The organism is Micromonospora sp. NPDC093277 (assembly GCF_044765245.1).
Taxonomy (GTDB): Bacteria; Actinomycetota; Actinomycetes; order Mycobacteriales; family Micromonosporaceae; genus Micromonospora.
In genome coordinates, this window is record NZ_JBIWJO010000014.1 from 1 (window position 1) to 56638 (window position 56638).

Consider the following 56638-nt stretch of genomic DNA (forward strand, 5'->3'; position numbering starts at 1 on the left):
TTGAGGGTGAGGTCACCGCCGTCGGCGACCCGGAAGAGCCGGAACGCGTCCCGCGAGTCCCGCCTGATGGTGGCGCCGTTGCCCCAGATGGTGATCTCCTGCCGGATCGTCGGCAGGGCCGTGCCGGACTTCTCGTCGAACCTGCTCAGGTCGTAGACGCAGTCGCGAGTCAGCTTCAAGGCGCCGCCGAACTCCCGGTTGGCCCGGTCGACGGCCTCGACCAGTTCGTCGTTCCGGCAAGGCACCTCCCGCACCCGCCCTTGCTCGTCCTTGACATCGCGGTCCTTGCCGTCCTTGCCCTGCTTGTCTTCCTGGTTCTGTTCGTCCTGGCCATCGCGCTTCTCGTCGCTGTTTCCGACGTCGCTCGCGTTCTGCGGCGCGGCCGCGTGGTTCTCGGCGACGCGCTGCGCGTCGTTGGGCTTGTCGTTCCGAGCGGCGAGGCCACCCAGCGCCGCCAGACCGACAACGCCGGTCAGCCCGGCCACGCCGGTGGCGACCCAGAGCGCCCGCCGCCTGCTCGTCGGAGGGGTCATCGGGGCCCCGCCGTCGGAATTGGTTACGTCGTTGGACATCAGAGCCTTCCGCCCTTTCGGTTACACAAAGGGGTCGCACCGCCCCTGGCGGGGCGACCAGCTACAAACCGGTTGTAGCCTCTGATCCAGACGTTATGAGAAGGATCCTCATGAGGCGGACGTATCTGAAAAAACCACACATTCGCCTCACACGAGGCGGGTGACGACCATCAGCCGCGTGGGGTGACGACGGGTGCCGAGCGCGCACAAACAGCGGCGGGCCCCACCACCGGCGGCACAACGACGGAAACGTCGCAGGCAGCCGGGCGGTGAGGCCCGCCGTCAGAAATCGTAGGGTCGACGATCAGCCGGGCAGGCGCGGACCGGCCTCGCGCTGCTCGGCCAGCCACGTCTCCACCTCGTCGGAGCGACGCGGCAGTCCGGCCGAGAGGTTCACCGCGCCGTCGGCGGTGACCAGGATGTCGTCCTCGATCCGGACGCCGATGCCGCGCAGCTCCTCCGGAACCAGCTCGTCCTCCGGCTGGAAGTACAGCCCCGGCTCGACGGTGAGCACGTAGCCCTCGCCGAGTGGCCCGTCCCGGTAGGCCTCCTTGCGGGCGTTGGCGCAGTCGTGCACGTCGATGCCGAGCATGTGGCTGGTGCCGTGCAGGGTCCAACGGCGGTAGACGGTCGAGGAAGGGTCCATCGCCTCATCGACGCTGACCGGCAGCAGGTCGAGGTCCTTCAACGCCTGGGCGAGGACCCGCATGGCGGTCAGGTGCACCTCTCGGAACGCCACGCCCGGCTTGATCACGTCGATGCCGGCCTGCTGGGCGGCGTAGACGGCGTCGTACACCTGGCGCTGCAGCGGGGTGAAGCGTCCGTTGACGGGCAGCACCCGGGTGACGTCCGCGGTGTAGAGGTTGCGGTTCTCCACGCCCATGTCCATCAGCAGCAGCTCACCGGGGCGGGTGGCACCGTGGTTGTGCACCCAGTGCAGGATCGTGGCGTGCTCGCCGGCGCCGACGATCGAGCCGTACCCGACGTCGTTGCCGTCGTGCCGGGCGCGCAGCGCGAAGACCCCCTCCAGCAGGCGCTCCGAGACGCCGCGATCGGCCGGCAGCGCCCGGGCCACGTCCTCGAAGCCGCGGACGGTGGCGTCGCACGCCTCCTGGAGCTGCGCGATCTCCCACTCGTCCTTGACCAGCTTCAACTCCGAGACGGCGATCGCCAGCTCCCGGTCCCGCCCCGGCTGCCCGTCGAGGCGGGCGCCGTCGTACGGCCGCACCGCCGCGTCCACCCGGGCGTCGAAGCCGCGCAGCACCCGGGTACGCCCCGGCGCCAGGTCGGCCAGGGCCGCGTTCAGCTCGGTCAGATCGGCGGTGGGCAGCCCCAGCTCGGTCGACCTCTCGCGCAGCGTGGGCCGGCGACCCACCCACAGCTCGCCGTTGCGGCTGCGGAAGAAGTCGTCGTTCTCCCTGGACGACCGGGGCCGCATGTAGAGCATGGCGTCGCCGTTGGGGCGCAGCACCAGCACGCTGTCCGGTTCGAGGTCGCCGGTCAGGTACGCGAAGTCGCTGCCCGCCCGGAACGGGTGGTCGGTGTCGTTGGCGCGTACCTTCTCGTTGCCGGTCGGGATGACCAGCGTCTCCCCGGGGAAGGCCGCGGATACAGCGGCGCGTCGCTTGGCGTAGTTGGGCACCTCCGGGCGGGGACCCACCGGCAGTTCGGTGTCCCGCCAGCCCTGCCGCATGAACGCCAGGAACGCCTCCGGAAAGTCCGGGTCGTGCGATTCGGTGCCGTCCGCCGGCTTGCCCGGCTGGGTCCGCTCCTCGGCCATGATCCGCCCTCCCTGAGCCTCGTCGCTGGTCCAGACCGTACCGCGCGCACGGGAGCAGGGAGAGCATGCGGTGCCGCGACGGCCGCTCCAGCCGCGTGGAAAGATGGCCATCATGTGCGGACTCCTTGCTTTCTTCAGCGCGCGCGGTGACGCCGCCGCCCACCGCGACCACATCGCAAGCGCACTGGAGTGCCTGCACCACCGCGGCCCGGACGAGACCGGGGTCGAGGTGGTCGGCGACGCGACCGGGCAGTACGCGGACGGGGTGTTCGCGCACAAGCGGCTGGCGATCATCGACGTGGCGCTCAGCCACGAGCCGCTGCCCTATGCGAACGGCCGCTACCTGCTCACCTTCAACGGCGAGATCTACAACTACATCGAGCTGCGGGACGAGCTGATCCGGGACTACGGCGCCCAGTTCGCCACGAACGGCGACGGCGAGGTGATCGTCGCCGGCTTCCACTACTGGGGTGAGCAGGTGCTCACCAGGCTGCGCGGGATGTTCGCCTTCGTGATCTGGGACCGGCAGGAGCGGCGTGCCTTCGGCGCCCGCGACTACTTCGGCATCAAGCCGATGCACTACCTCGAGACGCAGGACGGCCTCTACCTCGCCTCCGAGAAGAAGGCGCTGCTGCCGTTCGCGCAGTCGGCGTACCAGGGCGACGCCGGGATCGACACCGCCAACCTGAGCCACTACCTGACCCTGCAGTACGTCCCGGAGCCGGGCACCCTGCACAAGGGCATCAGCCGGATCGGGTCGGGGGAGTACCTGACCTGGACCCCGGGCGGCCGGATCGAGGTGCGCCGCTGGTACCGGCCGGTGTTCCACCCGGCCCCGGTGGCCGACGAGCAGCGGCTCTACCACGACATCCGGGAGACGCTGCGGGAGAGCGTCCGGATGCACATGCGCTCGGACGTGCCGGTCGGCTCGTTCCTCTCCAGCGGCATCGACTCCACCGCGGTGGTCGCGCTGGCCCGGGAGTTCAACCCGAACATCCTCACCTTCACCGTCGGGTACGACGTGCCCGGCTACTCCGAGATCGACGTCGCCCAGGACTCGGCCCGGCACCTCGACGTGACCACCATCCCGACGAAGATCGGGCCGCAGGACATGATCGAGGCGCTGCCGAAGATCGTCTGGCACCTGGACGACCCGGTCGCCGACCCGGCCCTGGTCCCGCTCTACTTCGTCGCGAAGAAGGCCGCCGAGCACGTCACCGTGGTGCTCTCCGGCGAGGGCGCCGACGAGTTCTTCGGTGGCTACACGATCTACCGGGAGCCGCTCTCGCTGGCCGGCGTCAACGGTCTGCCGGGCGGCGTGCAGAAGGGCCTGCGGGCGGTCTCGAAGGCCATCCCGCAGGGCGTGAAGGGCAAGAGCTTCCTGGAACGCGGCACCACCCCGATCGAGCACCGCTACTACGGCAACGCCCGGATGTTCACCGAGGAGGAGAAGCAGCACCTGCTGCGCCGCTACGACCCCTCGGTGCGCTACACCGACGTCACCGCGCCGATCTACGCCGAGTGCATGGAGCTGGACGACGTCACCAAGATGCAGTACGTCGACCTCTACACCTGGCTGCGCGGCGACATCCTGGTCAAGGCCGACCGGATCTCGATGGCGCACTCGCTGGAGGTGCGGGTGCCGTTCCTGGACCGGGAGGTGTTCAACGTGGCGGCGGGCATTCCGGTCGACCTGAAGCTGCCGCCCCGCTCGGAGGCCACCAAGTACGCCATGCGGCAGGCGCTGCAGGGCGTCGTGCCGCCGGCCATCGTCAACCGCAAGAAGCTCGGCTTCCCCACCCCGACCCGGGTGTGGCTGCGCGGCGAGATGTACGAGTGGGCCCGGCACGTGCTGGCCACCTCCGGCGCGGGCGACCTGATCGACCTGTCGTACGCGATGCGGCTGCTGGACGAGCACAAGCGGGAGGAGGCGGACCACTCCCGCAAGGTGTGGACCGTGCTGATCTTCTGCATCTGGCACGCCATCTTCGTGGCCAAGACCCTCGACCCGGGCATCCAGCGCAACCAGTCGGCCCTGCTGACCAAGCCCGTCGTCGGCAGCATGGTCCGCTGACGCGGGAGTGAACGAGGGCCCCCGGAATTACCGGGGGCCCTCTTCATTCAGGTGCGGGTGCGCGTCAGGTCACCGGCCGGTGCAGGTGACCGTCGGCACGCTGCTGCTGCCCGAGGTGCTGGCCAGGAAGCCGAACGTGGTGGTGCCGTTCGGCGCGATGGTGCCGTTGAACGAGGCGTTGGTGACTGTCACCGACGACCCACTCGTGGTCAGGTTGCCGTTCCACAGCTGGCTGATGCTCTGCCCGCTGGGCAGGGTCCAGTTCGCCGTCCAGCCGCCGTACGTCTGGGAGCTGTGGTTCATGATCGTGACCTCGGCCTGGAAGCCACCCTGCCAAGAGTTGGTCACCGCGTAGACCGCCATGCAGCTGCCACCGGCCGGCGGCGGCGTGGTCGCCGGGGCGGTGGTCGGCGGGGCCGTCGTCGGCGGCGCAGTCGTGCGGGTGGGGGTGGGAGCCGCCGTGGTGGGCGGCGGGTTGCTGCCGCCCGAGCCGATCCCGGTCACCTCGCCGTTACCACCGTCGAAGGTCACGTCGGAGCAGCCGAAGAAGTTCTCCTGGCTGTCCGAGCGGACCCAGCGGGAGTAGATGATGTGCCGGCCACTCTTGTTCGACGGCAGGGTGCCGTTGAAGTAGTAGTGCCCGTCGTTGGTGCCGACCGCGCCGCTCTGCGGCGGGTTGGTCACCGTCAGGAACGGCTGGTCCTCGAGGTCGCTCCAGGCCAGCGCCCTGGTCGGGCTCCAGGTGTTCTTGGTGACGTAGAAGTAGAAGGTGCCCGGGTGGTGGGCCCAGTTGCTGTAGTTGAACTCCATGGTCCGCCCGGCCGTCAGGTGGGTGATCGGCCAGTCGTTGCGGGCCAGGTCGTAGCCGCTGAAGCCCGTGTTGCCGCCGCTGCACAGCTGGCCGTCGGGGATGAAGCCGACGGTCCGGCCGCCCGCGTCGGAGCGCAGCACGCTGAACCAGTTGTACAGCGAGTTCGTTCCGCTCTGCGCGACCGCTGCCGCGCAGGCGGGGTTGTTGGGCCGGATGTCACCCTGCGGGCTGAGACCGTCCTTCCAACACAGGTAGGTCCGGGCGCCCGGCTTCATCGCCGCGCCGTGCGCGGCTGCCGGGCTGGAGGTGGTGACCAGGGCGAAGACGCCCGCGGCCAGGGTGGTGGCGGCCGCGGTGAGCAACGCGGCCATACGGGATCGGTGCACGACTTCTCCTGACTCGCGGGGCGTGACCGCACCGGTCCGCCCCGCCGGATGAGCGGATGCGACGATCGCGGTGCATGCCCGGCGCTGGCCGGGGCCGGCTGGGCATACACCATCGGCGGTCCGTGTCACGGACCGGTGTGCCCTCGCGTCGGCTGACCCGGCGGCCGGGCGGCGCGGCAGCCCCCCGCACCACTCCGGCAAGGGCCATCCCATCACGTCGCCGCGCCGCGCGCAATAGTTGTACGTCGATGACTCTGGTCCCGTCGTGCGGCGTCCGGTCGTCCCCGCGCGCCATGCCCCGCAATGCGTCAGGATCGGAGGTACCACGAACGGAGGGAGTCAGGATGGGGTACGCGGTGGTGCTCGGCGAGGCGCTGGTCGACCTGCTCGACGCCGAGTACGACGGGCAGCCCGTCTATCGACAGGCGATCGGCGGGGGACCGCTCAACGTGGCCGTGGCGGTGGCCCGGCTCGGCGGCGACGTGCAGTTCGTCGGGTCGCTGGGCGACGACGCGCTCGCGGAGCGGATCCGGGCGTTCCTCGCCGAGGCGGGCGTCGGGCTGGCCGGGGTGGTCACCGTACCGGCCCCGACCGCGTTGGCGGTGGCCACCTTCGCCGGCCCCGAACCGGATTTCCGCTTCTACGGCGAACCCCGGTCGTACGCCCTGCTCACCGCCGAGGACCTGAGCGTGCCCCTGATCGAGGGCGCACAGGTGCTCTACTGTGGCTCGATCGTGCTGCTCGACCCGCCGGTGCTGGCCGCCGCCCGGCGGGCCTGGTCGATCGCCGGGGCGCTGCGGGTGTTCGACCCGAACGTGCGCACCCGGCTGATGGACGGGCCCGGCGCCGTGGCCGCGCTGCGCGAGGTGGTCGCGGAGTTCGCCGCCAGCGCCCACCTGGTGAAGCTGAGCGCCGCCGACGCGGCCGTGCTCTATCCCGGCGAGCCGGAGGAGGGGGTCGCCGCGTACCTGCGGGAGTTGGGCGCGGGCACCGTGGTGGTCACCCTCGGCGCGGCCGGCGCCCTGGTGGCGGCCGCCGACGACGTGGTACGCGTGCCCGCACCGAAGGTCGGTGCGGTGGACGCGACCGGCGCCGGGGACTCGGTGATGGGCGCGCTCATCGCCGAGCTGCTCGCGGCCGGCGAGCCGGTGGACCCGATCGGCTGGCGGGACCGGGTCGCCTTCGCCCTGCGCGTCGGTGGCCTGGTCTGCGAGGCCCCCGGCGGCGCCACCTCGATGCCCACCCGTGCCGCCGTCACCGCCCGCTTCCCCGCCTGACCCACCCGGCGCGGGGTCAGGCGGTGCCGTCGAGTTCCGCGTAGCCGCGGCGGGCGGCGATCAGGCCGGGCCGGGCGCCGAACGGCGACTCGGCGGCCACCCGCTCCGGCGGTGCGTTGCCGGTGTGGCCGGCCCGGATCAGCCAGGCCTGCTGGGCCAGCTGGGCGTGCTGGGCCCGGACGAAGTCCACGTCGACCGGTGCGCCGTGCCCCGGCACCACCACCGTGTCGGGCGTGGTGAGGCGGAGCAGGTCGGCCAGCGCGTCCGGCCACTGGATCGGGTACGACTCCTCGAACGCCGGTGGCCCGCTCTGCTCCACCAGGTCGCCGGCGACCAGCACGTCCGCGTCCGGCACGTGCACCACGAGGTCGGCGTCGGTGTGCCCGTGACCGGGATGACGCAGCACCACCCGCCGGCCGCCGATGTCGAGCACGGTCTCGACGCGCACCGCGTGCGTCGGAGCCAGCAGCTCGGTCCGGGCCAGCTCGGCGGCGAGCTCCGGCTGCTCGTCACGCATCTCCTCGTACGCCGCCCGGCGCAGCTCGTCGGGGCGGTCGCGCAACGCGGTGGCGGTCAGCTCGTGCGCGTACACCGGGCGGGGCGGGTCGGCGGCCAGGGTGGCATTGCCGAAGCAGTGGTCGAAGTGGTGGTGGGTGTTGACGATCGTCCACGGGTGCGGGGTGACCGTCCGGGCGGCCCCGGCCAACTCCCGGGCCTGCCCGGCGGTGGAGAGGGTGTCCACCAGCAGCGCCGCGCCGTCGCCCACCACCAGGGTCGCGTTGACGTGCAGCAGCGGCTCGCGCAGCACGTGGACGCGGTCGGCGACCTCGACGAACCGGGCGGTCATGAGGCGCGGGAGGCGCGCTCGACGAAGCGTCGCCGGTCGACCAGCACGCGCTCGACCCGGCCCTCGGCGACGACCTCGTCGCCGTCTGTGACGGTCACCTCGAACAGCAGCCGCCGGCCGTCGACCTTCGCGAGCCGGGCCCCGGCGGTCACCGTCCGCCCGACCGGCGTGGCCGCGCGGTGCTCCAGCTCGACCCGGACGCCGACGGTCGTCGAGTCGGGTGGCATCCGGATCGCGGTGGCCGCCACGGTCGCCGCCTCGGCCAGGGCGAGGACCCGGGGTGTGCCGAGCACCGGCACGTCACCGGAGCCCACCGCCTGCGCGGTGTCGGCGTCGGTGACGGTCAGCTCGATCCGGGCGGTCAGGCCCGGCGCGAAGGGCGACTCCGGCTGCTCCTGCATACGTTCGAGCCTAGACGAGCCGAGGCCGGGCCGCCCGGCCCGGCGGGCCGCGGGCCACCGACGGGTGGTCGGCGTCCGTCGATGCGTAGCGCGCCGTTAACCTTGACTCCGATGGCCGTCCTGACAGACCCCAAGCTCCCCGCCCGGACCGATGCCCCCGCCTCACCCCCCGGTGGACGCCGTCGGGTGGTGGCGATGACGATCTGGGGGGTCGCCTTCGTGGCCGCCTGGCTCGGCATCGGCCTGCCGACCGACCCCGCGTACGCCTTCGTCTGGATCTGGGCGGGCACCATCGCCTGGCACTCCGCCCGGCCGTGGCGCAGCCACCTGCGCTTCGCCCGGGACTGGATTCCGGTGGTGGTGCTGCTGGTCGGGTACAACCTCTCCCGCGGGTTCGCCGACGACGGCGCGACGCCGCACGCCATGGAGCTGATCGTCGCCGACCGGTTCCTGATGGGCTGGGCCACCGGCGGCGAGGTGCCCACGATCTGGCTCCAGCAGCACCTCTACCAAGCCGAGGTGCGCTGGTGGGACGTGCTGGTCAGCTGGGTCTACTTCTCGCACTTCGTGGCGACGCTGGCCGCCGCGGCGGTGCTCTGGTTGCACGACCACTCGCGCTGGGCGGCGTACATGCGGCGCTGGGGCTTCCTCTGCGCCGCCGGGTTGGCCACCTACTTCCTCTACCCGGCCGCCCCGCCGTGGTGGGCCGCCCAGAACGGGCTGCTCACCGACGTCGCGCGCATCTCCACCCGGGGCTGGAAGGAGATGGGCATGCACGGCGCGGGCAACCTGCTCAACGCCGGGCAGATCGCCTCCAACCCGGTCGCCGCGATGCCCTCGCTGCACACCGCGTTCGCCCTGTTCGTGGTGCTCTTCTTCCTGCGCTCGCTGCGGAAGCGCTGGTGGCCGCTGCTGCTGGCGTACCCGCTGGCGATGACCTTCACCCTGATCTACAGCGGCGAGCACTACCTGATCGACGTGCTGGTCGGCTGGGCGTACGTCGGGCTGACCTTCCTGGTCGTCGGCCTGGCCGAGCGCTGGTGGTCGGCCCGGCGGACCCGGCACGCGGCGTCACCGCCCGCCGAGGAGCCGCCGTCCCCCGCTGCCCCGTCCCCCGCCGCCCCGGCCCCCGCCGAACGCTGACCCCGCTCGTCCCCCCATCGCCCGCCCAAGATCCACCCTCGTTCACGGAAAGAGTGGCCATCCCTCGCGGAGTGGCCACTCTTTCCGTGAACCAGCACGGCGGATGGCTCAGCGGCGTCGGGTTCGATCGGCCCGGCGTGCCGCCTCCGCTCGGGCGGTCAGCTCGGCCGCCAGGTCCCATGCCTCGGCGAGGTCACGGTCGGCCGCGGCCGCGCCCGACCCGCCGGCGGTGTCCGCGTGCACCGTGGCCAGCCGCAGCCACCGCTGTACCGGGCCCTGGGTGACCCGCACGCTCTGGATCCGGGCGTACGGCACCAGCGTCATCCGGCGGGTCAGCAGCCCGGACCGGGCGACGAAGACCTGCCCGTCCAGGCCGGCGCCGATCGCCGTACGGGTCAGCGGGCGCAGCCAGCGCGCCCGCGGGGGCGGCGGAGTGGTGGGCAGCGCATCCAGCCGTACGCCGGGCAGCACCTCCGCGACGATCAGCTCGCCGGTGTGCGCGTCGCCGACCGGCAGCAGCCGGTCCGGCCGGTTCCGGTCGTCCGGCTCGGCGGCCGAGTAGCCGGCCACCTCCAGCCGCAGCCGCAGCCAGCCCTTCATCCGCCAGAGCAGCGGCCAGGCGGCGCCGACGGTCTGCACCCGGTGCAGCGGCACGGTCTGCACCCGGGTCTCCAGCAGGCCGTTGCGGACCCGCAGCGTGTCGGCGTCCCGGTCGAGCCGGAAGCTCCAGTCGTCGAGGACCCGGCGGACCGGTTGCAGCAGCACGCCGGCCATCGCGGTCAACGTGCTGGCGACCGCGATGAACGACCAGGACCCCTCGGAGAGGAACTGCGCCACCACGAAGGCCACGCCGAACGGGAGCAGGAACGCCTGCGGGGTGAGCAGCTGGCTGACCAGCAGGTCCGCGTTGCGTACGGTGTGCAGCCGGCGTTCGGCCGGGGCGGGTGCCGGCGGCTCGCCGGCGGCGGGCGGAGCGGCCTCGTGGGCGTGGCCGGCCACCGCGAGCAACCGCTGGCGCAGCGCGGTGGCCTCGGCCACGCTCAGGTACGCCAGCGGCGCTTCGGTCTTGCCCCCGCCGACCACCTCCAGCCGCAGCTCGGCCAGCCCGGTGAGCTGCGCCAACAGCGGCCGGACCACCTCCACCGCCTGCAACCGCTCCAGCGGGATCGCCCGGGTACGCCGCCAGATCAGCCCCTCGTGCACCCGCAGCTCCCGGCCCACCAGGTGGTAGCCGGTGTTCCACCAGCTGACCACGGCCAGCACGGTGGCGGCGAGCGCGAAGACGGTGACCAGCGCGGCGAACCAGCCGAACCCGACCCGGGACAGGGTCGACCAGGAGAGGCCGGCGATCACCACGACCAGCGACTTGGCGCCGTGCAGCGCCGGGCTGAGCGGGTGCAGCCGCTGCCGCGGCTCCTCCCCGCCGGGCGCCGGCGAGGCCGGGTACGCCGGCCAGCCGGGCCCCGGCCAAGGGCCCGGCCCGAACTGCCCGGGACCGGGTGGAACCGGGCCAAGCTGTCCGGGGCCGGGTGGGAACGGTCCGGGCTGTCCGGGGCCGGGTGGGAACGGTCCGGGCTGTCCGGGGCCGGGTGGGAACGGTCCGGGCTGTCCGTTCGCCGTAGGGGCAGGACCGGCGTGTCCCGGTGCCGGCGGCCATGACGGCGGCGAGCGCCGGTCGTCGTCGCCCGGGTACGGCGGTGGAGTGCCAGGTCCCGGGTCGGCCGGGCCGTGGCTCATAGTCCCTCCGCCCGGTCCTCGCCCAGCGCGGTCAACCGGTCCCGCAGCCGGGAGGCCTCGGCGGGGCGTAGTCCCGGCACCCGGGCGTCGCTCGCCGCCGCAGCCGTGTGCAGCTGGACGGTGGCCAGGTCGAACGCGCGCTCCAGCGGCCCGGCGGTGACGTCGACGAACTGCATCCGCGAGTACGGCACGATGGAGAGCCGCCGCACCAGCAGCCCGTGCCGGACCAGCAGGTCGTCCGCGCGTTCGGCGTACCCCCAGGCGTGCACGGCGCGGACGATGGTGACGGTGCGCCAGGCCGCCAGCAGCAGGACCAGGCCGAGGGCGGCGCCGAGCAGCCAGTGACCGGTGACCGCCCAGGCCACGGCGAGCACCATCAGCACCGCGGCGACCAGGATGCCGAGCCGGATCAGCTCCACCCAGATCAGGTCGCGGGAGATCGGCTGCCATCGGACGGTGGCCGGCCAGGGCTCCAGGGGGCCGGGCGGGGCCGGCGGGTGGCCGGCGAGGTCGTCACCGTTCACCGGGATGGTCCCTGCGCTCGCTCCGCTCGCTCACGGTTCGAGCGTAGGCGATTGCGGCACCGCCACCACCTCGCGCAGGAAGCCGCGCGCGTCGAGGAAGGCGCCGAGCGATTCACGATGGTCGGCGCAGGCCAGCCAGGTTTTGCGCCGCTCGGCGTCGTGCAGGCGGGGATTGTTCCAGCGCAGCGCCCAGACGGCGGGGGCGCCGCACCCCCGCGCCGAACAGATCAGCACCTCGTCGGCGGGGGTGGGAGTGGTCACCGGGGTGATTCTAGAGCTTGCACCCCGGGAGATTTAGCGCCGGGCGGCCACGGGGGGAGCCGCCCGGCGACGGGTGAATCGTACACACGCCGGACCCGTGGTTGTCCACCCGTGTTCAGCGTTTTCCGTGGAGCGGGACGGCGCGGCGGAAATCGTCCCTCTCCCACCCTCGGCTCTCAGCCGGGCATGACAGTCTTGGTACGCACACGCCGCGACGACCAAGCTGTGGAGGACCGGTGGCCCAGCCGACCACGCCCGACGCCCCGATTCCGACCGAGGCCGCGCCGGGCGCGCCACCGAGCACCACCCCGGCTCAGGACGCCACCCTGTTGGAACGGGCGCTGTTCGAGATCAAGCGGGTGATCGTCGGCCAGGACCGGATGGTCGAGCGGATGTTCGTCGCCCTGCTCGCCCGGGGGCACTGCCTGCTGGAGGGGGTGCCCGGCGTGGCCAAGACGCTCGCGGTGGAGACCCTGGCGAAGGTGGTCGGCGGTTCGTTCGCCCGGGTGCAGTTCACCCCGGACCTGGTGCCGGCCGACATCATGGGCACCCGGATCTACCGGCAGTCCAGCGAGAAGTTCGACGTCGAGCTGGGCCCGGTCTTCGTGAACTTCCTGCTCGCCGACGAGATCAACCGGGCGCCGGCGAAGGTGCAGTCGGCGCTGCTGGAGGTGATGAGCGAGCGCCAGGTGTCGATCGGCGGGGAGTCCCACCGGGTGCCGGACCCGTTCCTGGTGATGGCGACCCAGAACCCGATCGAGCAGGAGGGTGTCTACCCGCTGCCGGAGGCGCAGCGGGACCGCTTCCTGATGAAGATCGTGGTGGGCTACCCGACCGACGCGGAGGAGCGGGAGATCGTCTACCGGATGGGTGTGACGCCGCCCGAGCCGTCCCGGGTCTTCGACACCCCGGACCTGATCGCGCTGCAGCACAAGGCCGACCAGGTCTTCGTGCACAACGCCCTGGTCGACTACGCGGTCCGGCTGGTCCTCGCCACCCGCGCCCCCGCCGAGCACGGCATGCCGGACGTGGCGCAGCTCATCCAGTACGGTGCCAGCCCACGTGCCTCGCTCGGCCTGGTCCGGGCCAGCCGGGCGCTGGCGCTGCTGCGCGGCCGGGACTACGCGCTGCCGCAGGACGTGCAGGACATCGCCCCGGACATCCTGCGTCACCGGCTGGTGCTCAGCTACGACGCGCTCGCCGACGACGTACCGGCCGACCACATCGTGCACCGGGTGATGTCGACCATCCCGTTGCCGGCGGTGGCGCCCCGGCAGCAGGCGACGCCGTCACCGGCCGTCCCGCAGGGGAACGGCTGGCCCGGGCAGCGCCCGTGACCCCACCCACCCGGCTGCCGGCAGGCGGCGACCGCTCCGGCGCCGCCCTCGACCGGTTGCAGCTGATGGTCACCCGCAAGCTCGACGGTCTGCTCCAGGGCGACTACGCCGGGCTGCTGCCCGGGCCGGGCAGCGAGGCGGGGGAGTCCCGCGAGTACCGCCCCGGCGACGACGTACGCCGGATGGACTGGCCGGTGACCGCGCGGACGACGCTGCCGCACGTCCGGCGGACCGTGGCCGACCGGGAGCTGGAGACCTGGCTGGCGGTGGACCTGTCGGCCAGCCTGGACTTCGGTACCGGGCGGTGGCTGAAGCGGGACGTGGTGGTCGCCGCCGCGGCCGCCCTGGCCCACCTGACCGTCCGCGGCGGCAACCGGATCGGCGCGGTGATCGGCACCGGCGTCGCCGCGAGCGCGGGGAGTTCCGCCCGGCAGTCGCGGACCGGCCGGTGGCGGGGCGCTCCGCCGGAGGCGGGCACCGGTACGCTGCTGCGGTTGCCCGCCCGGGGCGGCCGCAAGGAGACGCAGGGGCTGCTCCGGGCGATCGCCGGCACCGAGATCCGTCCCGGGCGCAGCGACCTCGGGGCGCTGGTCGACATGCTCAACCGGCCGCCGCGCCGGCGCGGCCTGGTGGTGGTCATCTCCGACTTCCTCGCACCGCCGCAGCAGTGGGGCCGGCCGATCCGTAAGCTGCGGGTCCGGCACGACGTGCTGGCGGTCGAGGTGGTCGACCCGCGTGAGCTGGAGCTGCCCGACGTGGGGGTGCTGCCGGTGGTGGATCCCGAGTCGGGGGAGCTGCACGAGGTGCAGACCGCCGATCCGGGCCTGCGTCGCCGGTACGCCGAGGCGGCGACCGCCCAGCGCGCGGCCATCGCCACCGAACTGCGCGCCGCCGGCGCGGCCCACCTGCGGCTGCGCACCGATCGAGACTGGCTGCTGGACATGGTGCGGTTCGTCGCCGCGCAGCGGCACGCCCGGACCCGAGGGACGACCCGATGATCCGTTTTCTGCAACCGTGGTGGCTGCTGGCCGTGCTGCCGGTGCTCGCCCTGGCCGCCGCGTACGTCTGGCGGCAGCTGCACCGCCGGTCGTACGCGATGCGGTTCACCAACGTCGACCTGCTGCGTACTCTCGCGCCCAAGGGCCTGGGCTGGCGGCGGCACGCGGCGGCCACCGCGTTCCTGCTCTGCCTGCTGGTGCTGGCCACCGCGCTGGCCCGGCCGGCGGTGGACACCAGGGAGCCCCTGGAACGGGCGACCGTGATGCTCGCCATCGACGTGTCGCTGTCGATGCAGGCCGACGACGTCGCGCCGAACCGGCTGGAGGCCGCTCAGGAGGCGGCGAAGCAGTTCGTCGGGGAGTTGCCGCAGACCTACAACCTCGGCCTGGTCTCCTTCGCGAAGTCGGCGAACGTGTTGGTCGCGCCGACCAAGGACCGGGCCGCGGTGACCACCGCCATCGACGGGCTCGTGCTGGCCGAGGCGACGGCCACCGGCGAGGCGGTCTTCACCTGCCTGGAGGCGATCCGCACGGTGCCCGCGGACGGTGCGGCGGGCATCCCGCCGGCCCGGATCGTGCTGCTCTCCGACGGCTACCGCACTTCGGGGCGGTCGGTGGAGGAGGCGGCGGCCGCCGCGCAGGCGGCGAACGTGCCGGTCTCCACCATCGCGTTCGGCACCGACTCGGGTCAGGTGGACATCGGCGGCCAGCTGCAGCGGGTGCCGGTGGACCGCACTGCGCTGTCGCAGCTGGCGGAGACCACCCGGGGCTACTTCTACGAGGCGGCCTCGGTGACCGAGCTGAAGCGGGTCTACCAGGACATGGGCAGCTCGATCGGGTTCCGGACCGAGCCGCGCGAGGTCACCCAGTGGTACGCGGGGATCGCGCTGCTCTTCGCCCTCTGCGCCGGTGGGCTGAGCCTGCTCTGGTCGTCGCGCCTGATCTGAGGCGGGACGGCCGGGGCCGGCCGATCGGCGATCTCGGGTAGCTGCCGGTCGGGTACGCCCCGACCGGCGCGGTCAGCGGGCGCCGGTCAGGAAGAAGAGGACAGCCACCCAGACGGCGGCGAGGGTGAAGCCCAGTGGGGCGACGTAACGGCTCATGGGAGTGCTCCGTGGCGACGGCGGTCCGGGCTCGACGGCCGGGCCGCAGGGTGGATCGGGGCGTACGCACACGAGAGTCGTGACCGGGGTGCTCCTCCACGGGCGGCCCGTCGGGTCGCGAAGCACGATCACCCCCGGCCGTTCGGTCAGGGAGACGGGCGGTGCGGAGGCGCGGGAAGCTGGGTCAGCTCGGCGACTGAGTCGTGGCTCAGCGGGGCTGACATTGGGCCCGGCCACGACTGGAAGGATCGCTATCTCGCACAGCGATCACCTCCTGCGGTCGGCGGGGCTCCGGAAGGCGGGTGAACTGCAACCCGCGAACGGGATCAGCGTACACCCGCCGTACCGCCGCCCGACACTCGGGCGACCGGGTGCCGGCGGCCCGGGCCGGAGTGGCCACCCGACGGCCCGCGTCGCGGTGCCAGCAGCGCGGCCAGGACCAGGGCGAACAGTGGCAGCCAGCAGATCCGGACGGCCACCCAGCCGAGGCCCGTCGGCGCGGTGTGCAGTCCCGGCAGCGGGCGGCCGAGGCGCGCGGTGAGCGCGGTCACCGCGAGCAGCACCGGCTGATGCCAGAGATAGATCCCGATTGCCTCCCGGTTCACCACGGTTACCAGCCGCGCCGGCCGGAGCCCGTCCAGCAGCCGGGTCAGCGCGGGCCGGGCCAGCAGCGCGAGGCCGATCTGGCCCACCGCCAGCGCGACGGCGAACAGCGACGGCGGGTACAGGTTCGACATCTCCGCGCCGGGCACCCCCACGGCGCTGGCCGGGTAGCCGAGCGCGAGCAGGCCGACGAGCACCCCGCCGCCGGCCACCGCCAGTCCGGCGGCCGGGCGGGAACCGGTCAGCCGCCCGTCGGCGTGCGCGATCCCCAGCAGCCACGGCACCGCCCACGCGGCCAGCAGGGCAACCGGCAGCCGCCCGGGGGCCGCCGGCAGCATCCGGGCGGCCAGGTCGGCGGCGGCCACCACGGCCACCGCCGGGGCGGCGCAGCGCAGCGGACCCCACCGGCGTACGGCCGCCCGCAGCGGCCCGGTCAGCACGGAGAGCGCCACCAGCGGAAGCAGGAACCACAGCGGACTGACCGCCAGCGTGACCGCCGCGGCGAGGGTGCCGTCCGGGGTGCCCAGGACGATCGCGGCCAGCAGCAGCCCGGACCCGATGCCGAGCAGCGCCAGCATCGGGCGGAGGAGGCGGCCCAGCCGGCGGGCCAGCCAGCGCCCGGCGCCGTGCGGGTACCGGGCCAGCGATCGGGTGGCCGCGTACCCGGCGGTGAAGAAGAACAGGCCGAGGGTCTGCAGCAGCCAGGTGGCCGGAGCCAGGGCCGGCAGCTCGGTCAGTGGGCTGGCCGTGTGCAGCGTCCCGTCGGCGGCCAGCACGAGCGCCGTGACCAGCCAGTGCCCGAGCACCACGCCGCCGATCGCGTACGCCCGCAGCGCGTCGACCACCCGGTCCCGCCGCACCGGCGGCGGCACGGCGCACAGCGTCCGGGCTCGCAGGCCCGGCTCGCTCCTCGCGCTCACGGGATTGTCGTTTGTTCGCGACTGCGGGGCTCGCAGGCCCGGCTCGCTCCTCGCGCTCACGGGGCCACCGCCCTTTCGGTGGTGCCGGTGAGCACGACCGATGCCACCGCGGCCGTCGTGGCGCTGCCGGGCGCCAGGTAGCCGTCGTGGCCGGTCACCCCGGCGGTCGGCAGCGGTCGCGCGCCGAAGGCCGGGTCGCCCGGGCGGACGCCGTGGCCGAGCCCGGGCAGCCGTACCTCCGGCACCCGGCGGATCCAGTCGGTGGGCGACTCCGCCGCCCAGATACGTACCCGGGCCAGGTCGCCGGCCCGGTCCACGCCGACGCCCACCCCGCCGAGCGTCACCACGTCGGTCACCCCCGCCGGTGACCGGCGGGCGGCGAGGCCGACGACCAGCGCCCCGTAGCTGTGCCCGACCAGCGTCACCGTGGCGTCCGGGCGGCGGGCGGCGAGCACCCGCAGCTGCGCCAGGAGGGCGTCGGCGCCCCGGCGGGCCGCGGTCGGGCCGGCCGCGGTCGTCACCCCGCCGGGCGGGTGGTAGCCGAGCCAGACCAGCACCGCGACCCGGGCGTCGGGTGTCCGGGCGTGCAGCGCCTCGTACAGCTCGGCCCCCTGCCGGGCCGGCGCGCGCCGTGCCACGCCGCCCAGCCCCCGGTCGAAGTCGCGCAGCGTGCTGCCCACACCGGGCACCAGCACCGCGATCCGGTCGGCGGTGGCCAGGTCGCCGAGCACCTCCACCGCGAGGCCGTCGCCGTGCGGATCGAAGACCAGGAACCGCCGACCGGCCGCGGCCCAGCCCTCGTACGGCGGCCCGGCAGCCCGTAGCCGCGCCGCGATCAGCGGATACGCCTCGACATACGCGGCCGGTGCCGGCGGGGCGGGCCGGTCCGGCAGCAGCAGGCCGAGGCCGAGCAGCACGGTCAGTGCCGCCCGGGCGGATCGGGTCCAGCGCATCGTCGTCTCCCTCCGGATGGTGCTCCGGCGGGATCGTGCGGCGGGGACGGGCCGAAGATCGTCACCCCGTGGGGTGGTTCCCGGGGTGCTACGTGGGGACTACTCGCCCGCGGCCACCAGACCCGTCTCGTACGCGACGACCACGGCCTGGGCGCGGTCGCGGAGCTGGAGCTTGGCCAGGATCCGCCCGACGTGGGTCTTGACCGTCTGCTCGGCGACCACCAGGTCGGCGGCGATCTCCACGTTGGACCGGCCCCGGGCGATCAGGCGCAGCACGTCGGTCTCCCGGGGGGTCAGTCCGGCCAGGGCGGTCGGTCGGGGTCGGCGGTGCCCGGGGCGGGCGGCGAACTCGGCGATCAGTCGGCGGGTCACGGTCGGCGCGAGCAGTGCGTCGCCGGCCGCCACCACGCGGACCGCGTGCACCAGGTCGGCGGCGGGGGCGTCCTTGAGCAGGAACCCGCTCGCCCCGGCGCGCAGCGCCTCGTAGACGTAGTCGTCCAGGTCGAAGGTCGTCAGGATGAGCACCCGGGGCCGGTCCGCGCGGCGGTCGCCGAGCAGTTGGCGGGTGGCGGCCAGCCCGTCCAGCACCGGCATCCGCACGTCCATCAGCACCACGTCCGGGTCCAGCCGGCGGGCCGCCGTCACCGCCGCCGCACCGTCGGCGGCGTCCCCGACCACGAGCAGGTCCGGCTGGGCGGCCAGCAGCGCCCCGAAACCCTGCCGGACCATCGCCTGGTCGTCGGCGATCAATACCCGGATCATCGGTCCCCGTCCTCCCCGTCGTACGGCAGCAGCGCGTCGACGGCGTACCCGCCGCCGTCGAGTGGCCCGGCGGCGAACGTACCGCCCAACGCGAGGGCTCGTTCGCGCATCCCGGTCAGGCCGTGCCCGGCGCCCCGCTCGGTGGCGGTCGGGCCGGCCGGAGCGGCGGTGTTCTCGACCCGGACCGCCAGGGCGCGCGGCCTGGGGCGCAGGCTGACCCGCACCGCGGTCCCGGGCGCGTGCCGGGCGGCGTTCGCGAGCCCTTCCTGCACGATCCGGTACGCGGCCAGCCCGACCGGCGCGGGCGCCCCGGCGGCCGGTGCGGGGGCGTCCAGGGTGACGGTGAGGCCGGCCCGGCGGGCGGCGTCCACCATCGCCGGGACGTCGGCCAGGCCGGGCTGCGGTGCGGTCTGCGGACCGGTCGACTCGCTGCGCAGCACGCCGAGCAGGCGGCGCATGTCGGTCAGCGCCTCCCGCGCCGAGCCGGCGATGGCGGTGAACTCGGCTCGGGCGCCGTCCGGCACGTCGGCGAGGCGGTACGGCGCGGTCTCCGCCTGCACGGCGATCATCGACATGTGGTGGGCGACCACGTCGTGCAGTTCCCGGGCGATGCGGGCGCGTTCCTCCAGCACCGCCCGGCGTTCCTGTTCCCGCTCGCTGAGTTCGGTCTGCTCGGCCAGCGCCCGGCGGGAGGCCCGGTTGCCCCGTACCAGGTCGCCGAGGACCAGCAGGGCGAGCACCAGCAGCATGACGCCGGCCCGGTTGTTGGCGTTGACCAGGGTGACGACCGGCACCGTGGTGATCACCCCGACCCAGACCAGCACCTGCCGGTCCACCCGGGCGGCCACCACCGCGAGCACGAGCAGCGACCCGAGAACCAGCACCGGGCTCCACGGCCAGGGCGCCCGGGGCGGGGCGTTGAAGGTGCAGGTGATCAGCGCGACCATGGTGAGCCGCCAGGCGAGCAGGGGTCGCCGGGGCAACGCGAGCAGCGGCGCGATGGTCAGCCCCGCGAACAGGAACGCCACGACCCCGGGCAGGTGCCGGTTGTTCTCCCAGGCGAGGGTGGCGGCGAACAGGCCGACCAGGGCGGGCAGGCCGGCCTGGCGCAGGAACCGGGCCAACCGGGGCCAGCGCTCCAGCGGCAGCCGGGCGGGCGGGACGTCCGGACCCCGGACGGTACGCCACAGCGCCTGCCGCCAGGTTCGGACCCACGATTGCTCCACCAGCGGCAAGGGTACGGGGCCGGCGGCGTCATCGTCGTCCCGCCATGGGGTGAGGCCCGGTGTCATACCCCGGTGTGACCTGCTCGGGTTAGCGCTTACCTGCCGGTAACGCCTAGGCTCCGACCGGCGAGATCAGCTGAGCAAGAGGGGGAACCGTGGCCCGTACCGTGCTGGTGACCGGCGGAAACCGGGGGATCGGCCTGGCCATCGCGCAGGCCTTCGCCAAGCAGGGTGACCGGGTGGCGGTGACCCACCGCAGCGGCGACGCCCCGGCGGGGCTGTTCGGCGTGAAGTGCGACGTGACCGACGCCGAGTCGGTCGACGCCGCGTTCGCCGCGATCGAGGCCGAGCTGGGCCCGGTCGAGGTGCTGGTGGCCAACGCCGGCATCACCGACGACACGCTGCTGATGCGGATGTCCGAGGAACAGTTCACCCGGGTGCTCGACACCAACCTGACCGGCGCGTTCCGCTGCGCCAAGCGGGCCTCGACGAAGATGCTCCGGGCCCGGTGGGGTCGCATGATCTTCGTCTCCTCGGTGGTCGGCCTCTACGGCGGCGTCGGTCAGGTCAACTACGCGGCCAGCAAGGCGGGCCTGGTGGGTGTGGCCCGTTCGATCACCCGTGAGCTGGGCAGCCGCAACATCACCGCGAACGTGGTCGCGCCCGGCTTCATCGACACCGACATGACGGCCGCGCTGCCCGAGGAGCGGCGCACCGAATACCGCAAGGCGATCCCGGCCGGCCGGTTCGCCGAGCCGGAGGAGGTCGCCGGCGTGGTCGCCTGGCTGGCCTCGGACGCGGCCGGGTACATCTCCGGCGCTGTCATCCCGGTCGACGGCGGCCTGGGCATGGGTCACTGAGAAACACGGAGGAACTGCTAAATGTCCGGACTGCTGGCCGGTAAGCGGCTGCTGGTCACCGGCGTCATCACCGACGCCTCGATCGCCTTCTCCGTGGCGAAGCTCGCCCAGGAGAACGGCGCGCAGGTCGTGCTCACCGGCTACGGCCGGCTCTCCCTGGTCGAGCGGATCGCCAAGCGGCTGCCCGAGCCGGCCCCGGTGATCGAGCTGGACGTGACGGACCAGGAGCACCTGGCCGGCCTGGCCGACAAGGTCCGTGAGCACGTCGACGGCCTGGACGGGGTGGTGCACTCGATCGGGTTCGCCCCGCAGAGCTGCCTCGGCGGCGGTTTCCTCGACGCGCCGTGGGAGGACGTGGCCACCGCGATCCACGTCTCGACGTACTCGTACAAGTCCCTGGCCATGGCGGCGCTGCCGCTGATGTCGGCGGGCGGCGCGGTGGTCGGCCTCACCTTCGACGCCACCAAGGCCTGGCCGGTGTACGACTGGATGGGCGTGGCCAAGGCCGGGCTGGAGTCCGCCTCCCGCTACCTGGCGCTGCACCTGGGCAAGCGGGGCATCCGCAGCAACCTGGTTGCCGCCGGCCCGCTGCGTACCATCGCCGCCAAGTCCATCCCGGGCTTCGAGCAGTTCGAGGACGCCTGGGCCGAGCGGGCCCCGCTCGGCTGGAACCTCTCCGACCAGGAGCCGACCGCCCGGGCCTGCCTGGCGCTGCTGTCCGACTGGTTCCCGGCCACCACCGGCGAGATCGTCCACGTCGACGGCGGCTACCACGCGCTCGGCTCCTGAGGTGTAAGGAGGGGCCCCTGCTTAACGTTTCCGGTAGAGCAGGGGCCCCCTCTTGACACCCTCGGACGCCCCGAGCGGGGCCGTCACGGCGGTCGGGGGAGAATGGGCGGCATGGCGTACGACGCGTTGGTGCTGGTCTCCTTCGGCGGACCGGAGCGGCCGGAGGACGTGCGGCCCTTCCTGCAGAACGTGACCCGGGGGCGGGGCGTGCCCCCGGCGCGGCTCGAAGAGGTGGTCCAGCACTACCTGCACTTCGGCGGGGTGTCCCCGATCAACCAGCAGTGCCGGGAGCTGCTCGCGGCGATCCGGGCGGACTTCGCCGGCAACGGTGTCGACCTGCCGGTCTACTGGGGCAACCGGAACTGGGACCCGATGCTCGCCGACACTGTGGCGCAGCTGCGCGACGACGGCGTCAAGCGGGCTCTCGCCTTCGTCACCAGCGCGTACGGCGGCTACTCGTCCTGCCGTCAATACCAGGAGGACATCGCCGCGGCCCGGGCGGCGGTCGGCCCGGACGCCCCGGTGATCGAGAAGCTGCGCCAGTTCTGGGACCACCCCGGCTTCGTCCAGCCGCACGCCGACGCGGTGCGGGCCGCGCTGGCCCAGCTCGACCCGGCCCGACGGGACAGCACCCGGCTGGTCTTCACCGCCCACTCCGTCCCCACCTCGATGGCCGCCACCGCCGGCCCGCACGGTGGCCGGTACACCGCGCAGCTCGCCGAGGTGGCCCGGCTGGTGCACGCCGCCGCCGCGCCCGACCTGCCGTACGACCTGGTCTGGCAGAGCCGCTCCGGGCCGCCGCAGGTGCCGTGGCTGGAGCCGGACATCAACGACCACCTCGCCACCCTGCCCGGGCAGGGGGTGACCGCCGTGGTGGTCAGCCCGATCGGGTTCGTCTCCGACCATCTCGAGGTGGTCTGGGATCTGGACACCGAGGCCCTCGACACGGCCAAGCAGCTCGGCCTGGACTTCGTCCGCGCCGGTACCCCCGGCACCGACCCCCGGTTCGTGGCGATGGTGCGCGAACTGGTCCTGGAACGCACCACCCCGGACGGCGAGCGGCTGCGTCGCCGCCTCGGTGAGCTGCCGATGTGGGACACCTGCCCGACGGCGTGCTGCGTGCCCCCGGCTCGCCGGCCCGGAGCCTGACCGACCTCCCGACACCCCTGGGGACGACACATGCAAGACCGCAAGCCGGTGCAGAGCTGGCTCACCGACATGGACGGCGTGCTGGTGCACGAGGGCCAGCCGGTGCCCGGCGCGCCCGAGTTCATCAAGAAGCTGCGTGCCTCCGGCAAGCCCTTCCTGGTGCTGACCAACAACTCGATCTACACCCCGCGTGACCTGCAGGCGCGGCTGGCCCGGATGGGGCTGGACGTGCCGGAGGAGGCGATCTGGTCGTCGGCCCTGGCCACCGCCCAGTTCCTGGCCGACCAGCGCCCGGGCGGCACCGCGTACGCGATCGGTGAGGCCGGGCTGACCACGGCCCTGCACGCGGTGGGGTACGTGCTGAGCGACTTCGCCCCCGACTACGTGGTGCTGGGGGAGACCCGCACCTACAGCTTCGAGGCGATCACCAAGGCGATCCGGCTGATTGACGACGGGGCCCGGTTCATCTGCACCAACCCCGACGCGACCGGCCCGTCGGTCGAGGGCGCGCTGCCGGCCGCCGGCTCGGTGGCCGCGATGATCTCCAAGGCGACCGGGGTGGAGCCGTACTTCGTCGGCAAGCCCAACCCGATGATGATGCGTTCGGCGTTGAACACCATCGAGGCGCACTCGGAGAGCACCGCGATGATCGGCGACCGGATGGACACCGACATCCTCTGTGGCCTGGAGGCGGGCCTGGAGACGATCCTGGTGCTGACCGGGATCAGCTCCCGGGCGGAGGCGGAACGCTACCCGTACCGGCCGTCGCGGATCGTCAACTCGGTGGCCGATCTGATCGACGAGATCTGAGGCTGGGCGGGCCGACGGCCGGCGTTCAGGGGCGCAGCGGGGCGTTGCAGGCGGCCACCAGGGCCTGCCGGCAGGCGGTGGTCAGCGGGCGCAGCGCCGCGTCCCGCTGCTGTGCCTCGTAGGTGTTCACCGCGCCGCCCGGGGCGCTCTCCCCGGCCAGGGCGAGCACCCGGTCCAGCACGGCCGCCCGGGCGAACAGCCGGCGCGCCCGCGGGTCGAATCCGGGCGGCAGGTCGGTGGTGCCGTCGGGGCGGCGCAGCGCGGCGAGGGCACCGGCCAGTTCGGGTCGCCACTGCGCCACGTCGAGCCGGGTGAGCGCGGCGGTCGTCTCGGCGAGCACGGCGGCCAGTTCGGCCTCCGCCTCGGCCGCGCCGGGCACCGCGAGGGACGCCTTCGGCGCGTCGGGCGGCAGCGGGTACACCCGCCAGAGCACGGTCTCCCAGGTCATGCCCGACCCGGAGGTGTGGCTGCGTACCTCCGGGACGAGGCCGAGACCGCTGGCCACCACCGCCTCGCCGGTGAGCAGCGCGGCGCCGGCGAAGTCGCCGGGGCCGGGCAGCCCGCGCGGGTCGCCGGGGGCGGGCAGCACGAGGCGGATCTCGTCCGGGGAGAGCTTCGCCAGGCTGGGCAGCGCCTCCCGCAGGGGCAGGTCGGTCCAGGCGCCGGGGGCGTCCGCGACCAGGTGCTCCTCGTCGCCGGCGATCTCGTCGGCGACCTCGTCGAAGGGCACCAGGCCGGCCCGCCAGGCGCGTACCCAGGCAACGAACCGGCTCGACCGGCGCGGAGCCAGGGTGGCCGCGCCCGCTGCGGGGGAGGACATGCCGAAAGGGTACGTGCTCCCCACCGCCCCTGTCTCGGCTGCCGCACCCGCCGCGTGACCTGCCCCCACTTACCCCCTTCGCCCGTTTCTCGTGCCCTGCTCCCGCCCGACGACCCCCGCCGATCATGGAGGCGTGGCGCCTGCTTCGCGTCGTCCACGGCTTTTGTTCGGTGCCACGACTCCATGATCGAAGCGGTGTGACGGCGCGTCGGCAGGGCGGTTGGCGGGCGGGTGGTTAGCGTGGGCGACATGGCGGGGAGGTATGGCGGGGACGTGTTGGCGGGGGACTGGCGGCGGCGGAAGGCCGTCCCGGAGGTGGACGCCGAGCCGGACCTGGTCGTCGAGGACGCGGACTCCGGGTTCTGCGGCGCGGTCGTCGGATTCGAGGCCGGCGCGGTGGTGCTGGAGGACCGGCACGGCCGGCGGCGCAACTTCCCGCTGTTGCCCGCCGCGTTCCTGCTCGACGGCCGGCCGGTCACCCTGCGCAGACCGGCTCGCGCCCCGGTGCCCGCGGCCCGGCGGCGCACCGCCTCCGGCTCGATCGCGGTCGACAATGTCCGGGCGCAGGTCGCCAAGGCCAGCCGGATCTGGGTGGAGGGCGTGCACGACGCGGCGCTGGTGGAGCGGATCTGGGGCGACGACCTGCGCATCGAGGGCGTGGTGGTGGAGCCCCTGGACGGCATCGACGCCCTGGCGGCCGAGGTGCGCGGGTTCGACCCGGGGCCGGGTCGGCGGCTCGGTGTGCTCGTCGACCACCTGGTGCCGGGCTCGAAGGAGAGCCGGATCGTGGCGGCGGTGACCTCGCCGCACGTTCTGGTCACCGGCCACCCGTACGTGGACGTGTGGCAGGCGGTGAAGCCGCGGGCGCTGGGCATTCCGGCCTGGCCCGTGGTGCCGCCCGGGCGGCCCTGGAAGGAGGGGGTCTGCGCGGCGCTCGGGGTGGCCGAGCCGGCGGACCTGTGGCGGCGCATCCTGTCCCGGGTGAACAGCTTCGCCGACGTGGAGACGCCGCTGATCAACGCGATGGAGCGTTTGATCGACTTCGTCACGGAGCCGTCGTAGCCGCTGGTGCGGCGCCCCGGTCAGGGCTCCTGGTCGGGGGTACGGGTGAAGACGAAGGTGGCGATGTCCAGGGCGACCGGCTGACCGGTCTGGTCCCGGAGCACGGTGAGGATCTCGCCGTCCTCCTCGCCGCCGTGGCCCCGCCAGTGGTCCCGTCCTTCTGGCGCGAATCGGGTCACCTCGATGCCGCGCCGGTGCGCCACCAGCCGGCCGGAGTCGGTGTCCCAGCTCAGGTCGAGGGCGGTGCCCATCCACCACCAGCGCCCGGTCAGCTCGGCCACCTCGGCCGGCGGCGGGGCGGTGGCCGGGCGCCACTGCGCCGCCGCGACCGGCTCGGCGTCGAGCACGGTGGTCAGGACGCGTAGGCCGAGCGCGCCCAGCGACCCGGTCCGGAACCCGTACGAGTTGGCGAAGCCGACCACGCCCGTGCGGCTCGGCCGGTGCACCTCGACTGTGGCGACGTACCCGGGCATGGAGCCGCCGTGGCCCACGTACACCCGCTCCCCCTCGCGGTGCAGGCCCAGGCCGAGGCCGCGCCCGCTGCGCCAGGTGTTGGCGTCGTCGATCACGACGGGGGAGCACATCTCGGCGAGCGTGGCCGGGGCGAGCACGTCCGGGGCCGGGTCGGCCAGGAACGCCGCCCAACGGGCGAGGTCTGTGACGGTCGACCAGAGCTGGCCGGCGGGCGCCATCGCCCCGGTGTCGGTACGCGGCTCCTCGCGCAGCGTGTCGTGCCAGGGGTGCACCACGTAGCCCCGGGCGTACGGCTCGGTCGGGTGGTAGGTGGTGCGCAGCATGCCCAGGGGTTCGAGGATCCGTTCCCGGAGCAGCTCCGCCCAGGGCGTCCCGGTGATCCGCTCCAGCACTCCGCCGAGGAGGCCGTACGCCAGGTTGGAGTAGTGGTAGGTGTGGTGCGGCGGGTGGGCGATCTTCTCCGGGGTGAGCCCGGCGACCAGGGTGGCCAGGTCGGCGCCCTCGGTCCGCTCCCACCACCGGCCGTCCGGCTCGCGCTGCAGGCCACTGGCGTGCCCGAGCAGCTGGCGCACGGTGAGCGCGCCGACCGGGGTACCGGGCAGGTGCTTGTCCAGCGGGTCGTCCAGGGACAGTCGGCCGGCGTCGCGCAGCTGCATCACCAGCACCGCGGTCATGGTCTTGCTGATCGAGCCGATCCGGTACTGAAGGTCCGCGTCGGGGGTGGGATGGTCGCCGGCGAGCGCGAGGTGGGCGAGGCTGCCGTCGCGGACCACCCCGAGGGCGACCGAGGGGCCGCGCCCCTCGGACTGGGCCCGGGCGACCAGCGCGTCGACCCGTCGGGCGGTCTCGGGCAGCAGGTCCATGGTTCTTTCTCCTGGTCGACGTCGCACCTCGGCGCCGCCGAGGAACACCGGCGGGTGCCGCCGAGCTTACTGATCATCGTGGGTTCGTGGGATGTGCGTCGGCGTGTCACGATTGAGGGGTGGACGCAGTGTTGTGGATCGTGCTTGGTGTGGTGTTGGCGGTCGCCGAGATCTTTACGACGACGCTGTTCCTGATCATGTTTGCGGCAGGGGCGTTCGCCGCCGCCGGAGCCGCCGCGCTCGGCGCTCCGGTCGCGATCCAGGCGCTCGTCTTCGCCGTGGTCTCCACGCTCTGCGTGGGGCTGCTCCGGCCGGTCATCCGGCGGCACGCGAATGCGGCGCTGGAGGGCGGCGAGCGGTCGTTCGGGATCGAGGCGCTCGAGGGGACGGCGGCGTTGGTGGTGGAGCCGGTCGACGTCGGGCACGGCATGGTCAAGATCGACGGAGAGTTGTGGACCGCTCGGGCGTACGACGCGACGCGGAGCTACGCCGTGGGTGAGCGGGTGCAGGTGATAAAGGTCCAGGGCGCAACCGCCCTGGTCTGGCAGGACGAGATTTCCACCCCGGGCGCACTGCCCGAAGCGAAAAGGTGAACGGTATGGAGTTTCTAGCGGTCGTATTGATCGCCGTTGCCGTGATCGTTGTGGTGACGTTGGCCAAGGCGATTCGGATCGTGCCGCAGCAGCGGCAGGACGTGGTCGAGCGGCTGGGGCGGTACAAGCGGACCTTGAACCCTGGCCTGAACCTGCTCGTGCCGTACATCGACGCGGTGCGTACCAAGGTCGACATGCGGGAGCAGGTGGTCAGCTTCCCGCCGCAGCCGGTGATCACCTCGGACAACCTGGTCGTCTCGATCGACACGGTCCTCTACTACAAGGTGGTTGACGCGGTCCGGGCCACCTACGAGATCTCCAACTTCATCCAAGCCATCGAGCAGCTCACCGTGACCACGCTGCGTAACGTGATCGGCTCGCTGGACCTGGAGCGGGCGCTGACCAGCCGCGAGGAGATCAACCGGCACCTGTCCGGCGTGCTGGACGAGACCACCGGCCGGTGGGGCATCAAGGTCACCCGGGTCGAGATCAAGGCGATCGAGCCGCCGCCGAGCATCCGTGACTCGATGGAGAAGCAGATGCGCGCCGAGCGGGACCGCCGTGCCGCGATCCTGAACGCCGAGGGTCTCAAGCAGTCGCAGATCCTCACCGCCGAGGGTGAGAAGCAGGCCGCGGTGCTGCGCGCCGACGGTGACCGGCAGGCCCGGATCCTCCAGGCGGAGGGCCAGGCCAAGGCGATCCGGACGGTCTTCGACGCGATCCACCAGGCCAACCCGAGCCAGAAGGTGCTCGCCTACCAGTACCTGCAGGCGCTGCCGCAGATCGCCAACGGCTCCGCGAACAAGGTCTGGATCGTCCCGGCCGAGCTGACCAAGGCCCTGGAGGGGATGGGCGGCGCGCTCGGCGGGCTGGCCAACATGGTTGGCGACGTGCCGTCGCCGGAGGCCAGCCAGGGGGCCGGCGAGGTGGAGCGGGAGGCCGCCGAGGCGGCGCATGCCGCCGCCACCGCCGCCCGGGAGATCCACGACGAGGTACGCGTCGCCGAGGCGCAGACCACCGGCGGCAACGTCCCGCAGCAGGGCCTGCCGGCGCCCGAGCCGGTCTCCCCGGAGAGCCTGCTCAACGACCCCTCGGATCAGCGCGAGCGGGGCTGAGTCGGAGCCGTCCGATCCCGGGCGGCAAATGCGAGAAAGTCTCATGCGGCGCCCCGGTGCCTGCCACCATCGGTCTCAAGGACGGGTGGTGACCAGGACCGGGGCGCCGAGCGCGTCCCACGCCGCCCGCAGGCGCAGCGAGGTGACGCATGAAGGAGCCGGCGAACAGGCTGTCCGCCAAGGATCTGTTCTCCAAGGAACTCTTCTCCCGCGAGCCGGTTCCCGGCGAGCATGATCCCGCCGGACCGCTCGGCTCCCGGCGCACCGGGGGCGGATTCGGGGTGCTGCCGTTCGTCTCCGAGCCGGGACGCGCCGCCCCGGCCACCAACGCCAGCTGGGCCTGGTCGGTACGCCGGTTCGCCCGCGCCGCGGTCTGGCTGCTGCCCGCGTACGCGATCCTCTACGGCGTGGTGACGATGGCCAGCGACGGCGGGGTGGGCAACGACCCGTACCCGGCCGACGGCAACCAGCTCTACCTGGTGGGCTGGGTGGCCGCCGTCTGGCTCGGGCTGCTCGCGCTGCTGGCGCTCACCGGACTGCTCGCCGCCACCCGCAGCCGGCGGGTCGCCGCGACCGGGCTGCTGGTCAGCATCGCCGGCGTCGTGCTGATGCTGCCCTTCGCCGGGCTGGACGAGCAGGCGCCCGTGTTCGGCACCACCGCACGCCACCTCGTCCTGGTCGGTGCCACCTTCTACAGCGTCGGGTGGTTGTGCACCGGATGGTCGGTGGCCCGGTCCGGGATGTTCTCCTGGGGGGACGGCATCATGCTGATGATCGCCGCCCCGCTGCTCGGTCTCGGCGGCGCGCTGCTCGGCTCGTTGCAGACCTTCGGCGCGATCTTCGCGCTGGTCGCCGGGCTCGGCATCGGCTACCGCTCCGGGCGCCTGGTGCCCGCCGCAATCGCCCGCGACGTGATCGCCGCCAGCGTGGTCCCCGCCCCGACCCCACCCGCCCCACCCGCCACCCCCACCACCTGACCCGCCCCACCCACCACCTGACCCGCCCCACCCACTCGACGTCGATCATGAGGTTGGCGGTGGCCGGGGAGATCGACATCGCCGCCAACCTCATGATCAACCGTGCTGGGGTGTCTGGGGGGTTGCCGTGAGGTCGCTGACAGTTGCCTGGCGGGGTGGTCGGTTGGCGGCTTTCGCGGCAATCTGGAAGCCATGCCGTCTCCCCGGTCGCCGCTGTCGCGCCTCTTCACCGTGCTGCTCGCCGGCGTCCTCGCCGGGCTCGTCCTCGCAGTCGCCGTCCTGCCCGGCAACCTGCTCGGCGGGTTCGTCGCCAAGGCGGCCCTCGGGGCGTACGCGGAGCTGCCCGACTCGCTGCGCACCCCCGCCCAGCCCCAGCGCTCCTACCTCTACGCCAACGACGGCAAGACCCTGATCACGACGTTCTACGACGTCAACCGCACCGACGTGCCGCTGGCCGAGATCGCCCCAGTGATGCGACAGGCGATCGTGGCCGCCGAGGACCGCCGCTTCTACTCCCACGGCGGCGCCGACCTGCGCGGTCTCGCCCGTGCCCTGGTCGCCAACGTCACCGGCGGCGGCACCGAGCAGGGCGGCTCCACGCTGACCATGCAGTACGTCCGCAACGTGCTCAAGACCGACCCCACCCGCACCGCCGAGGAACGGCAGGCCGCCACCGACCAGACCATCGGGCGCAAGCTCCAGGAGATCCGGTACGCCAACGCCCTGGAAAAGACCCTCGGCAAGGACGAGATCCTCAACCGCTACCTCAACATCGCGTACTTCGGCTCCGGCGCGTACGGCGTCGCCGCGGCCAGCCAGCGCTACTTCGGCAAGCCGCCCGCCGACCTGACCCTGGCCGAGGCGGCCCTGCTCGCCGGCCTGGTTCAGGCACCAGACGCGTACAGCCCGATCAGCGGGGACAAGGACCAGGCCCTCGCCCGCCGGGCGTACGTGCTCGACGCCATGGCCGAGACCGGCGCGATCAGCACGCAGCAGGCCGCCGCGGCCAAGGCCGAGCAGCTCACCCTGCACCCGACCGCACAGCCCAACGGCTGCACCGCGCTCGCCGGAGGGCACGACGACTGGGGCTACTTCTGCGACTACCTCCGCCAGTGGTGGCTGGCCCAGCCGGCCTTCGGTGACACGGTCAAGGAGCGCGAGCAGGCGCTACGCCGCGGCGGCTACACGGTGATCACCTCGCTGGACCCGAAGATCCAGCAGACCGCGCAGCAGCAGGCCACCGCCGTCTACGGATATGACAACAAGCGCGCTCTGCCGGTCGCCGCGGTCGAGCCCGGCACCGGACGGGTGCTCGCCATGGCGGTCAACCGGCACTACAGCCTGGCCGACAACCCGGCCGGGCAATCCAACCACCCGAACACCGTCAACCCGCTGATCTCCGGCGGCGCCAGCGTCAGCGGCTACCAGGCCGGCTCGACGTTCAAGCTGTTCACCATGCTCGCCGCGCTGGAGGCGGGCAAGCCACTCGCCACCGGCTTCGATGCCCCGGCCAAGCTGCCCACCCGATACGCCTCCGACGCCGAGGGCAACTGCGGCGGCAAGTGGTGCCCGGCCAACGCCAACCCGGAGTGGATGGACGGCTACCGGATGATGTGGGACGGCTACGGCCGCTCCGTGAACACGTACTTCGTCTGGCTGGCCGAACAGGTCGGCGAGGACAAGGTGGTGGAGATGGCGCAGCGCCTCGGCATCACCTTCCGGGCCTCGTCCGACGCCGCCTTCGCCAAGAACGACGCGGCGAACTGGGGCGCGTTCACCCTGGGCGTGGCCGCCACCACCCCGCTCGACCTGGCCAACGCGTACGCCACCGTGGCGGCCGAGGGGACGTACTGCGCCCCGCTGCCGGTGCTCTCGGTGACCGCCGCCAACGGCGAGAAGGTCGACGTCGGCCAGCCGTCCTGCAAGCAGGTCCTGGACCCGGACGTGGCCCGGGCCGCCACCGACGCGGCCCGCTGCCCGGTCGGCCAGCAGTCCGCGTACGGGCAGTGCAACGGCGGCACGGCCACCTCGGTCGACCGGATCGTCGGCCGGCCCGTCGCCGGCAAGACCGGCAGCTCCGAGCAGAACGCCACCGAGACCTTCGTCGGATTCACCCCGCAGGTGGCCGTCGCCGGCATCGCGGCCAACCCCGACGACTCGACCGACCTGGTCGGCTCGGCGGTGCAGGCCAAGGTGATCGACGCCGTCGCCCGGATCATCCGTACGGCGGTCGACGGCAAGCCGGTCAGGGACTTCGCCGCGCCGAGCCCCGAGCTGGCCGGCAACCCACAGCGCCCGGAGCCGAAGCTCCCACCGCAGCTGCAGGACCAGCAGGATCAGAGCCTGCCGAACCTCCTACGCTGGTTCCAGAACCGCAGCCGCGGCTGAGGAGAAGGAAGGGACCCTGGTTAACGCCTCCGGTATAGCAGCGGCTCCCTCTTGAGACGCGGTTGCGGCCAGCGGCGCGGGCGGTGGGCGCGGCTGGCAACCCGGCGAAGAGATCTGTGCCGGGTGTCGGATCTGGTCCGGCGGCTCCGACCCACCGGTGAGTGCGCCCGCCGGGGGCGCCACCGAGCAGGAGGACGTCATGCGCAAGCTCGTCTACTGGGTGCACCAGTCGGTTGACGGTTTCATCGAGGGGCCGAACGGGGAGTTCGACTGGCCGGCCATGGGGCCGGAGTTGTCCGCGTACTCCTTTGAGCTGTGCGACCGGGCCGACATCTTCCTCTACGGCCGCAAGGTCTGGGAGATGATGTCCTCCTACTGGCCCCGCGTGGAGGAACTGTCCCAGCACCCGCACGACCTGAAGTTCGCCCCGGTCTGGCGGCGTACCCCGAAGGTCGTCATCTCGCGCACCTTGGAGACCGCCGAGTACGGCGCCCGGGTGATCGGCCGCGACCTGGCCGACGAGATGGCCGAGCTGAAGGCGCAGCCCGGCAAGGACCTGCTCCTTACCGGGGGCGCGGGGGCCGCCGCGGCGCTCACCGACCTGGGGCTGATCGACGAGTACCAGGTGGTCGTCCACCCGGTGGTGCTCGGCGGCGGCCGGCCGGTCTTCCCCGGCAAGGACCGCCTCGACCTGCGGCTGGCGGAGACCCGCGGCTTCGACGGCCGCTCGGTGCTGCTGCGCTACGTGCGGGCGTGACGGCGGGCGAGGTCGACCGGCGCCGTCGTGGCTGACGGCGGCGCCGGGCCGGGCCGGGAATCGGCGGAGCCGGCACGGCCGGGTGCCCGGCGGCCGGAGCCACCGGACCGGCCAGGCAGAATCGACCGGTGCCCGTCCACGAGATCACCGACCCAGACGACGACCGGATCGCCGACTACCGCGCGCTGACCGACGTGGAGCTGCGGACCCGTTGGGAGCCGCCGCACGGCCTGTTCATCGCCGAAGGTGAGCTGGTGCTGCGGCGGGCGCTGCGGGCCGGCTACCCGGCCCGCTCGTACCTGGTCGACGCCAAGCGGGCGGATCAGCTCGCCGACCTCGACACTGGGGACGCCCCGGTCTATGCGGCCACCCCGGAGGTGCTCCAGCGCGCCACCGGCTTCCACGTCCACCGGGGCGTGCTCGCCTCGTTCCACCGCAAGCCGCTGCCCTCGGCCGCCGAGGTGCTCGACACCGCCCGGCGGGTGGTGATCTTGGAGGATGTCAACAACCACACCAACCTCGGCGCGATCTTCCGGGCCGTGGCCGCGCTCGGGGTGGACGCCGTGCTGCTCTCCCCGACCTGCGCCGACCCGCTCTACCGGCGCAGCGTCCGGGTCAGCATGGGCGAGGTCTTCGCCATCCCGTACGCGAAGCTGGAGCCCTGGCCGGAGGCGCTCGCCCAGGTCCGGGCGGCGGGTTTCACGGTGCTGGCGATGACGCCCGCGCCCGACGCGGTGCCGATCCAGCGGCTCGACGCGACCCAGCGGGCCCGGGCGGCGCTGCTGATGGGCGCCGAGGGGGCCGGCCTGACCCGGGTGGCGATGGACGCCAGCGACGTGCGGGTGGTGATCCCGATGCGGCGCGGGGTGGACTCGCTCAACGTCGCCTCCGCCACTGCCGTGGCCTGCTGGGAACTGGGTCGCGACGATCCACCGTTCGGCAGCGGGTAGCCGCTGCGGGTCCCGTTCGGCACTTCCGCTTGCATGACCATGCGCTCTGATGAATAATCTTCCTCGTGTCCAAGGTTCTCACCTCCCTGCCCACCGGTGAACGTGTCGGCATCGCCTTCTCCGGCGGCCTCGACACCTCGGTCGCGGTCGCGTGGATGCGCGACAAGGGCGCCGTTCCCTGCGCCTACACCGCCGACATCGGCCAGTACGACGAGCCCGACATCGCCTCGGTGCCCGGCCGCGCGCTCAGCTACGGCGCCGAGCTCGCCCGCCTGGTCGACTGCCGCGCCGCCCTGGTCGAGGAGGGCCTGGCAGCACTGACCTGCGGGGCCTTCCACATCCGCTCGGGCGGGCGGGCATACTTCAACACCACCCCGTTGGGCCGGGCCGTGACCGGGACCCTGCTGGTGCGGGCGATGATCTCGGACGACGTCCAGATCTGGGGCGACGGCTCGACCTTCAAGGGCAACGACATCGAGCGGTTCTACCGGTACGGCCTGCTGGCCAACCCGCAGCTGCGCATCTACAAGCCGTGGCTCGACACCGACTTCGTCACCGAACTGGGCGGCCGTAAGGAGATGTCGGAGTGGCTGCTCGAACGCGGCCTGCCGTACCGGGACAGCACTGAGAAGGCATACTCCACCGACGCCAACATCTGGGGCGCTACGCACGAGGCGAAGACCCTCGAGCACCTCGACACCGGCATCGAGACGGTAAACCCGATCATGGGAGTCCGGTTCTGGGACCCGTCGGTGGAGATCCCGACCGAGGATGTCACGATCGGCTTCGACCAGGGTCGCCCGGTGACGATCAACGGTAAGGAGTTCGGCAGCCCCGTCGATCTGGTGCTGGAGGCCAACGCCATCGGCGGCCGGCACGGCCTGGGCATGTCGGACCAGATCGAGAACCGGATCATCGAGGCCAAGAGCCGGGGCATCTACGAGGCGCCCGGCATGGCGCTGCTGCACGCCGCGTACGAACGGCTGGTCAACGCCATCCACAACGAGGACACCCTGGCGAACTACCACCACGAGGGCCGCCGTCTCGGCCGGCTGATGTACGAGGGGCGCTGGCTGGACCCGCAGGCGCTGATGCTGCGCGAGTCGTTGCAACGCTGGGTCGGCACGGCGGTCACCGGCGAGGTGACGTTGCGGCTGCGCCGGGGCGAGGACTACTCGATCCTGGACACCACCGGCCCGGCATTCAGCTACCACCCCGACAAGCTGTCGATGGAGCGTACCGAGGACTCGGCGTTCGGCCCGTCGGACCGGATCGGCCAGCTCACCATGCGCAACCTGGACATCGCCGACTCGCGGGCGAAGCTGGAGCAGTACGCCACCCTCGGCATGGTCGGCGGCGCGACTCCCCAGCGGATGGTCGGTGCCGCGCAGGCAGCCTCGACCGGGCTGATCGGTGCGATGCCAGAGGGCGGTGCGGAGGCCATCGCCTCCCGGGGCGTCTCCTCCGCCGACGACGAGGCGCTCGACCGCGCCGCGATGGAGTTCGGCGTCGACTGAGCGAGTCGCCGGACTTCCGGCCGCTCGGCGGCGGCTGGTTCCACTGGACCGCGAGCTGGTGAGAGGTGCCGGATCGACTGCTCGGGAGCCGGATGACGCAGGTGGCTGGCCGCCTGTTTCCTGTCCGCGTGCGGTGGTCGGCGGGCCGACCTGGTCCGCCGCGTGCCACCGGCCAGGTAGTCGAGTTTCCTGGTCACGGACGGTAGCGTGACGCGCGTGTTCCCGACCGTGCGTGAGGTGCTCGCCCTGGTGCCGGTGCGCCACGGCGCCCCGCGCCTGGTCGCCGGCGACGCGGGCCTGGACCGGCCGGTCCGCTGGGTGCACGCCGCCGAGGTGCCGGACATCGCCACCCTGCTCGGCGGCGGCGAGCTGGTGCTGACCACCGGCATCGGGTTGCCGGCCGACGACGCCGGGCTGCGCGCGTTCATCGGCGACCTGGCCGACGTCGGGGTCTCCGGGCTGGTGGTCGAGCTGGGCCGCCGCTACGTCAGCGGAGTGCCGAGGGTGATGGCCGCCGCCGCCGAGCGGCGCGGGCTGCCGCTGGTCGAGCTGCGCCGGGCCACCCCGTTCGTGCGGATCACCGAGGCGGTGCACGCGCTGATCGTGGACGCCCAGCTCACCGAGCTGCGGGCCACCGAGGAGATCCACCAGCGGTTCACCGAGCTGTCCGTGGAAGGTGCCGGCGCGGCCGAGGTGGTGCGGCAGGCCGCCGAGCTGTCCGGGTGTCCGGTGGTGCTGGAGAACCTCTCCCGGCAGGTGCTCGCGTACGACCCGGCGGGGGAGAGCGCCGAACTGCTGCTGGACCGCTGGGAGCAGCACTCGCGGCGGATCCGTCCCGGCGGTCGCACCGCGTACGACGCGGACAGCGGGTGGCTGGTGACCACGGTCGGCGCGCGTGGCCAGGACTGGGGGCGGTTGTTGCTGCGCTGGCCGGCCGGCGGGGAACTGACCAGCGGCCAGGCTGCCGGCGACGGTGGCCCCGAGTCGGCGGCCGCCCCGGCTGATCCCGCGTCGGCGGCCGCCCCGGCTGATCCCGCGTCGGAGGAGCGGGCCGACGGTGAGCGGGGCGGCGGGACGATCGCCGGTTCGCGCGCCGTCGCCTCGGTGGGTCCGCCCAGCCGGCTCACCATCCTGGTCGAGCGGGCCGCCTCCACCCTCGCCCTGGGCCGGTTGATCCGCCGGGACGCCGAGGGGTTGGAACGTCAGATCCACCGCACCCTGCTCACCGCCCTGCTCGACCACTCCCGTCCGGTGGACGAGGTGGCGCTGCGGGCCAAGGCGCTCGGCGTGCCGTTGGACCGCCGGCACCTGGTCGGTGTGGTGGTCCGCCATCGGGCCGACGATCCGGCCGGGGAGGTCGCGACGCCGGGCGACGCCGGGCCGGAGGCCGGCCCGGCCCGGCTGCGTGACCTCGCCGAGGCGGTCGGCCAGGCGCTGCGGGAGGCCAAGCTCACGGGCCTGACCAGCGCAGTCGACGATCATGCGGTGGGCGCGCTGCTCGCGCTGCCCGATCCGGTCGTCGAGGAGAAGGCGCTCGCCGCGTTCGCCGCGGCACTGCGTCGGGTACGCCTCGACGCCGCTCCGGCCCGTCCGCCGGCGCCCCGCTCCGCGCCACCCGCCCGGCCGGGCGACGGGTCGACCCGTACCGCCGCTGCGTCCCGGGGCGGCGACGGGGTGACCCGGGCGGGCCAGGTCGGCGGCGTGGCGCGGGCAGCCGGTCCATCGGCGGTGATCATCGCGGCCGGATCGGGGGTCGGCAGCCTGCGGGAGGCGGGCCGGTCGCTGGTCGAGGCGCGGCAGATCGCGGAGGCAGCCCGCCGGGACCGGCGGGACCTGCCGATCTTCCGGCTGCCGCACGTCGGGCTCGCCGGGCTGCTGCATCTGCTGCGGGACGAGCCGCGGTTGCAGACCTTCGTCGAGCGGGAACTCGGCGCGCTGCTGGTCTACGACGCCCAGCATCCGCGCGAGCAGTTGCTCGACACCCTGCGGGCGTACCTGGAGCAGGGCCGGAACAAGTCGGCGGCGGCCGGCGTGGCGCACCTGTCCCGGCCGGCGTTCTATGAGCGGCTGGCCCGCATCGGCCGGATCCTCGACGTGGACCTCGACTCGGTGCAGGCCTGCCTGTCCCTGCACGTCGCCCTGCTGGCCCTGGACGCCGTCCGCACCCCCTGACCGTCCTGCACCCCGGCGGGAGGAGGCAGGGGCGGAAGGGACAGTCAGATGAGGGTGGTGAGGGCCTTCGCGTAGGTGGACGGGACGAAGTTCGGGCCGGCGGGGGTGAAGACGTCGGAGGTGGCGGCGGCCGACCACGCCGCGTCCGGCAGCGCGTCCACCAGGGCGCGGACCACCGGGGCGTCGCGCCACTGCTCCTGCTGGGCGAGCAGGCTCAGCGCCACCACCGACTCCTCGACCTCGCCGACACACTCGAACGGCTTGTGCCCGTCGACCCCGAGCAGTTCCCGGTAGCCGGGGATCTGGGTGGAGTCGGCGAGCAGGTCGCCGCCGAAGATGTGGGTGACCCGCTCCCGGGTCATGAACGGCGCCATGGCCAGGAAGACGAACCGGCACTTGGGGCAGTCCCGGCACCAGCGTTCGCTCGCGTCGCGCAGCTTGAACGCGGCGTTGCAGCTGGTCACCACCGCGTCGTACCGGTCGATCTCGGCGAAGAGCCGGGCGATGTGCAGCTCGGACAGCGACCGCAGCAGGGAGAAGTACGGCTCGGTGAGCCCGGCGTGCTCCGCCAGGGCGGCTCGCAGCAGCCCCTCCGCCTCGACGCCCTTGGACCACTGGTGGTTGATCTCGTGGCCGTTCCAGACCAGATTCGGGTCGGACGCCGAGCGTTCGTTGGACATCACCACCGGGCCGAGCCCGTGCAGCACGGCGGTGGCGACCGCGATCAGCGAGTTGATCGCCGTGACCGGGATGTGGCCGTTGAGCGCGCCGGCCGCGTTGAGGTCGAACAGCACCGGGTCGATGCGTCGCCGGGCGGCCAGCGGCACCAGATCGGACGCCTCGTTGACCGAGACGATGACGTGGTTGGGGTTGACCGAGAAGGGAACCGGGTCGAAGCCGGCCCGGCGCAGCGCCTCCAGCGTGACGATGGAGTCCTTGCCCCCGCCGACGGCCGACAGCGGACGGCGGTCCGAATCGTCGTACACCCGGGGCGGGGCGACCTCGCCGGACGGCACCTCCGGGTGCAGCTCCAGCACGTGCGGCAGCTGGTTGCGGTACGCGTACTCGGCGAGGCCCTTGGTGTAGACGGCGGTGACCAGCTCGACGGCGGCGGGGCCCAGCGGCGCCGGCAGCACCAGCCGGCGCGGTGCGGCGGTCTTGTAGTAGCTGACCCCGGCGACGACGTGCAGCAGTTCCAGGACCCGGTTGAGGGTGGCCGCGGCCTCGTCCGACACCGGCTCGGCCGGCAGCGGCAGGGTGATCGCCTCGGTGAACCGCTGCTCGCCGTCCGGGCCGGTCAGCGTGTAGTCGAACAATGCCTCGCCAGTGGCGAAGTCGATCGAGTAGGACGGGAAGGTGAAGGCGTCCATCCGCCGGAGCTGCTCGTTGGGCACACGCAATAATAGGCCCTGGTTCGTCCGGCCGTGTCCTGCTGCGCCGGCCCGTGCCCGCCGACCGCCGACCGCCATCGTTACTGTCGAGGAGTGTCTGTGCGCCTGTCTGATCTGCGCGGACGTCATGTCGCCGTCTGGGGGGCCGGCCGGGAGGGTCGGGCCGCGGTGACGGCGATCGCCGCGCACGGCCCGGCCGGCCTGGTCGTCGTCGACGACAGCGCGAACTTCCTCAGCCTGCCGTGGGAGGGAGCGGTCGCCGCGGCCGCGCCGCTGGTGACCGGGGAGGAGGGCTTCGACCGGCTCGCCGCCGCCGACGTGGTGGTCCGGTCGCCGGGGGTGCCGAGCACCCACCCGTGGATGGTCGAGCTGCGCCGGCGCGCCGTCCCCGTCACCCAGGGCAGCGCGCTCTGGATGGCCGACCACGGCGACCGGACGGTGGGGGTCACCGGCAGCAAGGGCAAGAGCACCACGTCCAGCCTGATCAGCCGCCTGCTCACCGCGATGGACCTGCCGAACGTCTTCGGTGGCAACATCGGCGTGCCGCTGCTCGACCTGCCCGAGGCGGAGCGGTACGTGCTGGAGCTGTCCAGCTATCAGTGCGCCGACCTGACCGACTCGCCCCGGGTGGCGGTGGTCACCGCGCTCTTCCCTGAGCACCTCGACGCGCACGGCGGTGAGCGGGAGTACTACCACGACAAGCTCAACCTGCTCGCGCACGGCCCGCGCACGGTGGTGGTCAACGGTGCCGATCCGCGGCTCGCCGTGGAGCTGGGGGACCGGGCCGCGGTGCGGGCCGGCCTGCCGAACACCACTCACGTCGCCTCCGGCCCGGACGGCACCCCCTGGTTCCACCTGCGGGACACACCGCTCTTCCCGCGCGCGGTGCTGCCCCTGGTGGGCCGGCACAACGAGAGCAACCTCTGCGTGGCCCTCGCCGTGCTGGACGCGCTCGGCGTCGACGTGGTGGGCCGCAAGGACGCCCTCGCCATAGCGGTCGCCGAGTTCCAGGGACTGGCCCACCGGCTCACCGAGATCCCCGACCCGTCGGGTCTCACGTTCGTCGACGACACCCTCGCCACCAGCCCGTACGCGGCAATGCACGCGATCGACGCGTACGAGGGCAAGCCGCTGACCGTGATCGTCGGTGGCACCGACCGGGGCCTGGACTACGGCCCGCTGCGTGACCACCTGGCCGAGCGGGAGATCACCGTGATCGGCATTCCGGACAGCGGCCCGCGGATCGTCGAGGCTCTCGCCGGGCTGCCGGCGGTGCGGACCGAGCTCGCCGAGGACCTGGTGGCCGCGGTGGGCCTGTCCCGCAAGCTGACCCCGGCCGGCGGGGTGGTGCTGCTCTCCCCGGCCGCCCCGAGCTACGGCCGGTTCCGCAACTTCGAGCACCGGTCGGAGGTGTTCGCGCAGGCGGTCGCCGACACCGCCCGCTGAGGTCTCTTTGCAAAAGATTCGAGAAGGAAGCGCGTCCGGAGCCGTCCTCGCCGTGCGGGAAGGCTACCGGGGCCGGACCGCCGCGCGCAGCCGGGTTTCGCGGCGAATCGTCCGGCGCGTCGCCTGACCCGGCGGCGGCCGCCCGGGCCTGGCCGCCCCGGCCCAGGCGGCCGCTCAGGACGGTGTGAGCACCGCGTGCAGGTTCCGCATCGATCGGATCGCCGAGCGGATCTCCTGGAGGTAGCGGCCCGGGGTCAGCGTCGGCTCCGGCACCCCGGCCATCGCGGTCAGCGCCGGATCGACGCCGACCGTGTCGATCCCGCAGCCGTACGGCACGGCGAGGGTGCGTAGCGCGTCGCAGTGCTGGAACGGCACGTAGATCGGCGCGGTCACCATCAGCACCGGGTCGCCGGTCCGCAGCTGGACGTGTTCGGCCCAGAACCGCTGGGTGTCGGCGGTGTGCGCCCGGCGCCGGTCCGGCTCGCTGGATGGGGCGGCGAGGACCCGTACCGCGGGCAGGCCGGCCGGGCGGTAGGTGCGCGAGGACCAGGCCCGGTGCGGGTGGTCCGCCTCCTCGCCGGTCTCCTCGCTCGGTGCGCTGACCCCGAACGCCGCGCGCACGCCGGCGTCGAGGGCGTCCACCTCGGTGTCGCAGTCGGGTATCCCGGCGCCGGCGAGCGTCCGCGACTCGGCCGGGGAGAGCGCCCGGCAACTGCCCAGCACCGCCACCTCGCCGGAGACCTCGGCGACCGTGCGTACCAGGTGCGCGGCGTACGCGGTGCGCCGCAGGCAGGCGTGCGCCAACCCGCCGAGGACGAGCAGGTGCGCGTAGCGGGGCAGGGCCGGCGGGGCGGCCCGGACCAGGCCCAGCGTCGCCGCCGCGTCGAGCACCAGCCGGGCGGTGGCCGGGTCGAAGGCCGGCTCCCGGGCGTCGGGGCGTTCCCGTCCCTGCCGGAAGTCCCAGTGCCGGGCGGAGAAGTCGTCCAGCGCGGCCAGCACCGCCGGCAGGTCGCCGGTCGGCCAGTCGCCGCCGAACCGCTCGACCAGGGCGTGCAGCGGCGACGACTCGACCCAGGCTCGTACGCCCGCCGCGAGTTGCCCGTCGGTCGTACCCGCCGCGCCGCCCGGCAGCGCCACCTCCGTCATCCGCACCCGGCGGATGCTACCGCCGCCCGGTGGGCGGGCACCGGCCGTTGTGGATCGTGGGTGCCTGGGTCGTGCCACGCCGCAGCTTGGCGCTGGCGGCGGTTGACGTGGTGTCAGCTGGCAGCGGACCCTGGGCTACACAGTGCCAGTTGTTCGTGCCGTCCGGGCGGTGAGAGCGTGCGAGGACCAACCCGCCGCTGAAGGGGTGCGACGATGACCGCCGACGATCTGCTGGCCCGGCACCGGGCCGTGCTCCCGTCCTGGATGCCGCTCTACTACGCCGAACCGATCGAGCTGGTCTCCGGCTCCGGCCGCCGGGTGAGCGACGCGCAGGGCCGCAGCTACCTGGACTTCTTCGGTGGCGTGCTGACCAACATGATCGGTTACGACATCCCGGAGATCCGCGAGGCGGTCGAGCGGCAGTTGCGCACCGGGCTCGTGCACACCTCCACGCTGTATCTGATCCGGCAGCAGGTGGAGTTGGCCGAGAAGGTCGCCCGGGTCTCCGGCATCCCCGACGCCCGGGTCTTCTTCACCAACTCGGGCACCGAGGCGAACGAGGCGGCGTTGCTGGTCGCCACCAACTTCCGCCGGTCGCACCAGATCCTGGCGGTGCGCAACAGCTACCACGGCCGGTCGTACGCGGCGATGGGCGTCACCGGCAACCGGAGCTGGTCGGCCAGCGCGCTCAACCCGCTGCAGGTGGCCTGGCTGCACTCCGGTGAGCGGCTGCGCGGCCTGCTGGCCCGGCTCGACTCCGACGACCGGGTCGACGCCGCCGTGGAGGACCTGCGCGAGGTGCTCGCCACCCAGACCGCCGGCGACGTGGCCTGCCTGATCGCGGAGCCGATCCAGGGTGTCGGCGGCTTCGTGCACGGCCCGGACGGGCTCTTCGCCGGCTGGAAGAAGGTGCTTGACGAGCACGGCATCCTGCTGATCAGCGACGAGGTGCAGACCGGCTGGGGTCGCACCGGCGAGCACTTCTGGGGCTACCAGGCGCACGGCGTCACCCCGGACCTGCTCACCTTCGCCAAGGGCATCGGCAACGGCTTCGCCCTGGCCGGCGTCGTCGGCCGGGCCGACGTGCTGGAGGCGGTGCCGGCGATCAGCTTCTCCACCTTCGGCGGCAACCCGATCTCCACCGCCGCCGGCAACGCCGTCCTGGACTACCTGCTCGAACACGACCTGCAGGCCAACGCCGAGCGGGTCGGGGCGATCCTCGGCGACGGCCTGCGCGCCGCGACCGCTGATCTCGACTGCGTCGCCGAGGTGCGCGGCAAGGGCCTGATGCTGGGCGTCGAGTTCGTCCGCCCGGGCACCATCGAACCCGATCCGGTGCTCACCGCCCGGGTCTTCGAGGCGTGCCGGGCCGGTGGTCTGCTGGTCGGCAAGGGCGGCCTCTACGGCAACGTGGTGCGGATGGGCCCGCCGCTGACGCTGACCGAGGAGGAGGCCCGGGAGGGGCTGGCCATCCTGGTCGACGCGATCCGCTCCTGCGCGGCGGCGGGGGTGGCGGCATGAGCGAGCGTCAGCGGTCGAATCATCAGCACGGCGCGGCTTTGCCTCACGACGGCGGCATGAGCGAGGGCGACGTGCGCGTTGTCGGGCACTTCATCGACGGCAAGCGGGTCGGCGGCGACTCGGAGCGGCGCGGCGACGTCTTCGACCCGGCCACCGGCCGGCGTACCGCGTTGGTCGAGCTGGCCTGCGCGGCGGACGTGGCGGGTGCGGTGGAGGCCGCCGAGCGGGCCGTGCGGGCCTGGCGGGACGCCTCCCTGGCGAAGCGGACGGCGGTGCTGTTCGCGTTCCGTGAGCTGGTCAACGCCCGGCGGGACCGGCTCGCCGAGGTGATCACCGCCGAGCACGGCAAGGTGCTCGCGGACGCCGCCGGCGAGGTGCAGCGCGGGCTCGAAGTCATCGAGTACGCCTGCGGCATCCCGTCCGCGCTGCGCGGCGGCTTCAGCGAGAACGTCTCCACCGAGGTCGACTCGTACAGCCTGCGGCAGGCGCTCGGTGTGGTGGCGGTGATCTCGCCGTTCAACTTCCCGGCCATGGTGCCGCTGTGGTTCGTGCCGGTCGCGATCGCCTGCGGCAACGCGGTGGTGCTCAAACCCAGCGAGAAGGACCCGGGCGCGGCGCTGCTGCTGGCCGAGTGGTTCAGCGAGGCGGGCCTGCCGGACGGGGTGCTCAACGTGGTCAACGGCGACAAGGAGGCCGTCGACGCGCTGCTCGACCATCCCGGTGTGAAGGCGGTGTCGTTCGTCGGCTCCACCCCGGTCGCCCGGTACGTGCACCAGCGCGCCTCGATGGCCGGCAAGCGGGTGCAGGCGCTGGGCGGGGCGAAGAACCACATGGTGGTGCTTCCGGACGCCGACCTGGACCTGGCCGCCGACGCGGCGGTCAACGCCGGCTTCGGTTCGGCGGGGGAACGGTGCATGGCGGTCTCCGCCCTGGTCGCGGTGGAGCCCGTCGCGGACGCGCTGGTCGCGAGGATCGCGCAGCGGTTGGCCCGGCTGCGCACCGGGGACGGCCGGCGGGGCTGCGACATGGGGCCGCTGGTCACCGCAGCGCACGCCGAGCGGGTGCGCAGCTACGTGGAGTCGGGGATCGCGGCCGGCGCGGTGCCGGTGGTGGACGGGCGGGACGTCACCCCGGACGGGGCGGCGGAGGGGTTCTGGCTCGGCCCGACCCTCTTCGACCATGTCACCCCGGCGATGTCGATCTACACCGACGAGATCTTCGGTCCGGTGCTCAGCGTGGTCCGGGTCGGCTCGTACGACGAGGCGGTCGAGCTGGTCAACGCCAACCCGTACGGCAACGGCACGGCGATCTTCACCAACGACGGCGGGGCGGCCCGGCGGTACCAGCACGAGGTGGAGGTCGGCATGGTCGGGATCAACGTGCCGATCCCGGTGCCGATGGCGTACTACTCGTTCGGTGGCTGGAAGGCGTCGCTCTTCGGTGACCTGCACGCGCACGGCGCCGACGGGGTCGCGTTCTACACCCGGGGCAAGGTGGTCACCAGCCGCTGGCTCGACCCCCGGCACGGCGGGGTCAACCTCGGCTTCCCCACCCAGACCTGAGCAGTCGCAGCAGCCCCGCCCCGACCAGGTACGCCACCAGCGTCGGGGCGGGCAGCCCGACCGGCTCGGCCGCGCTCTTCGAGGTCAGGGCGTTGATCAGCAGCCCGACGGCCACGCCCGCGTAGCCGATCGCCACCAGCACGGTCTGCAGCGGGCGGCTGGTGCTCGCCCTGGCGTGCCGGCGGGTGCGGGCCTCGATCGGGCCGAACACGGCGACCAGCGCGGCCAGCACCACCGCCAGGGCGAGCAGCCAGGGCACCCGCCAGGCCCACCAGGCCGCCGAGCCGACCGGTGGGGTGGGCAGTACGCCCAGGGCGTTCAGCAGGCCGACCAGCAGTACGGCGGCGGTCAGATGCCAGAGGAAGACGGTGAGCACCACGGCGTTGACCGCGATCACCGCCTGCCAGGGGCCGCTGCGGCGCAGCCACCGGCGGGCGGGATTCTGCAGCAACAGGATCAGCCCGAGCTGCCCGGTGGCCGCCGCGAGCAGCGCCACGCTGGGCGGGGCGGTGTTGTTCAGGCGCTCGCCCGGCACGTTCAGCATCGCCACCGGGTACGGCCCGACGCGGGTCAACAGCAGTAGCGCGGCCAGTCCCACGAGCAGCAGCACCGCCCCGGCGCGCCGTGAGGTGGGCAGCCGCCGGCGGCGCAGGCCGGGACGGTCGGTGCCCTGGCCCGACACTGTCGGGCTCGGGCCTCGGGCGTCGTACCAGGCGAAGCCGAGTTGGTGGACGGCCAGCCAGCCGAAGAGGTAGTTGGCGGTGGCCAGGCCGGCCGGGCCGAGGATCCGGCCCAGGTCGCCGAGTGCGACCAGCCCGACCAGCACCAGCGGCACGACCAGCCCGACGCGGCGGTGCAGCGCGTACATGGCCGGGGTCAGCGGGACCATCACCAGGTAGGCGACGAGGAACCAGAGCGGGATGGTGGCGAACCAGACCACCGTACGGATCTGGGTGGAGTCGACGCCGATCAGCCGGGCGGTCGCCCCGCCGATCGCGAGGACCACCAGCAGGGCGGTGGTGGGGCGGATCAGCCGGCTGCTGCGGTCGATCAGCCAGCCGGTGGCATTTCCCCCGCGGGACCGCCAGGCGGTCAGCGCGGCGGCGTTGGCGTAGCCGCCGACCAGGAAGAAGACCGGCATCACCTGGGCCACCCAGGTCACCGGCCAGGCCCAGGGGAGGTAGCCCAGGGCGGACTGCCCGGTCGGCCGGCCGGCGCGGTCGTATCCGATCACGGTGATGGCCCAGTGGCCGATGACGACCATGGTTATGGCGAGTGCCCGGAGCAGGTCGGCGTAGCGCTCCCGCCCGGGCGGCGTGCGCTCGGCGAGCTGCCGCAGGCGGCGCATGGCCTCAGGCTAAGCCAGCTGTTGCCGGCGCGTGGTGATAACGGTTCGGTTGTCGGGTCTTGTGGTCCACGCCGCACTGCCGTAGAAATTCTTCAGCAACGTATAGAGAACTGAAGACAAGCAACACGTGACCCGACCCACCCGTGCCTCGACGCCGCGGCCGCCGTTCCCCCATCCTCGGCGAGCCGCCCGTACCCGAACCGAGGAGATGCGATGAACAGGCGTGAGATCCTCCGGCGCACCGCCGCCGCCGGTCTGCTGGCCACCCCCGCCGCCGGCCTACTCGCCGGCTGTGCCACCTCTGGCGGCGGCGACGACAAGAAGGACACCACCTACAAGGGCACCAAGAGCGAGAAGAACCCGCTCGGCGTCAAGGAGGACGCCCCGCTCGAGGTGGTGATCTTCAACGGCGGCTTCGGTGAGGAGTACGCCAAGGCCCACGAGGCCATGTACAAGGAGATCTACCCGAAGGCCGAGATCAAGCACTCCGCCACCGAGGAGATCAACAAGACCCTCCAGCCGCGCTTCGTCGACGGCAACCCGCCGGACATGGTGAACAACTCCGGCGCCGGACAGATCGACTTCAACGGCCTGGTCAGCCAGAACGCCATCGCCGACCTGGGCGAGCTGCTCGACGCGCCGAGCCTCGACATCCCCGGCAAGACGGTGCGGGACACCCTGCTGCCCGGCACCGTCGAGGTCGGCTCGTACGACGGCAAGTTCCTCGTCGTCAACTACACCTACACCGCGTACGGCATCTGGCACTCCACCAAGCTCTTCAACGACCACGGTTGGCAGTACGCGAAGACGTGGGACGAGCACATCGCGCTCTGCAAGCAGATCAAGGCCGCCGGCATCGCCCCCTGGACCTACCCCGGCGTGCACCCCCGCTACATGAGCTGGCCGGTGATCTCCACCGCGATCAAGCTCGGCGGCCCGTCGGTCGCCCTGGCGATCGACAACCTGGAGCCGAACGCCTGGAAGTCCGACGCGATGAAGACGGCCGCCGACGCGTGGCACCAGATCGTCAAGGACAAGTACATCCTGGACGGCTCGGCGGGCCTGGACCACATCCAGTCCCAGACGGCCTGGTGCCAGGGTAAGGCCGCCTTCGTCTCCTGCGGCTCCTGGCTGGAGAACGAGCAGGCGAAGGTCACCCCGGCCGGCTTCAACATGACCGTCGTGCCCACGCCCAGCCTGACCACCGGTGACAAGCTGCCGTTCGAGGCGATCCGGGGCACCGCGGGCGAGCCGTTCATGGTCCCGGCCAAGGCCAAGAACCTCGCCGGCGGCATGGAGTACCTGCGGGTGATGCTCTCCAAGAAGGGCGCCCAGGACTTCACCAAGAAGGTCTCCAGCCTGCCCGTGGTCGCCGGCGCCACCGAGGGCGTCGAGCTGCCGTTCGGCCTGAGCACCGTGGCGAAGGCGCTGGACGCGTCCGGCTCCAACGGCTTCAACTGGGTCTACAACAACTTCTACCGCAAGCTGGAGCGGGAACTCGTCGACGCCGCCTGCGGCGAGTTCTTCGCCGGGCGGATCGGCCCGGCCGAGTTCCTCGACCAGTGCCAGAAGGGCGCGGACCAGATCGCCCAGGACAGCTCGATCAAGAAGTACAAGCGGGCCGCGTAGCCACCTGGTGGGGGCGGGCCGCCCGCCCCCATCCCCGGCCGGTTGGAGGAGGATCCGCCTCGTGCGACATGGCAAGTACCCGCTGATCATCGCGTTCCTGGTGCCACCGCTGCTGCTCTACGTCCTGTTCGTGATCTCGCCGTACCTGCAGGCGTTCCAGATCTCGACGACGAACTGGCTGGGCTACTCGGCCGAGGCCGACCCGGTCGGCATGGCCAACTTCCGCACCATGCTGCACGACGACCGGGTGTGGAACGCGATCGGCAACAACGCCATCCTGCTCGCCGTGGTGCCGGTGCTGACCATCGGTCTCGGCCTGTTCTTCGCCACCATGCTGTCGATGGGTGGCCGGAGCAACCGGGCCGGGGTGGCCGGGGTCCGCGGCAGTGCCTTCTACCGGCTGGTCTACTTCTTCCCGCAGGTCCTCTCGGTGGTGATCATCGCGCTGCTCTGGCGGGAGATCTACCACCCGAACAACGGCCTGCTCAACGGTGCGCTGCGCGCCGTCGGGCTGCCCGCGCCGACCTGGCTCGGTGATCCGCGGACCGCCTTCTGGTGCGTCCTGGCGGTGATGGTGTGGAGCAACGTCGGCTTCTACGTGGTGCTCTTCGGCGCCGCGATGTCCGCCATCCCGCGCGACATCTACGAGGCGGTCCTGCTCGACGGCGCGTCCCGTTGGGTCACCCTGCGCCGGATCACCGTGCCGCTGCTCTGGGACACCGTGCAGGTTGCCTGGATCTACCTGGCCATCGCCGCGTTGGACGGCTTCATCCTGGTCCAGCTGATGACGCACGGGGGACCCAACTTCTCCTCCGACGTCATCGGGCTGCGGATGTACGACACGGCGTTCGGCGACAACAAGTTCGGGTACGCCTCGGCGATCGGCGTGGTGATGCTCTTCCTGACCCTCACGGTGGCGGTGCTGGCGCTGCGGGCCGCCCGGCGCGAGAGGATCGAATATTCATGACCACGCTGGACAGTCCGGCCGCGACCGGCGCGGAGCCGGGGCGGGGCCGCCGCGACGCGGGGCCACCCCGCCGCGAGTTGGGCGTGGTGAACGTCGCCTCGCACTCGTTCCTGCTGGTCTGGGGCGCCATGACCGTGCTGCCGCTGCTGTGGATGTTCCTCAGCTCGTTCAAGAGCGACAGCGAGATCCTCTCCGACCCGTGGGGACTGCCCGGCGCGCTGCACCTGGAGAACTGGGCCCGGGCCTGGACCGAGGCGCACATCGGCCGGTACTTCCTCAACAGCGCCATCGTGGTGGCCGGCTCGCTCACGCTGACCATGCTGCTCGGCGCGACCGCGGCGTACGTCTTCGCGCGCTACGAGTTCCGGGGCCGTCAGCTGTTCTACTACCTGTTCGTCGGCGGCATGATGTTCCCGGTCTTCCTCGCCCTCGTGCCGCTCTTCTTCGTGGTCCGCAACTCCGGTCTGCTCGGCACCTGGACCGGTCTCATCCTGGTGTACGCGGCGTACTCGCTGCCGTTCACGGTGTTCTTCCTGACCGCGTTCTTCCGCACCCTGCCGACGGCGGTCGCCGAGGCCGCCCTGATCGACGGGTGCGGCCACTTCCGGCTCTTCTTCCGGGTGATGCTGCCGATGGCGCGTCCGGGACTGATCAGTGTCGCGATCTTCAACTTCCTCAGCCACTGGAATCAGTTCATCCTGCCGCAGGTGCTCATGCAGGGCGACGACTCGAAGTGGGTGCTGGCGCAGGGTCTCAGCGCCCTGGCGGTGAGCCAGGGCTACCAGGGGGACTTCAGCGGCCTGTTCGCCGGCCTGACCATCGCCACGCTACCGGTGCTGGCGGTCTATGCGATGTTCCAGCGGCAGATCCAGACCGGCCTCACCGCCGGCCAGCTCAAGTGAGGTGGCGGTTGCCACAGGCAAACGGGGCAGCGCGATCGGCGAGGGCTCCTCTATCGTGGGCCGGCATCCTCAACTGATTGACAGGAATCACATGTTCTTCCTTATCTACGACCTCCTGCTGCTGCTCGGCGGCATCGCGATGATCGTGATCGGTCTGGCGGTCCCCGAGCAGGGCAAGGGCTCACGGATCCTGAATGTCATCGTCGGTCTGGCCTTCTTCTGCTACGGCTTCTACCTCATGTTCCTCTTCGAGGGCGGCGAGTACCGCATCTTCATCTACGTCTTCGTCCTGCCGGTCCTGCTGATCGTCCGGGCGTTGAAGGCGCGCAAGCAGGCCCGGGAGGAGGCCGCGGCGCAGGTCGCCGGGCCGCCCCAGCCGGGCCAGTTCGGCTACGGCCAGCCGGCGCCGCAGGGCCAGCCGGGCTACGGTCAGGTCCCGCAGCAGGGCTACCCGGGCCAGGCGCAGCAGGGCTACCCCGGCCAGGCGCAGCCGGGCTACCCGGGCGCGGCTCCCCAGGGCTATCCCGGCCAGGGCGCGCCGGCCCACCCGGGCCAGGGCCAGTACGGCCAGGTCCCGCAGCAGGGCTACCCGGCGCAGCCCGGCCAGCCCGCTCCGCAGGGCCCGTACGGCCAGCCGCAGGGGCAGCCGGGTCAGCCGACCTTCTGAGGCACGAGCGGCGGGCCGGTCGACGCAGGTCGGCCGGCCCCTCCTCGGTTTGACTGGTAGGAAATCCCCTACCTATTGTGGCGGCATGACCGTGACCCACGTGCAGCTCGTCTCCGTACCCGTCAGCGACCAGGACCGGGCCCGCGACTTCTACGTCGACGTCCTCGGCTTCGACCTGATCTGGGACAACCCGATGGGACCCGGCGGTCGCTGGGTCCAGGTCGCTCCGAAGGGCGCGGCGACCGCCCTGACCCTGGTCACCTGGTTCCCGACCGTGCCGCCCGGCTCGCTCAAGGGCCTGGTGCTGGAGACCGACGACCTCGACGGCGAGGTGGCGCGGCTGCGTGAGCTCGGGGTGGTCTTCGCCGACGGTGGCATCCAGGCCGCGCCCTGGGGCCGCTACGCGACCTTCGACGACCCGGACGGCAACGGCATCGTGCTCCAGGCGACCCGTGTCTGAGGGGGACGTCTTCGCGGCGCTGGCCAACCCCACCCGGCGGGAGGTGCTCCGGCTGTTGCTGGAACGAGGCGAGCAGCCGGTGCAGCAGCTGGCGGACCATTTCGACATGCGCCGGCCCAGCCTGTCGGAGCACCTGAGGGTGCTCAAGAACGCCGGGCTGGTCACCGAACAACCGGTCGGCCGGCAGCGGTTCTACGCGCTGCGGTCCGAGCCGTTGCGCGAGGTGGCCGACTGGCTCGGCCCGTACGAGCGGTTCTGGCGGGCCCGCCTGACCGACCTTCGCGAGGTGTTGGACGGGCTGCCGGATGAGTGAGCGCACCAGCATCGCCGTCGATCAGTTCCTGGCCCATCCGCCGGCCAGGGTCTGGCGAGTGTTGACCGATTCTGATCTGTTGGCCCGTTGGCTGATGCCGAACGACTTCCGTCCGGTCCCGGGCCATCGGTTCACCTTCCGCACCACGCCACGACCCGGACAGGACTTCGACGGCGTGGTCCACTGCGAGGTGCTGGAGCTGGACGAGCCGCGCCGGTTGCGGTGGGCCTGGCGCGGCGGCCACCTGGACACCGTCGTCACCTGGACCCTCGTGCCGGAGGGACGGGGCACCCGGCTCTTCCTGGAACACTCCGGCTTCGATCCGGAGGATCCGGTGCAGCGGCGTACGTTCACCCTGCTCGACGGCGGCTGGCGCACCCATGTCTGGGCGCGCCTCGCGGAGACCCTCGACGCCTGGTCCTGACCCCGCGGGCGGGGTCAGGTGGTCGGCGGGACCAGGAGCGCGTGCAGGGCCGCCGGGTCGGTCACCTCGGGCAACTCGCGGGCGGCGAGCCAGGCCGCCGCCGCGGCGCCGTCTCCGGCGGTCCGCAGTGGCGCGTCCGGCCAGCGGCGGGCCAGTTCGGCGCGGACCGCGTCGGCGAGCGGGGTGTCCCCGGTGAGCAACCCGCCACCGAGCACGACCGGGTCGGCCACCTCGTCCGGCCGGATCCGGGTGACGCTCTCGGCGAGCAGCGCGGCGGCCTCCCGGATGAGGGCCTGGGCGGTGGGTTCCTCCTCCCGGGCCGCGGCCACCACCAGTGGCGCGAGCCGGGCCAGCTCGACCGGGGGACGCCGGGTGACCGCCTGCACCACGGCCTCGGCGGTAGTCCGGGGCCGCTCCGCCACCTCGGGTGCGCCGGTCAGCTCGGTGAGGACCCGGCGGGCCAGCTGGCTCGGCGGGTCGGCGCGGTCCAGGTCGGACAGCAGCCGGCGGACCGCCTCGCGGCCCAGCCAGAATCCGGAGCCGGCGTCGCCGAGCAGCCAGCCGTGCCCGTCGGCGGTGCGGTCCAGGCGCAGGTCGTGGACCTGGGCGGCGATCGCGCCGGTGCCGGCGATGAGCACGGTGCCATCCGGGGCCGCGGTGCCCGAGGCGTACGCGACGAGGGCGTCACCGTGCACGGCGTACGGGCAGCGGAGGCCGGCGTCGGACCAGGCGCGGTCGAAGGCGTCCCGGCCCTGCGGGTCGGCGAGGAGGCGGCCGGCCCCGGCGAGGCCGATGGTGCCGGCGCGTACCCGGGTCGGGTCGATGTCGGCGAGCGCGGCGCGCAGCGCGGCGAGCAGTTCGGCGGCGGCCCGGTCGGCGCCGTGGCTGGTCGGGTTGCCGCCGCCGGCCCGGCCGGTGCCGAGCCGGACGCCATCGAGGCTGAGGGCGGCGGCGCGGGTGGACGTACCCCCGACGTCGAGGCCGACCACGACGCTGTCGGACATCCGGTGGGCCTCCCTGTGCTCGGGCCTGGTGGCCCTTCATGCTGGTCGGCCCGGCGGGCCGAAGCAAGATCCGCCGGCCGCCGGCCGGCTGTGCGCCAGGTAACAGTTTGAAAACTTCGCCCACAGCCTTGACACGGAGGGGCCCTCAGTAAGAACTTTTACCACTAACAGTTAACACTCTTTTCCGAAAGGCGTCCCATGGTTGATCACGAGGTGGACACCCCCGCGGGGACCGCGGTGGTCGACGCCGAAGCGGTCGACCGGCGGGGTGCGGTGGCGGTCTCCTCCGACAGCGTGCTGGCCAGGGTCCGGGCCGGTGCGGGGGAGCTGACGGGGGCGCTACGCCGGGTGGCCGAGCACGTGCTCAGCGACCCGGAGGCGGCGGCCCGGGCCACCATCGTGGAGCTGGCCGAGCGCAGCGGCACCTCACCGGCGACCATCACCCGGTTCTGCCGGGCGATGGGCTTCGAGGGCTACGCCGACCTGCGGCTCGGCATCGCGGCGGAGACCGGCCGGGCGCGCTCCGCCGGCTGGACCGTCGACATCGGCAGGGAGATCCAGCCCGGCGATCCGCTGCCCCGGGTCCTCGAACAGATCATCGCCGCCGACACCCGGGCCATGCACGACACCGCCGCGCTGCTCGACCTCGCCGAGGTGGAGAAGTCCGCGGTCGCCATCGCCGGCGCCAGCCGGGTGAACATCTTCGGGGCCAGCGGCAGCGCCCTGGTCGGCGAGGAGATGCAGTTCAGCCTGCACCGCATCGGGGTGGCCGCGTGGGCCTGGAGCGACGTGCACGAGGGGCTGGCCAGCGCCGCGCTGCTCGGCGCCGGCGACGTCGCGCTCGGCATCTCACACACCGGGCAGACCCGGGAGACCATCGAGATGCTCGCCGAGGCGGACAGCCGGGGCGCCACCACGATCGCGTTGACCGGGTTCCCCCGCTCGCCGCTGGCCGAACTGGCCGACATCGTGCTGGTCACCGCCAGCCAGGCCACCACCTTCCGGCCCGACGCGCTCTCCGCCCGGCACCCGCAGCTCGTCGTGCTCGACCTGCTCTACATCGCGGTGGCGCAGCGCACCCACGACCGCGCCCACGCGGCCTTCCGGCGTACCGCCCAGGCCGTCGACGGGCACAAGGCCGCGAAGGGGGCCGCCTCGTGATCAGTGCCCAGCGGTACGCGGACGCCGTCCGCCCGATGCTCGACCGGCTGGTCGACACGCAGGCGGACGGGGTGGACCGGGCGGCCGACCTGATCGCCGCCGGGCTGCGCGCCGGCGGGGTGCTGCAGGCCTTCGGCGCCGGCCACTCCGAGGCGTTCGCCGCCGAGCTGGTGGCCCGCGCCGGCGGCCTGGTCCCCACCAACCGACTCTCCCTGCACGACCTCGTGCTGCACGGCGACGCGCCCCGCGACGTGCTCGCCGACCCCAAGCTGGAACGCGACCCGGCGGTGGCGCACCAGCTCTACGCCCTCGCGGCGCCGCAGCCCGAGGACGTGTTCGTGGTCGCCTCCCAGTCCGGCATCAACGGCTCGGTGGTCGAGCTGGCGGCGCTGGTCCGGGAACACGGCCATCCGTTGATCGCGGTCACCTCGGTCGAGCACACCGCCCGGGTCGCCCCTCGGCATCCGTCCGGGCACCGGCTCGCCGACCTCGCCGACGTCGTGTTGGACAACGGCGCGCCGTACGGCGACGCACTGCTGCCGCTCGAGGGCGGCGGCGCGGTCTGTGCGGTCTCGTCGGTCACCGCGGCGCTGCTGGCGCAGCTGCTGACCGCCGAGGTCGTACGACGGTTCCACCAGGCCGGGGAGGTACCCCCTATCTACCTCTCCGCCAACGTCCCCGGTGGGGACGAGCACAACCTCGCCCTCGAGTCGCGGTACGCCGGGCGCCTCCGGCGTACCGCCTGACCCGACACCATCAAGGAGAGACGAAGATGTCGGTTACTCCCGAGAACCTCGGCGACCTCAGCCGCCGGACCCTGCTGCGGCGGGCCGCCGCCGCCGGCCTGCTCGCCGCCCCGGCGATGGGCCTGCTCAGCGCCTGTGCCGGCAGTGAGCCGAGCAAGTCCGAGGACACCGGCTCGAAGAGCAAGGACAACCCGTTCGGCGTGAAGGACGGCAGCGCCGTCAAGGTGGTCATCTTCAACGGTGGCCTCGGTGATCAGTGGGCGAAGGAAGACAAGGTCGTCTTCAACGCCAAGCACCCGAACGTCACGGTCAACATGAGCTCCACCCAGAAGATCAAGACCGAAGAGCAGCCGAAGATGGCGACGCAGCCGAGCGACCTGGTCATGAACTCGGGTGAGGACATGATGGATCGCAGCACGCTGATCAACGAGGGTGCGATCGAGCCGCTCGACGACCTCCTCACCGCCCCCGCCTGGGACGGGGAGGGTACGGTGGCCGACACGCTGCTGCCTGGCACGGTCGGCGACGGCACCCAGAACGGCCACTTCTACGTGGTGAACGTGGCCTTCACGGTCTGGGGCAACTGGTACAACGGGGCCCTGTTCCAGCGGGAGGGTTGGCAGGCGCCGACCACCTGGGACGAGTTCTTCGCGCTCGCCCCGAAGATCAAGGCCAAGGGCATGGCGCCGTACGTCCACGACGCGATCCACGGCTACTACCCGCGGTGGGCGCTCATGGCGAGCATCTGGAAGTCCGCCGGCAAGCAGGTGATCGTCGACATCGACAACCTCAAGGACAACGCCTGGAAGGCCGACGGCGTCCTCAAGGCGCTGGAGCCGTGGGAGAAGCTCGTCAAGGACAAGCTGCTCCTGCCCGGCAAGCTCGACCACACCCAGTCGCAGCAGGCCTGGCTCGACGGCAAGGCGGCGTTCATCCAGGTCGGCACCTGGCTGAAGAACGAGATGTCGGCGACCATCCCGCCGGGCTTCGATCTGACGCTCTCCGACTACTGGTCGCACGCGGACGACAAGGCGCCGAAGGACGTCTTCGCCGCCGCCGGCGAGGGCTTCGTCGTGCCGAGCAAGGCCCCCAACAAGGCGGCCGCGAAGGAGTTCCTGCGGGCGATCCTGTCGAAGGAAGGCTCGGCCAAGTTCGCCGAGCTGACCAAGTCGCTGGCCTCCACCACGGGTTCCGGTGACAAGGTGCAGGACTCCGCGCTCGCCAGCGCGAACGCCCTCATGAAGAACGGCGGCAGCGAACTCATCTCGGTCAAGTTCCAGGACTTCTACGCGGACCTGGACAAGGAGAGCCAGAACCTGTCCGAGGAACTGATGGCCGGCCGCCTCACCGCGCAGCAGTTCATCGACAAGATGCAGGCGGCCGCCGACAAGGTCGCCAAGGACTCGTCGATCAAGAAGCAGACCCGTACCTCCTGACCCGATCGGAAGTGTGAGTCGAATGCGGCACGGTGTCGCGCGTTTCGTCACGGGTTTCCTGGCCCTGCCCGTCGCGCTGTACCTCTTCTACGTGGTGTGGCCCTTCGCCCAAGCGGCGGGATACTCGCTGACCGACTGGGGCGGGTACTCGGATTCCCAGCGCTTCGTCGGGCTGGACAACTATGTCCGGCTGTTCTCCGACGAGCTGGTCAGGAAGGCGTTCTGGCACAACGTCTTCTTCCTGGTCACCGTGCCGCTGTTCACCATCGCGCTGGCCCTGTTCCTCGCGTTCCTGCTCAACGTGGGCGGACGCGAGGACAGGGCCGGCATCCGCGGGGTCTTCGGCTCCGGGTTGTACAAAATCATCTTCTTCTTCCCGCAGGTGCTGTCGCTGGTGGTCATTGCCGTCATGTGGCGCCAGATCTACCGGACCGACGAGCAGGGCCTGGTCAACGGGCTGCTCATCAAGATCGGGCTGGTCGACGCGGGCAATCCGATCGCGTTCACCGCCGACCCGGAGCCCTTCCTCGGCGTGCCGGCGGTGCTCTGGTGGCTGCTGCTCATCGCGGTCTGGAGTGGGGCCGGCTTCTACATGGTGCTCTTCTCCGCGGCGATGCAGTCGATCCCGAAGGACATCTTCGAGGCGGCGATCCTCGACGGCGCCGGTCGCTTCCACACCTTCTTCCGGGTCACCCTGCCGCTGCTGCGGGACACCATCTCGGTCGCCTGGGTCTACCTGGGCTTTATCGCCCTGGACATGTACGCCCTGGTCTTCGTCATGACCCCGAGTCAGGGCGGCCCGAACCACGCCAGCGAGATCTTCGCGTCGGTGATCCAGTTCAACGCGTTCCAGAAGGGCCAGTTCGGCTACGCCTGCGCGATCGCCGTGGCGTTGGCCATCTTCACGATCCTGCTGGCCGCCCTCCAGCTGAGGATCACCCGTCGTGACCGTATCGAGTACTGAAGGAGGGGCGACGATGAGCACCGCGACGAACGGCCCCATCCGGGCCGGCCAGGCCACCCCGTCCCGCCCCGCACCCGCACGAGGGGCCGAGGTTCGCGGGCGTGGCGTGGGCGCCCAGATCTTCAACGGCTTTTCGCATCTGTTTCTCGCGGTGTGGGCGATCATGGTGATCTACCCACTGCTGTGGGTGGTGATGTCCGCACTCAAGACCGACTCGGAGGTCATCCGCGAGCCGCTGTCGCTGATCCCCAGGTCGCTGCAGTGGGACAACTTCGCCCGGGCCTGGTCGGCCGGCATCGACAGCTTCTTCCTGAACACGCTGCTCGTGCTCGTCTTCAGCGTGACCCTGACGATGCTGCTGGGGTCGATGGCGGCGTACGCGCTGGCCCGCTACCAGTTCCGGGGTAACCGGCTGATCTACTGGATGTTCCTGTCCGGGCTGACCCTGCCGGTCTATCTCGCCGCGGTGCCGCTGTTCAAGGGCGTCTACAACACGGGCTTCAGCTTCCCGCTGCTCGGCCCGAACAAGCACCTGACGCT

51 protein-coding genes and 1 pseudogene (1 of these 52 cut by a window edge) are annotated in these 56638 nt (G+C 72.5%); 34 read left to right on the plus strand and 18 right to left on the minus strand.

All coding sequences use genetic code 11. The features are described from left to right. Both ACIRG9_RS26140 and ACIRG9_RS26145 read right to left on the minus strand, forming a co-directional pair. Positions 1 to 572: pseudogene (locus tag ACIRG9_RS26140) on the minus strand (hypothetical protein); the annotation flags it as partial. Positions 573 to 876: 304 nt separating this feature from the next. Next, on the minus strand, positions 877 to 2352 hold the full coding sequence (locus tag ACIRG9_RS26145) for an aminopeptidase P family protein (RefSeq protein ID WP_402861140.1): 1476 nt from the start codon (positions 2350 to 2352) through the stop codon (positions 877 to 879). Between the two features lie 112 nt (positions 2353 to 2464). On the opposite strand from ACIRG9_RS26145, the gene asnB reads away from it, so the two are divergent. Continuing rightward, positions 2465 to 4426 carry an asparagine synthase (glutamine-hydrolyzing) gene (gene asnB / locus ACIRG9_RS26150; protein ID WP_402861143.1) on the plus strand — a complete coding sequence of 654 codons (1962 nt, stop codon included), beginning with the start codon at positions 2465 to 2467 and terminating at the stop codon, positions 4424 to 4426. Positions 4427 to 4495: 69 nt separating this feature from the next. Here asnB and ACIRG9_RS26155 read toward each other — a convergent pair whose 3' ends face one another. Then, the gene (locus tag ACIRG9_RS26155) at positions 4496 to 5608 is read right to left on the minus strand and encodes a lytic polysaccharide monooxygenase (protein WP_402861548.1); all 1113 of its coding nucleotides are present in this window, start codon (positions 5606 to 5608) and stop codon (positions 4496 to 4498) included. Positions 5609 to 5967: 359 nt separating this feature from the next. Between ACIRG9_RS26155 and ACIRG9_RS26160 the strand changes: the two genes are divergently transcribed. Then, the gene (locus ACIRG9_RS26160) at positions 5968 to 6900 is read left to right on the plus strand and encodes a carbohydrate kinase (protein ID WP_402861146.1); all 933 of its coding nucleotides are present in this window, start codon (positions 5968 to 5970) and stop codon (positions 6898 to 6900) included. Positions 6901 to 6916: 16 nt separating this feature from the next. Here ACIRG9_RS26160 and ACIRG9_RS26165 read toward each other — a convergent pair whose 3' ends face one another. Together ACIRG9_RS26165 and ACIRG9_RS26170 are read right to left on the minus strand one after the other, a co-directional pair. Next, complete coding sequence (locus tag ACIRG9_RS26165) at positions 6917 to 7747, minus strand: MBL fold metallo-hydrolase (RefSeq protein ID WP_402861149.1); 831 nt, start codon at positions 7745 to 7747, stop codon at positions 6917 to 6919. After that, a complete protein-coding gene (locus tag ACIRG9_RS26170) occupies positions 7744 to 8148 on the minus strand; it encodes a thioesterase family protein (RefSeq protein WP_402861152.1) in 405 nt (134 codons plus the stop codon). Before ACIRG9_RS26170 ends, ACIRG9_RS26165 begins: the two co-directional genes overlap by 4 nt. Positions 8149 to 8259: 111 nt before the next feature. On the opposite strand from ACIRG9_RS26170, the gene ACIRG9_RS26175 reads away from it, so the two are divergent. Continuing rightward, positions 8260 to 9291 carry a phosphatase PAP2 family protein gene (locus tag ACIRG9_RS26175; RefSeq protein WP_402861155.1) on the plus strand — a complete coding sequence of 344 codons (1032 nt, stop codon included), beginning with the start codon at positions 8260 to 8262 and terminating at the stop codon, positions 9289 to 9291. Positions 9292 to 9399: 108 nt separating this feature from the next. Here ACIRG9_RS26175 and ACIRG9_RS26180 read toward each other — a convergent pair whose 3' ends face one another. The 3 genes from ACIRG9_RS26180 to ACIRG9_RS26190 all read right to left on the minus strand — a co-directional run bounded on the left by ACIRG9_RS26180 (position 9400) and on the right by ACIRG9_RS26190 (position 11813). Beyond that, positions 9400 to 10692 carry a PH domain-containing protein gene (locus tag ACIRG9_RS26180; RefSeq protein WP_402861551.1) on the minus strand — a complete coding sequence of 431 codons (1293 nt, stop codon included), beginning with the start codon at positions 10690 to 10692 and terminating at the stop codon, positions 9400 to 9402. Between the two features lie 332 nt (positions 10693 to 11024). Next, positions 11025 to 11552 carry a PH domain-containing protein gene (locus ACIRG9_RS26185; RefSeq protein ID WP_402861158.1) on the minus strand — a complete coding sequence of 176 codons (528 nt, stop codon included), beginning with the start codon at positions 11550 to 11552 and terminating at the stop codon, positions 11025 to 11027. Positions 11553 to 11582: 30 nt separating this feature from the next. Beyond that, positions 11583 to 11813, minus strand: a complete 231-nt coding sequence (locus ACIRG9_RS26190; protein WP_402861161.1) for a hypothetical protein — start codon at positions 11811 to 11813, stop codon at positions 11583 to 11585. 236 nt (positions 11814 to 12049) lie between these two features. Here ACIRG9_RS26190 and ACIRG9_RS26195 point away from each other — a divergent pair, with 236 nt between their 5' ends. The 3 genes from ACIRG9_RS26195 to ACIRG9_RS26205 are packed head-to-tail and all read left to right on the plus strand — an operon-like array spanning position 12050 to position 15095. Further along, complete coding sequence (locus ACIRG9_RS26195; protein WP_402861164.1) at positions 12050 to 13150, plus strand: AAA family ATPase; 1101 nt, start codon at positions 12050 to 12052, stop codon at positions 13148 to 13150. Next, positions 13129 to 14148, plus strand: a complete 1020-nt coding sequence (locus ACIRG9_RS26200; protein ID WP_402861554.1) for a DUF58 domain-containing protein — start codon at positions 13129 to 13131, stop codon at positions 14146 to 14148. The genes ACIRG9_RS26195 and ACIRG9_RS26200 overlap by 22 nt, the downstream gene beginning before the upstream one ends. Next, positions 14145 to 15095: a VWA domain-containing protein gene (locus tag ACIRG9_RS26205; protein WP_402861167.1), complete on the plus strand. Its 951-nt coding sequence runs from the start codon at positions 14145 to 14147 to the stop codon at positions 15093 to 15095. Before ACIRG9_RS26200 ends, ACIRG9_RS26205 begins: the two co-directional genes overlap by 4 nt. 482 nt (positions 15096 to 15577) lie before the next feature. Here ACIRG9_RS26205 and ACIRG9_RS26210 read toward each other — a convergent pair whose 3' ends face one another. The 4 genes from ACIRG9_RS26210 to ACIRG9_RS26225 all read right to left on the minus strand — a co-directional run bounded on the left by ACIRG9_RS26210 (position 15578) and on the right by ACIRG9_RS26225 (position 19715). Then, a complete protein-coding gene (locus ACIRG9_RS26210; RefSeq protein WP_402861170.1) occupies positions 15578 to 16774 on the minus strand; it encodes an acyltransferase family protein in 1197 nt (398 codons plus the stop codon). A 56-nt stretch (positions 16775 to 16830) separates the two neighbouring features. Beyond that, a complete protein-coding gene (locus ACIRG9_RS26215; RefSeq protein ID WP_402861173.1) occupies positions 16831 to 17727 on the minus strand; it encodes an alpha/beta hydrolase in 897 nt (298 codons plus the stop codon). Between the two features lie 99 nt (positions 17728 to 17826). Next, positions 17827 to 18489 carry a response regulator gene (locus ACIRG9_RS26220; RefSeq protein ID WP_402861176.1) on the minus strand — a complete coding sequence of 221 codons (663 nt, stop codon included), beginning with the start codon at positions 18487 to 18489 and terminating at the stop codon, positions 17827 to 17829. Further along, on the minus strand, positions 18486 to 19715 hold the full coding sequence (locus ACIRG9_RS26225; RefSeq protein ID WP_402861179.1) for a sensor histidine kinase: 1230 nt from the start codon (positions 19713 to 19715) through the stop codon (positions 18486 to 18488). The genes ACIRG9_RS26220 and ACIRG9_RS26225 overlap by 4 nt, the downstream gene beginning before the upstream one ends. Positions 19716 to 19870: 155 nt before the next feature. On the opposite strand from ACIRG9_RS26225, the gene fabG reads away from it, so the two are divergent. The 4 genes from fabG (at position 19871) to ACIRG9_RS26245 (ending at position 23323) form a co-directional block, all read left to right on the plus strand. After that, entirely contained in the window at positions 19871 to 20575 is a 705-nt protein-coding gene (gene fabG, locus ACIRG9_RS26230; protein WP_402861182.1) for a 3-oxoacyl-ACP reductase FabG, read from the plus strand. Positions 20576 to 20596: 21 nt separating this feature from the next. Next, on the plus strand, positions 20597 to 21364 hold the full coding sequence (fabI, locus tag ACIRG9_RS26235; RefSeq protein ID WP_402861185.1) for an enoyl-ACP reductase FabI: 768 nt from the start codon (positions 20597 to 20599) through the stop codon (positions 21362 to 21364). Between the two features lie 111 nt (positions 21365 to 21475). Next, positions 21476 to 22513: a ferrochelatase gene (locus ACIRG9_RS26240; protein WP_402861188.1), complete on the plus strand. Its 1038-nt coding sequence runs from the start codon at positions 21476 to 21478 to the stop codon at positions 22511 to 22513. Between the two features lie 30 nt (positions 22514 to 22543). Next, the gene (locus ACIRG9_RS26245; protein ID WP_402861191.1) at positions 22544 to 23323 is read left to right on the plus strand and encodes an HAD-IIA family hydrolase; all 780 of its coding nucleotides are present in this window, start codon (positions 22544 to 22546) and stop codon (positions 23321 to 23323) included. A 25-nt stretch (positions 23324 to 23348) separates the two neighbouring features. Here the strand turns inward: ACIRG9_RS26245 and ACIRG9_RS26250 are convergent, their stop codons facing one another. Continuing rightward, complete coding sequence (locus ACIRG9_RS26250; protein ID WP_402861194.1) at positions 23349 to 24143, minus strand: hypothetical protein; 795 nt, start codon at positions 24141 to 24143, stop codon at positions 23349 to 23351. 249 nt (positions 24144 to 24392) lie between these two features. Between ACIRG9_RS26250 and ACIRG9_RS26255 the strand changes: the two genes are divergently transcribed. Beyond that, positions 24393 to 25205, plus strand: a complete 813-nt coding sequence (locus ACIRG9_RS26255; RefSeq protein ID WP_402861197.1) for a DUF3097 domain-containing protein — start codon at positions 24393 to 24395, stop codon at positions 25203 to 25205. A gap of 20 nt (positions 25206 to 25225) precedes the next feature. On the opposite strand, the gene ACIRG9_RS26260 is transcribed toward ACIRG9_RS26255, so the two are convergent. Then, a complete protein-coding gene (locus ACIRG9_RS26260; RefSeq protein ID WP_402861200.1) occupies positions 25226 to 26542 on the minus strand; it encodes a serine hydrolase domain-containing protein in 1317 nt (438 codons plus the stop codon). A gap of 119 nt (positions 26543 to 26661) precedes the next feature. Between ACIRG9_RS26260 and ACIRG9_RS26265 the strand changes: the two genes are divergently transcribed. The 8 genes from ACIRG9_RS26265 to ACIRG9_RS26300 all read left to right on the plus strand — a co-directional run bounded on the left by ACIRG9_RS26265 (position 26662) and on the right by ACIRG9_RS26300 (position 37011). After that, positions 26662 to 27135: an NfeD family protein gene (locus ACIRG9_RS26265; RefSeq protein ID WP_402861203.1), complete on the plus strand. Its 474-nt coding sequence runs from the start codon at positions 26662 to 26664 to the stop codon at positions 27133 to 27135. A gap of 5 nt (positions 27136 to 27140) precedes the next feature. Next, positions 27141 to 28250, plus strand: a complete 1110-nt coding sequence (locus ACIRG9_RS26270; protein WP_402861206.1) for an SPFH domain-containing protein — start codon at positions 27141 to 27143, stop codon at positions 28248 to 28250. 149 nt (positions 28251 to 28399) lie between these two features. Then, a complete protein-coding gene (locus ACIRG9_RS26275; protein ID WP_402861209.1) occupies positions 28400 to 29227 on the plus strand; it encodes a hypothetical protein in 828 nt (275 codons plus the stop codon). A 192-nt stretch (positions 29228 to 29419) separates the two neighbouring features. Then, a complete protein-coding gene (locus tag ACIRG9_RS26280) occupies positions 29420 to 31615 on the plus strand; it encodes a transglycosylase domain-containing protein (protein WP_402861212.1) in 2196 nt (731 codons plus the stop codon). Between the two features lie 199 nt (positions 31616 to 31814). Continuing rightward, positions 31815 to 32372, plus strand: a complete 558-nt coding sequence (locus tag ACIRG9_RS26285) for a dihydrofolate reductase family protein (protein WP_402861215.1) — start codon at positions 31815 to 31817, stop codon at positions 32370 to 32372. A gap of 59 nt (positions 32373 to 32431) precedes the next feature. After that, complete coding sequence (locus ACIRG9_RS26290) at positions 32432 to 33322, plus strand: TrmH family RNA methyltransferase (RefSeq protein WP_402861557.1); 891 nt, start codon at positions 32432 to 32434, stop codon at positions 33320 to 33322. Between the two features lie 65 nt (positions 33323 to 33387). After that, positions 33388 to 34839 carry an argininosuccinate synthase gene (gene argG / locus ACIRG9_RS26295; RefSeq protein ID WP_402861218.1) on the plus strand — a complete coding sequence of 484 codons (1452 nt, stop codon included), beginning with the start codon at positions 33388 to 33390 and terminating at the stop codon, positions 34837 to 34839. A 207-nt stretch (positions 34840 to 35046) separates the two neighbouring features. After that, on the plus strand, positions 35047 to 37011 hold the full coding sequence (locus tag ACIRG9_RS26300; RefSeq protein ID WP_402861221.1) for a PucR family transcriptional regulator: 1965 nt from the start codon (positions 35047 to 35049) through the stop codon (positions 37009 to 37011). Between the two features lie 44 nt (positions 37012 to 37055). On the opposite strand, the gene ACIRG9_RS26305 is transcribed toward ACIRG9_RS26300, so the two are convergent. Continuing rightward, positions 37056 to 38405: a hypothetical protein gene (locus ACIRG9_RS26305; protein WP_402861224.1), complete on the minus strand. Its 1350-nt coding sequence runs from the start codon at positions 38403 to 38405 to the stop codon at positions 37056 to 37058. A 96-nt stretch (positions 38406 to 38501) separates the two neighbouring features. Here ACIRG9_RS26305 and murD point away from each other — a divergent pair, with 96 nt between their 5' ends. After that, complete coding sequence (gene murD / locus ACIRG9_RS26310; protein ID WP_402861227.1) at positions 38502 to 39848, plus strand: UDP-N-acetylmuramoyl-L-alanine--D-glutamate ligase; 1347 nt, start codon at positions 38502 to 38504, stop codon at positions 39846 to 39848. Positions 39849 to 40022: 174 nt separating this feature from the next. On the opposite strand, the gene ACIRG9_RS26315 is transcribed toward murD, so the two are convergent. Further along, positions 40023 to 40994, minus strand: coding sequence for a hypothetical protein (locus ACIRG9_RS26315; protein ID WP_402861560.1), 972 nt, complete (start codon positions 40992 to 40994; stop codon positions 40023 to 40025). 213 nt (positions 40995 to 41207) lie between these two features. On the opposite strand from ACIRG9_RS26315, the gene ACIRG9_RS26320 reads away from it, so the two are divergent. Both ACIRG9_RS26320 and ACIRG9_RS26325 read left to right on the plus strand, forming a co-directional pair. Then, complete coding sequence (locus tag ACIRG9_RS26320) at positions 41208 to 42515, plus strand: aspartate aminotransferase family protein (RefSeq protein ID WP_402861230.1); 1308 nt, start codon at positions 41208 to 41210, stop codon at positions 42513 to 42515. 71 nt (positions 42516 to 42586) lie between these two features. Continuing rightward, positions 42587 to 44077, plus strand: a complete 1491-nt coding sequence (locus ACIRG9_RS26325) for a CoA-acylating methylmalonate-semialdehyde dehydrogenase (RefSeq protein WP_402861563.1) — start codon at positions 42587 to 42589, stop codon at positions 44075 to 44077. Here ACIRG9_RS26325 and ACIRG9_RS26330 read toward each other — a convergent pair. Continuing rightward, positions 44049 to 45425 (minus strand): acyltransferase, encoded by a 1377-nt coding sequence (locus ACIRG9_RS26330; protein ID WP_402861233.1) that lies wholly within the window; start codon positions 45423 to 45425, stop codon positions 44049 to 44051. The genes ACIRG9_RS26325 and ACIRG9_RS26330 overlap by 29 nt on opposite strands. A 213-nt stretch (positions 45426 to 45638) precedes the next feature. Here ACIRG9_RS26330 and ngcE (ACIRG9_RS26335) point away from each other — a divergent pair, with 213 nt between their 5' ends. The 7 genes from ngcE (ACIRG9_RS26335) to ACIRG9_RS26365 all read left to right on the plus strand — a co-directional run bounded on the left by ngcE (ACIRG9_RS26335) (position 45639) and on the right by ACIRG9_RS26365 (position 50787). Next, the gene (gene ngcE, locus ACIRG9_RS26335; protein ID WP_402861236.1) at positions 45639 to 47054 is read left to right on the plus strand and encodes an N-acetylglucosamine/diacetylchitobiose ABC transporter substrate-binding protein; all 1416 of its coding nucleotides are present in this window, start codon (positions 45639 to 45641) and stop codon (positions 47052 to 47054) included. A gap of 61 nt (positions 47055 to 47115) precedes the next feature. After that, positions 47116 to 48021, plus strand: a complete 906-nt coding sequence (locus ACIRG9_RS26340) for a carbohydrate ABC transporter permease (protein ID WP_402861239.1) — start codon at positions 47116 to 47118, stop codon at positions 48019 to 48021. After that, a complete protein-coding gene (locus ACIRG9_RS26345; RefSeq protein WP_402861242.1) occupies positions 48018 to 48923 on the plus strand; it encodes a carbohydrate ABC transporter permease in 906 nt (301 codons plus the stop codon). Before ACIRG9_RS26340 ends, ACIRG9_RS26345 begins: the two co-directional genes overlap by 4 nt. 91 nt (positions 48924 to 49014) lie before the next feature. Continuing rightward, positions 49015 to 49590: a hypothetical protein gene (locus ACIRG9_RS26350; protein WP_402861245.1), complete on the plus strand. Its 576-nt coding sequence runs from the start codon at positions 49015 to 49017 to the stop codon at positions 49588 to 49590. 85 nt (positions 49591 to 49675) lie between these two features. Next, the gene (locus tag ACIRG9_RS26355) at positions 49676 to 50050 is read left to right on the plus strand and encodes a glyoxalase superfamily protein (RefSeq protein ID WP_402861248.1); all 375 of its coding nucleotides are present in this window, start codon (positions 49676 to 49678) and stop codon (positions 50048 to 50050) included. Continuing rightward, positions 50043 to 50363 (plus strand): ArsR/SmtB family transcription factor, encoded by a 321-nt coding sequence (locus tag ACIRG9_RS26360; RefSeq protein ID WP_402861251.1) that lies wholly within the window; start codon positions 50043 to 50045, stop codon positions 50361 to 50363. The genes ACIRG9_RS26355 and ACIRG9_RS26360 overlap by 8 nt, the downstream gene beginning before the upstream one ends. Next, positions 50356 to 50787, plus strand: coding sequence for an SRPBCC domain-containing protein (locus tag ACIRG9_RS26365; protein ID WP_402861254.1), 432 nt, complete (start codon positions 50356 to 50358; stop codon positions 50785 to 50787). The genes ACIRG9_RS26360 and ACIRG9_RS26365 overlap by 8 nt, the downstream gene beginning before the upstream one ends. A gap of 14 nt (positions 50788 to 50801) precedes the next feature. On the opposite strand, the gene ACIRG9_RS26370 is transcribed toward ACIRG9_RS26365, so the two are convergent. Continuing rightward, complete coding sequence (locus tag ACIRG9_RS26370) at positions 50802 to 51791, minus strand: N-acetylglucosamine kinase (RefSeq protein WP_402861257.1); 990 nt, start codon at positions 51789 to 51791, stop codon at positions 50802 to 50804. 198 nt (positions 51792 to 51989) lie between these two features. On the opposite strand from ACIRG9_RS26370, the gene ACIRG9_RS26375 reads away from it, so the two are divergent. The 5 genes in view from ACIRG9_RS26375 to ACIRG9_RS26395 are tightly spaced (at most 26 nt apart) and all read left to right on the plus strand, a layout consistent with a single transcriptional unit that may run on beyond the window. Next, the gene (locus ACIRG9_RS26375; protein WP_402861260.1) at positions 51990 to 52952 is read left to right on the plus strand and encodes a MurR/RpiR family transcriptional regulator; all 963 of its coding nucleotides are present in this window, start codon (positions 51990 to 51992) and stop codon (positions 52950 to 52952) included. Next, a complete protein-coding gene (locus ACIRG9_RS26380; RefSeq protein ID WP_402861263.1) occupies positions 52949 to 53698 on the plus strand; it encodes an SIS domain-containing protein in 750 nt (249 codons plus the stop codon). Before ACIRG9_RS26375 ends, ACIRG9_RS26380 begins: the two co-directional genes overlap by 4 nt. Positions 53699 to 53724: 26 nt before the next feature. Continuing rightward, a complete protein-coding gene (gene ngcE / locus ACIRG9_RS26385; protein ID WP_402861266.1) occupies positions 53725 to 55134 on the plus strand; it encodes an N-acetylglucosamine/diacetylchitobiose ABC transporter substrate-binding protein in 1410 nt (469 codons plus the stop codon). 22 nt (positions 55135 to 55156) lie between these two features. After that, positions 55157 to 56098: a carbohydrate ABC transporter permease gene (locus tag ACIRG9_RS26390; RefSeq protein WP_402861269.1), complete on the plus strand. Its 942-nt coding sequence runs from the start codon at positions 55157 to 55159 to the stop codon at positions 56096 to 56098. 13 nt (positions 56099 to 56111) lie between these two features. Then, on the plus strand, positions 56112 to 56638 hold the 5' portion of the coding sequence (locus ACIRG9_RS26395; RefSeq protein ID WP_402861272.1) for a carbohydrate ABC transporter permease. The gene runs 424 nt beyond the window's last position; only the first 527 of its 951 coding nucleotides appear in the window; the start codon lies at positions 56112 to 56114; its stop codon lies off the right edge, out of view.

Coding starts and splice junctions, on each gene's coding strand:
- ACIRG9_RS26275 (WP_402861209.1), top strand. CDS start 28,400: ATGAAGGAGCCGGCGAACAGGCTGTCCGCCAAGGATCTGTTCTCCAAG.
- ACIRG9_RS26320 (WP_402861230.1), top strand. CDS start 41,208: ATGACCGCCGACGATCTGCTGGCCCGGCACCGGGCCGTGCTCCCGTCC.
- ACIRG9_RS26280 (WP_402861212.1), top strand. CDS start 29,420: ATGCCGTCTCCCCGGTCGCCGCTGTCGCGCCTCTTCACCGTGCTGCTC.
- ACIRG9_RS26250 (WP_402861194.1), bottom strand. CDS start 24,143: ATGTCCTCCCCCGCAGCGGGCGCGGCCACCCTGGCTCCGCGCCGGTCG.
- ACIRG9_RS26170 (WP_402861152.1), bottom strand. CDS start 8,148: ATGCAGGAGCAGCCGGAGTCGCCCTTCGCGCCGGGCCTGACCGCCCGG.
- ACIRG9_RS26390 (WP_402861269.1), top strand. CDS start 55,157: ATGCGGCACGGTGTCGCGCGTTTCGTCACGGGTTTCCTGGCCCTGCCC.
- ACIRG9_RS26255 (WP_402861197.1), top strand. CDS start 24,393: ATGGCGGGGAGGTATGGCGGGGACGTGTTGGCGGGGGACTGGCGGCGG.
- ACIRG9_RS26345 (WP_402861242.1), top strand. CDS start 48,018: ATGACCACGCTGGACAGTCCGGCCGCGACCGGCGCGGAGCCGGGGCGG.
- ACIRG9_RS26285 (WP_402861215.1), top strand. CDS start 31,815: ATGCGCAAGCTCGTCTACTGGGTGCACCAGTCGGTTGACGGTTTCATC.
- ACIRG9_RS26215 (WP_402861173.1), bottom strand. CDS start 17,727: ATGCGCTGGACCCGATCCGCCCGGGCGGCACTGACCGTGCTGCTCGGC.
- ACIRG9_RS26175 (WP_402861155.1), top strand. CDS start 8,260: ATGGCCGTCCTGACAGACCCCAAGCTCCCCGCCCGGACCGATGCCCCC.
- ACIRG9_RS26350 (WP_402861245.1), top strand. CDS start 49,015: ATGTTCTTCCTTATCTACGACCTCCTGCTGCTGCTCGGCGGCATCGCG.
- ACIRG9_RS26240 (WP_402861188.1), top strand. CDS start 21,476: ATGGCGTACGACGCGTTGGTGCTGGTCTCCTTCGGCGGACCGGAGCGG.
- ngcE (WP_402861236.1), top strand. CDS start 45,639: ATGAACAGGCGTGAGATCCTCCGGCGCACCGCCGCCGCCGGTCTGCTG.
- ACIRG9_RS26315 (WP_402861560.1), bottom strand. CDS start 40,994: ATGACGGAGGTGGCGCTGCCGGGCGGCGCGGCGGGTACGACCGACGGG.
- ACIRG9_RS26375 (WP_402861260.1), top strand. CDS start 51,990: ATGGTTGATCACGAGGTGGACACCCCCGCGGGGACCGCGGTGGTCGAC.
- ACIRG9_RS26165 (WP_402861149.1), bottom strand. CDS start 7,747: ATGACCGCCCGGTTCGTCGAGGTCGCCGACCGCGTCCACGTGCTGCGC.
- ACIRG9_RS26220 (WP_402861176.1), bottom strand. CDS start 18,489: ATGATCCGGGTATTGATCGCCGACGACCAGGCGATGGTCCGGCAGGGT.
- ACIRG9_RS26270 (WP_402861206.1), top strand. CDS start 27,141: ATGGAGTTTCTAGCGGTCGTATTGATCGCCGTTGCCGTGATCGTTGTG.
- ACIRG9_RS26370 (WP_402861257.1), bottom strand. CDS start 51,791: ATGTCCGACAGCGTCGTGGTCGGCCTCGACGTCGGGGGTACGTCCACC.
- ACIRG9_RS26245 (WP_402861191.1), top strand. CDS start 22,544: ATGCAAGACCGCAAGCCGGTGCAGAGCTGGCTCACCGACATGGACGGC.
- ACIRG9_RS26145 (WP_402861140.1), bottom strand. CDS start 2,352: ATGGCCGAGGAGCGGACCCAGCCGGGCAAGCCGGCGGACGGCACCGAA.
- ACIRG9_RS26260 (WP_402861200.1), bottom strand. CDS start 26,542: ATGGACCTGCTGCCCGAGACCGCCCGACGGGTCGACGCGCTGGTCGCC.
- ACIRG9_RS26365 (WP_402861254.1), top strand. CDS start 50,356: ATGAGTGAGCGCACCAGCATCGCCGTCGATCAGTTCCTGGCCCATCCG.
- ngcE (WP_402861266.1), top strand. CDS start 53,725: ATGTCGGTTACTCCCGAGAACCTCGGCGACCTCAGCCGCCGGACCCTG.
- ACIRG9_RS26355 (WP_402861248.1), top strand. CDS start 49,676: ATGACCGTGACCCACGTGCAGCTCGTCTCCGTACCCGTCAGCGACCAG.
- ACIRG9_RS26330 (WP_402861233.1), bottom strand. CDS start 45,425: ATGCGCCGCCTGCGGCAGCTCGCCGAGCGCACGCCGCCCGGGCGGGAG.
- asnB (WP_402861143.1), top strand. CDS start 2,465: ATGTGCGGACTCCTTGCTTTCTTCAGCGCGCGCGGTGACGCCGCCGCC.
- fabI (WP_402861185.1), top strand. CDS start 20,597: ATGTCCGGACTGCTGGCCGGTAAGCGGCTGCTGGTCACCGGCGTCATC.
- ACIRG9_RS26160 (WP_402861146.1), top strand. CDS start 5,968: ATGGGGTACGCGGTGGTGCTCGGCGAGGCGCTGGTCGACCTGCTCGAC.
- ACIRG9_RS26205 (WP_402861167.1), top strand. CDS start 14,145: ATGATCCGTTTTCTGCAACCGTGGTGGCTGCTGGCCGTGCTGCCGGTG.
- ACIRG9_RS26155 (WP_402861548.1), bottom strand. CDS start 5,608: ATGGCCGCGTTGCTCACCGCGGCCGCCACCACCCTGGCCGCGGGCGTC.